This is a genomic window from Paenibacillus sp. FSL H8-0260 (genome assembly GCF_045040625.1).
GTDB classification, from domain to species: Bacteria; Bacillota; Bacilli; order Paenibacillales; family Paenibacillaceae; genus Paenibacillus_AQ; species Paenibacillus_AQ odorifer.
This window is the reverse complement of the sequence record NZ_CP150298.1, coordinates 3,748,644-3,806,314: the sequence shown is the minus strand read 5'-3', so window position 1 is coordinate 3,806,314 and position 57,671 is coordinate 3,748,644. Positions and strand designations below refer to the sequence as shown.

General features: G+C 43.1%; 61 protein-coding genes and 2 riboswitches (2 of these 63 cut by a window edge). Of the genes, 52 read left to right on the top strand and 9 right to left on the bottom strand.

All coding sequences use genetic code 11. The features are described 5' to 3' along the window. From MHI51_RS16855 to MHI51_RS16845, 3 genes are all read left to right on the top strand, one after another. Window positions 1–1,407 carry the 3' portion of an ABC transporter substrate-binding protein gene (locus tag MHI51_RS16855; protein WP_248548704.1) on the top strand. It extends 366 nt beyond the left edge of the window, so only the last 1,407 of its 1,773 coding nucleotides appear in the window; its start codon lies beyond the left edge, outside the window; its stop codon occupies window positions 1,405–1,407. A 255-nt stretch (window positions 1,408–1,662) separates the two neighbouring features. Beyond that, window positions 1,663–2,586, top strand: a complete 924-nt coding sequence (locus MHI51_RS16850; RefSeq protein ID WP_339243656.1) for a ketopantoate reductase family protein — start codon at window positions 1,663–1,665, stop codon at window positions 2,584–2,586. 34 nt (window positions 2,587–2,620) lie between these two features. Beyond that, window positions 2,621–3,034, top strand: coding sequence for a VOC family protein (locus MHI51_RS16845; RefSeq protein WP_076217738.1), 414 nt, complete (start codon window positions 2,621–2,623; stop codon window positions 3,032–3,034). 197 nt (window positions 3,035–3,231) lie between these two features. On the opposite strand, the gene MHI51_RS16840 is transcribed toward MHI51_RS16845, so the two are convergent. Beyond that, complete coding sequence (locus MHI51_RS16840; protein ID WP_076217741.1) at window positions 3,232–3,624, bottom strand: hypothetical protein; 393 nt, start codon at window positions 3,622–3,624, stop codon at window positions 3,232–3,234. Window positions 3,625–3,810: 186 nt separating this feature from the next. Here MHI51_RS16840 and MHI51_RS16835 point away from each other — a divergent pair, with 186 nt between their 5' ends. Then, entirely contained in the window at window positions 3,811–4,683 is an 873-nt protein-coding gene (locus MHI51_RS16835) for a GNAT family N-acetyltransferase (protein ID WP_342410906.1), read from the top strand. Between the two features lie 121 nt (window positions 4,684–4,804). On the opposite strand, the gene MHI51_RS16830 is transcribed toward MHI51_RS16835, so the two are convergent. Continuing rightward, complete coding sequence (locus MHI51_RS16830) at window positions 4,805–4,972, bottom strand: hypothetical protein (protein WP_169744777.1); 168 nt, start codon at window positions 4,970–4,972, stop codon at window positions 4,805–4,807. Between the two features lie 220 nt (window positions 4,973–5,192). Then, a complete protein-coding gene (locus MHI51_RS16825; protein ID WP_076126722.1) occupies window positions 5,193–5,651 on the bottom strand; it encodes an Hsp20/alpha crystallin family protein in 459 nt (152 codons plus the stop codon). A 114-nt stretch (window positions 5,652–5,765) separates the two neighbouring features. Here MHI51_RS16825 and MHI51_RS16820 point away from each other — a divergent pair, with 114 nt between their 5' ends. From MHI51_RS16820 to MHI51_RS16800, 5 genes are read left to right on the top strand one after another with little or no spacing between them, the layout of a single operon-like run. Beyond that, window positions 5,766–5,990: a spore germination protein gene (locus tag MHI51_RS16820; protein WP_036687577.1), complete on the top strand. Its 225-nt coding sequence runs from the start codon at window positions 5,766–5,768 to the stop codon at window positions 5,988–5,990. A 13-nt stretch (window positions 5,991–6,003) separates the two neighbouring features. After that, window positions 6,004–6,231, top strand: coding sequence for a spore germination protein GerPB (locus tag MHI51_RS16815; protein ID WP_076184389.1), 228 nt, complete (start codon window positions 6,004–6,006; stop codon window positions 6,229–6,231). A gap of 42 nt (window positions 6,232–6,273) precedes the next feature. Beyond that, complete coding sequence (gene gerPC / locus MHI51_RS16810) at window positions 6,274–6,888, top strand: spore germination protein GerPC (protein WP_076126719.1); 615 nt, start codon at window positions 6,274–6,276, stop codon at window positions 6,886–6,888. Continuing rightward, window positions 6,866–7,042 carry a spore gernimation protein GerPD gene (locus MHI51_RS16805; RefSeq protein ID WP_111504304.1) on the top strand — a complete coding sequence of 59 codons (177 nt, stop codon included), beginning with the start codon at window positions 6,866–6,868 and terminating at the stop codon, window positions 7,040–7,042. The genes gerPC and MHI51_RS16805 overlap by 23 nt, the downstream gene beginning before the upstream one ends. A gap of 3 nt (window positions 7,043–7,045) precedes the next feature. Then, entirely contained in the window at window positions 7,046–7,429 is a 384-nt protein-coding gene (locus MHI51_RS16800; protein WP_076217743.1) for a hypothetical protein, read from the top strand. A 6-nt stretch (window positions 7,430–7,435) separates the two neighbouring features. Here MHI51_RS16800 and MHI51_RS16795 read toward each other — a convergent pair whose 3' ends face one another. The 3 genes from MHI51_RS16795 to MHI51_RS16785 form a co-directional block, all read right to left on the bottom strand. Then, window positions 7,436–8,749: a PQQ-binding-like beta-propeller repeat protein gene (locus tag MHI51_RS16795; protein ID WP_405173116.1), complete on the bottom strand. Its 1,314-nt coding sequence runs from the start codon at window positions 8,747–8,749 to the stop codon at window positions 7,436–7,438. Between the two features lie 189 nt (window positions 8,750–8,938). Then, window positions 8,939–9,895, bottom strand: coding sequence for an alpha/beta hydrolase (locus tag MHI51_RS16790; protein WP_094900653.1), 957 nt, complete (start codon window positions 9,893–9,895; stop codon window positions 8,939–8,941). Between the two features lie 198 nt (window positions 9,896–10,093). Next, the gene (locus MHI51_RS16785; RefSeq protein ID WP_076217746.1) at window positions 10,094–11,416 is read right to left on the bottom strand and encodes an APC family permease; all 1,323 of its coding nucleotides are present in this window, start codon (window positions 11,414–11,416) and stop codon (window positions 10,094–10,096) included. 128 nt (window positions 11,417–11,544) lie between these two features. Between MHI51_RS16785 and MHI51_RS16780 the strand changes: the two genes are divergently transcribed. From MHI51_RS16780 to MHI51_RS16770, 3 genes are all read left to right on the top strand, one after another. Beyond that, window positions 11,545–12,447 (top strand): LysR family transcriptional regulator, encoded by a 903-nt coding sequence (locus MHI51_RS16780; RefSeq protein ID WP_405173115.1) that lies wholly within the window; start codon window positions 11,545–11,547, stop codon window positions 12,445–12,447. A 28-nt stretch (window positions 12,448–12,475) separates the two neighbouring features. Next, window positions 12,476–13,381 carry a tyrosine-type recombinase/integrase gene (locus MHI51_RS16775; RefSeq protein ID WP_076106781.1) on the top strand — a complete coding sequence of 302 codons (906 nt, stop codon included), beginning with the start codon at window positions 12,476–12,478 and terminating at the stop codon, window positions 13,379–13,381. A gap of 112 nt (window positions 13,382–13,493) precedes the next feature. Continuing rightward, window positions 13,494–14,465 carry a glycoside hydrolase family 113 gene (locus MHI51_RS16770; RefSeq protein ID WP_256719013.1) on the top strand — a complete coding sequence of 324 codons (972 nt, stop codon included), beginning with the start codon at window positions 13,494–13,496 and terminating at the stop codon, window positions 14,463–14,465. 191 nt (window positions 14,466–14,656) lie between these two features. Here MHI51_RS16770 and MHI51_RS16765 read toward each other — a convergent pair whose 3' ends face one another. Then, the gene (locus MHI51_RS16765) at window positions 14,657–15,580 is read right to left on the bottom strand and encodes an L-lactate dehydrogenase (RefSeq protein ID WP_036687562.1); all 924 of its coding nucleotides are present in this window, start codon (window positions 15,578–15,580) and stop codon (window positions 14,657–14,659) included. A 172-nt stretch (window positions 15,581–15,752) separates the two neighbouring features. Between MHI51_RS16765 and MHI51_RS16760 the strand changes: the two genes are divergently transcribed. From MHI51_RS16760 to murB, 15 genes are all read left to right on the top strand, one after another. After that, the gene (locus tag MHI51_RS16760; RefSeq protein ID WP_076277012.1) at window positions 15,753–17,135 is read left to right on the top strand and encodes an amino acid permease; all 1,383 of its coding nucleotides are present in this window, start codon (window positions 15,753–15,755) and stop codon (window positions 17,133–17,135) included. Window positions 17,136–17,165: 30 nt separating this feature from the next. Beyond that, window positions 17,166–18,455, top strand: a complete 1,290-nt coding sequence (locus MHI51_RS16755) for a hypothetical protein (RefSeq protein WP_081387523.1) — start codon at window positions 17,166–17,168, stop codon at window positions 18,453–18,455. 223 nt (window positions 18,456–18,678) lie between these two features. Beyond that, entirely contained in the window at window positions 18,679–18,855 is a 177-nt protein-coding gene (locus MHI51_RS16750) for a hypothetical protein (RefSeq protein ID WP_169744776.1), read from the top strand. 194 nt (window positions 18,856–19,049) lie between these two features. Further along, window positions 19,050–19,442 carry a DUF2500 domain-containing protein gene (locus tag MHI51_RS16745; RefSeq protein WP_036687780.1) on the top strand — a complete coding sequence of 131 codons (393 nt, stop codon included), beginning with the start codon at window positions 19,050–19,052 and terminating at the stop codon, window positions 19,440–19,442. Window positions 19,443–20,336: 894 nt separating this feature from the next. Continuing rightward, window positions 20,337–20,768 carry a cell wall hydrolase gene (locus MHI51_RS16740; protein ID WP_076126705.1) on the top strand — a complete coding sequence of 144 codons (432 nt, stop codon included), beginning with the start codon at window positions 20,337–20,339 and terminating at the stop codon, window positions 20,766–20,768. 144 nt (window positions 20,769–20,912) lie between these two features. Beyond that, window positions 20,913–21,377, top strand: coding sequence for a spore coat protein GerQ (gerQ, locus tag MHI51_RS16735; RefSeq protein WP_036687556.1), 465 nt, complete (start codon window positions 20,913–20,915; stop codon window positions 21,375–21,377). Window positions 21,378–21,691: 314 nt separating this feature from the next. After that, a complete protein-coding gene (locus tag MHI51_RS16730) occupies window positions 21,692–23,008 on the top strand; it encodes a hemolysin family protein (RefSeq protein WP_036687555.1) in 1,317 nt (438 codons plus the stop codon). Window positions 23,009–23,169: 161 nt separating this feature from the next. Further along, complete coding sequence (locus MHI51_RS16725; protein WP_405173114.1) at window positions 23,170–23,922, top strand: DsbA family protein; 753 nt, start codon at window positions 23,170–23,172, stop codon at window positions 23,920–23,922. After that, window positions 23,919–24,383, top strand: a complete 465-nt coding sequence (locus MHI51_RS16720; protein ID WP_405173113.1) for a disulfide oxidoreductase — start codon at window positions 23,919–23,921, stop codon at window positions 24,381–24,383. Before MHI51_RS16725 ends, MHI51_RS16720 begins: the two co-directional genes overlap by 4 nt. Before the next feature lie 194 nt (window positions 24,384–24,577). Beyond that, window positions 24,578–24,737: riboswitch (cyclic di-AMP (ydaO/yuaA leader) on the top strand. A 124-nt stretch (window positions 24,738–24,861) separates the two neighbouring features. Further along, window positions 24,862–26,679: an APC family permease gene (locus MHI51_RS16715; RefSeq protein ID WP_076126699.1), complete on the top strand. Its 1,818-nt coding sequence runs from the start codon at window positions 24,862–24,864 to the stop codon at window positions 26,677–26,679. A gap of 203 nt (window positions 26,680–26,882) precedes the next feature. Continuing rightward, complete coding sequence (locus MHI51_RS16710; RefSeq protein WP_405173112.1) at window positions 26,883–27,878, top strand: iron-hydroxamate ABC transporter substrate-binding protein; 996 nt, start codon at window positions 26,883–26,885, stop codon at window positions 27,876–27,878. Between the two features lie 220 nt (window positions 27,879–28,098). Further along, on the top strand, window positions 28,099–29,154 hold the full coding sequence (locus tag MHI51_RS16705) for a FecCD family ABC transporter permease (RefSeq protein WP_405173111.1): 1,056 nt from the start codon (window positions 28,099–28,101) through the stop codon (window positions 29,152–29,154). Beyond that, window positions 29,154–30,188, top strand: a complete 1,035-nt coding sequence (locus tag MHI51_RS16700; RefSeq protein WP_076126695.1) for an iron ABC transporter permease — start codon at window positions 29,154–29,156, stop codon at window positions 30,186–30,188. The genes MHI51_RS16705 and MHI51_RS16700 overlap by 1 nt, the downstream gene beginning before the upstream one ends. Window positions 30,189–30,243: 55 nt before the next feature. Beyond that, window positions 30,244–31,044 (top strand): ABC transporter ATP-binding protein, encoded by an 801-nt coding sequence (locus tag MHI51_RS16695; protein ID WP_036687549.1) that lies wholly within the window; start codon window positions 30,244–30,246, stop codon window positions 31,042–31,044. Window positions 31,045–31,194: 150 nt separating this feature from the next. Next, window positions 31,195–32,106, top strand: a complete 912-nt coding sequence (gene murB / locus MHI51_RS16690) for a UDP-N-acetylmuramate dehydrogenase (protein WP_076106777.1) — start codon at window positions 31,195–31,197, stop codon at window positions 32,104–32,106. Between the two features lie 64 nt (window positions 32,107–32,170). Here murB and MHI51_RS16685 read toward each other — a convergent pair whose 3' ends face one another. After that, window positions 32,171–32,506 (bottom strand): hypothetical protein, encoded by a 336-nt coding sequence (locus tag MHI51_RS16685; protein ID WP_076184379.1) that lies wholly within the window; start codon window positions 32,504–32,506, stop codon window positions 32,171–32,173. 311 nt (window positions 32,507–32,817) lie between these two features. Further along, window positions 32,818–32,861, top strand: a riboswitch (PreQ1 riboswitch). Window positions 32,862–33,024: 163 nt separating this feature from the next. Here MHI51_RS16685 and queF point away from each other — a divergent pair. From queF to MHI51_RS16610, 15 genes are all read left to right on the top strand, one after another. After that, the gene (queF, locus tag MHI51_RS16680) at window positions 33,025–33,498 is read left to right on the top strand and encodes a preQ(1) synthase (protein ID WP_405174064.1); all 474 of its coding nucleotides are present in this window, start codon (window positions 33,025–33,027) and stop codon (window positions 33,496–33,498) included. Window positions 33,499–33,527: 29 nt separating this feature from the next. Next, window positions 33,528–34,190 (top strand): 7-cyano-7-deazaguanine synthase QueC, encoded by a 663-nt coding sequence (gene queC / locus MHI51_RS16675; protein ID WP_405173110.1) that lies wholly within the window; start codon window positions 33,528–33,530, stop codon window positions 34,188–34,190. Further along, a complete protein-coding gene (locus MHI51_RS16670; RefSeq protein ID WP_405173109.1) occupies window positions 34,190–34,672 on the top strand; it encodes a 6-pyruvoyl trahydropterin synthase family protein in 483 nt (160 codons plus the stop codon). The genes queC and MHI51_RS16670 overlap by 1 nt, the downstream gene beginning before the upstream one ends. Then, window positions 34,665–35,387, top strand: coding sequence for a 7-carboxy-7-deazaguanine synthase QueE (gene queE / locus MHI51_RS16665; RefSeq protein WP_405173108.1), 723 nt, complete (start codon window positions 34,665–34,667; stop codon window positions 35,385–35,387). The genes MHI51_RS16670 and queE overlap by 8 nt, the downstream gene beginning before the upstream one ends. A gap of 135 nt (window positions 35,388–35,522) precedes the next feature. Next, a complete protein-coding gene (locus MHI51_RS16660) occupies window positions 35,523–36,044 on the top strand; it encodes a cysteine hydrolase family protein (RefSeq protein WP_076190233.1) in 522 nt (173 codons plus the stop codon). Beyond that, window positions 36,045–36,863: a VanW family protein gene (locus MHI51_RS16655; protein ID WP_341002772.1), complete on the top strand. Its 819-nt coding sequence runs from the start codon at window positions 36,045–36,047 to the stop codon at window positions 36,861–36,863. It abuts the gene before it with no gap. A gap of 81 nt (window positions 36,864–36,944) precedes the next feature. After that, window positions 36,945–38,081, top strand: a complete 1,137-nt coding sequence (locus MHI51_RS16650; RefSeq protein WP_405173107.1) for a zinc-dependent alcohol dehydrogenase — start codon at window positions 36,945–36,947, stop codon at window positions 38,079–38,081. Window positions 38,082–38,223: 142 nt separating this feature from the next. Then, a complete protein-coding gene (locus MHI51_RS16645; RefSeq protein WP_175618917.1) occupies window positions 38,224–39,138 on the top strand; it encodes a DMT family transporter in 915 nt (304 codons plus the stop codon). A gap of 32 nt (window positions 39,139–39,170) precedes the next feature. Further along, complete coding sequence (locus tag MHI51_RS16640; RefSeq protein WP_076277601.1) at window positions 39,171–40,016, top strand: class I SAM-dependent methyltransferase; 846 nt, start codon at window positions 39,171–39,173, stop codon at window positions 40,014–40,016. 225 nt (window positions 40,017–40,241) lie between these two features. Next, window positions 40,242–41,741 (top strand): sugar ABC transporter ATP-binding protein, encoded by a 1,500-nt coding sequence (locus MHI51_RS16635; protein ID WP_076217756.1) that lies wholly within the window; start codon window positions 40,242–40,244, stop codon window positions 41,739–41,741. Between the two features lie 32 nt (window positions 41,742–41,773). Then, the gene (locus MHI51_RS16630; RefSeq protein ID WP_076277599.1) at window positions 41,774–42,766 is read left to right on the top strand and encodes an ABC transporter permease; all 993 of its coding nucleotides are present in this window, start codon (window positions 41,774–41,776) and stop codon (window positions 42,764–42,766) included. A gap of 60 nt (window positions 42,767–42,826) precedes the next feature. Next, complete coding sequence (locus tag MHI51_RS16625) at window positions 42,827–43,807, top strand: ABC transporter substrate-binding protein (protein WP_076277598.1); 981 nt, start codon at window positions 42,827–42,829, stop codon at window positions 43,805–43,807. Window positions 43,808–43,887: 80 nt separating this feature from the next. Continuing rightward, entirely contained in the window at window positions 43,888–45,498 is a 1,611-nt protein-coding gene (locus MHI51_RS16620) for a response regulator (protein ID WP_076217758.1), read from the top strand. Continuing rightward, window positions 45,495–47,279, top strand: a complete 1,785-nt coding sequence (locus MHI51_RS16615; protein WP_342409722.1) for a sensor histidine kinase — start codon at window positions 45,495–45,497, stop codon at window positions 47,277–47,279. Before MHI51_RS16620 ends, MHI51_RS16615 begins: the two co-directional genes overlap by 4 nt. Beyond that, window positions 47,276–48,265: a substrate-binding domain-containing protein gene (locus MHI51_RS16610; RefSeq protein ID WP_076217760.1), complete on the top strand. Its 990-nt coding sequence runs from the start codon at window positions 47,276–47,278 to the stop codon at window positions 48,263–48,265. The genes MHI51_RS16615 and MHI51_RS16610 overlap by 4 nt, the downstream gene beginning before the upstream one ends. A gap of 54 nt (window positions 48,266–48,319) precedes the next feature. On the opposite strand, the gene MHI51_RS16605 is transcribed toward MHI51_RS16610, so the two are convergent. Beyond that, complete coding sequence (locus MHI51_RS16605; RefSeq protein ID WP_076277595.1) at window positions 48,320–49,210, bottom strand: LysR family transcriptional regulator; 891 nt, start codon at window positions 49,208–49,210, stop codon at window positions 48,320–48,322. A 328-nt stretch (window positions 49,211–49,538) separates the two neighbouring features. On the opposite strand from MHI51_RS16605, the gene MHI51_RS16600 reads away from it, so the two are divergent. From MHI51_RS16600 to MHI51_RS16555, 10 genes are all read left to right on the top strand, one after another. Further along, window positions 49,539–50,474 carry a phosphate ABC transporter substrate-binding protein PstS family protein gene (locus MHI51_RS16600; RefSeq protein WP_076126671.1) on the top strand — a complete coding sequence of 312 codons (936 nt, stop codon included), beginning with the start codon at window positions 49,539–49,541 and terminating at the stop codon, window positions 50,472–50,474. Between the two features lie 90 nt (window positions 50,475–50,564). After that, window positions 50,565–51,467, top strand: coding sequence for a phosphate ABC transporter permease subunit PstC (pstC, locus tag MHI51_RS16595; protein ID WP_036687519.1), 903 nt, complete (start codon window positions 50,565–50,567; stop codon window positions 51,465–51,467). Further along, window positions 51,464–52,360 carry a phosphate ABC transporter permease PstA gene (pstA, locus tag MHI51_RS16590; RefSeq protein ID WP_036687518.1) on the top strand — a complete coding sequence of 299 codons (897 nt, stop codon included), beginning with the start codon at window positions 51,464–51,466 and terminating at the stop codon, window positions 52,358–52,360. Before pstC ends, pstA begins: the two co-directional genes overlap by 4 nt. 38 nt (window positions 52,361–52,398) lie before the next feature. Next, window positions 52,399–53,175 (top strand): phosphate ABC transporter ATP-binding protein PstB, encoded by a 777-nt coding sequence (pstB, locus tag MHI51_RS16585; protein WP_036687516.1) that lies wholly within the window; start codon window positions 52,399–52,401, stop codon window positions 53,173–53,175. Between the two features lie 222 nt (window positions 53,176–53,397). Beyond that, window positions 53,398–54,000: a nitroreductase gene (locus MHI51_RS16580; RefSeq protein WP_076099095.1), complete on the top strand. Its 603-nt coding sequence runs from the start codon at window positions 53,398–53,400 to the stop codon at window positions 53,998–54,000. Between the two features lie 1,479 nt (window positions 54,001–55,479). Then, entirely contained in the window at window positions 55,480–55,683 is a 204-nt protein-coding gene (locus MHI51_RS16575; protein WP_036676881.1) for a helix-turn-helix transcriptional regulator, read from the top strand. Window positions 55,684–55,685: 2 nt separating this feature from the next. Further along, window positions 55,686–56,153 (top strand): DUF6773 family protein, encoded by a 468-nt coding sequence (locus tag MHI51_RS16570; protein ID WP_076277594.1) that lies wholly within the window; start codon window positions 55,686–55,688, stop codon window positions 56,151–56,153. Window positions 56,154–56,243: 90 nt separating this feature from the next. Next, the gene (locus MHI51_RS16565; RefSeq protein WP_076277593.1) at window positions 56,244–56,960 is read left to right on the top strand and encodes an MBL fold metallo-hydrolase; all 717 of its coding nucleotides are present in this window, start codon (window positions 56,244–56,246) and stop codon (window positions 56,958–56,960) included. After that, entirely contained in the window at window positions 56,961–57,533 is a 573-nt protein-coding gene (locus MHI51_RS16560; RefSeq protein WP_076218060.1) for a TetR/AcrR family transcriptional regulator, read from the top strand. A 25-nt stretch (window positions 57,534–57,558) separates the two neighbouring features. Next, window positions 57,559–57,671 carry the 5' end (the start) of a hypothetical protein gene (locus tag MHI51_RS16555; protein WP_076218059.1) on the top strand. Its footprint extends 580 nt past the window's final position, so the window shows 113 of its 693 coding nt (coding positions 1–113); the start codon lies at window positions 57,559–57,561; the stop codon falls past the right edge of the window.

The following is a 57,671-nucleotide window of genomic DNA, read 5'->3' as shown; positions in this document are numbered from 1 at the left end:
TTCCGTAGTGAAGCAGAGTCAACCTCAGGGCTGGACGTCCTGCGGATTACCCGTAACCGGCATATGGAAGTACTGGACCCTGCTTATGTATACACCGCTTTTGAATCCTATTTGCTGGGTCAGATCTATAGCACACTAGTTACTTATGACGCAACGACCGATACCTTTCTTCCTGGTTTGGCCCATATGTGGGAAGCTAATGAGGGCCATACAAGTTATATTTTTTACCTCCGTAAGGGGGTGCGCTTTCATCACGGAAGAATCATGACCTCGAGAGATGTAAAAGAGACGCTGCAACGGCTTATCGACTTGAACAGCCCTGCGGTTAGCCTTTATAAGGATATCGAACGAGTAGAGGTTGAAGGAGATCATCGAATCCGGTTTGTGTTGTCACGTCCAAATCTCTTTTTTCTGCATCTGTTCAGTTGTATTCACATGTCCATTCTCCCTTACGATATAGACATCACTAGTGAAGTAAGCGGTACAGGTCCCTACCGTTTATTGGATCTGAATGAGGATGTTTTGGTGCTCGCAGCTTTTGATTTTTATTTCGGAATTCGGCCGCTTCTGGATCGTGTTGAGATTTGGTATTTGCCAAAAGAGGCTTCTAATGAACGCCAATACCAGCTGCCAGATCCTGAACATGGGGAACTTTTACCTGATATCATCAGCAATCACAGTATAGATTACCCAGCCTTAGGCTGCAGATATATTCTGTTTAATTTTCATAGAGAGGGAATTCATCAGCAGCTATGGTTTCGCCAAGTGATCCGTATCCTTTACAGTCGAACGGCTTTAATAAAAGAATTGGGTGGCAATCGTATCACTCCAGCAGATAGCTTTTTGCCATGGGAGAGCAGTAAGAGAGAGCTTCTAGATCCAACTTTGGAACATGCCCGAGCGCTTTTAGCGGAAAACGGGTATCAGGGAGAAGTCATTACTTTAGCAACTAAGGATAAAAAAGAAGAACGAGAAGAAGCGTTATGGCTCCAAACACGCGCTGCCTCCGTAGGTTTGCAAATTGAGTTATATTTTTTCAATGAATTTAAGGCAGATCATATACAGACAACAGCCGAGATCCAGCTTGCTGAAGAGGTTTTAGAAGATGATTGGCAATGGGGAATGATTAACTACTTTAATAATAAATCTAATTATTTATTCTCTTTGCTTAGAAAGGACCAGATTTCATTGTTTTCGAAGGTATTAGGTCCTTTCACAGAATCTCCAAAGGATGAACGGGTGAAACTACTGAATCAAGCAGAGGAGATTCTTCGAGACAATTACTGGGTGCTACATGGCTGTCATATGAATAAAAAAGCTCAGCTAAATCAAAGCCTGTTTGGTCTGCACACCGGTTCCTTCGGGTTTCTGGACATCTCTAAGTTATGGATTAAAACTAGGCTTTAAGGTTTTCTTTTGTTATACTTTCCAGGGAGGCTGTATCGATAGAATCGAATGGCGCTCTAGATGGATCAGATTTAAGAATAGTAATTTATTTGTAGCCATGGAGGTGAACTCGTTGGATTTTGCTCAGATCCGTATGGACCGAGACAAAAGAACGGTCGATACTTGACTCTTTTTTTGCCATTCGGACCTGTTTAGCGGATAAGCTAAGCGGTCTTTTTATTTGTTAAAAATTAGGTGAAAAAAGGGGAGACTTACATGCGTTTTCTATTCGTGGGTGCAGGAGCTATTGGTGGTTATTTTGGAGGGCGTCTGGTTCAAAAAGGGGAAGATGTAACTTTTCTAGTCCGTTCTACTAAACAAAAGCAGTTAGAAGATGAGGGTCTGGCAATAAAAAGTGTGCATGGTGACTTTAAGACTCCCGTTCGGACGATTACATATGGGGAGAAGGCAGAGCCTTTTGACTGTATTATTATTGCAGTGAAGGCCTATCATTTGCCTCAGGTGATGATGGATCTTACCCCTTTCGTCGGTGAACAGACTATGATTCTCCCGCTCCTTAATGGGTATAAACATTTTGGTATTTTGCAGCAGCATTTTGGAGCAGAAAAGGTACTGGGTGGTCTTTGTTATATCGAGACAACGTTAGGTTCTAATGGAGCTATCATACAAAGTAGTTCTTTTCATAGTATTGTGTTTGGTGAATGGGCGGGTGGGGAGTCAGAACGAACGCAGAAACTTCTCAGTCATTTGGATAAAGCAGGTTTCACTGTGATACTAAGCTCTGATATTCAGCGCGAAGTGTGGCAGAAATATATATTCGTAGCTAGTTTAAGCGGGATTACAACTTTAATGGATAGCTCGGTTGGACCCATTTTAGCCTCATCTACAGCGCGTACTATTTATGAACAGCTTCTGAATGAGATCGTGAGTATAGCGCAAAGTGCAGGAATGCCTGTTGGAGCAGATATGGTGACTGCTACGATGCAAAAGATGGATTCGGTCCCACCCGAATTTACTTCCTCTATGCATAGGGATATGCTAAAACATCTGCCAGTGGAAGCTGAGCATCTGCATGGTGCTCTTTTGGCGATGGCTGTATCTGGTCAAGTTGTGTATCCTATTCTCGAAACCGTATATGCCCGTTTGAAAGTATACGAAAGCGTTAATGATATGAGATGATCTGTATAAAATTACTTTAAGGAGCTGGACGATTATGAAGGAACTGAATCAAAAGATAATGACATTTCTAATGTTCGAAGGAAAGGCTGAAGAAGCTATGAATTTCTATACTTCTTTATTTGATCACTCCGAAATCATCAGTATTAAACGTTATGGAGCAAATGAAGCAGGCCCTGAAGGGAGTGTCATGCAGGCTACTTTTTCATTACATGGACAAGTCTTTATGTGTATAGATAGCTACGTGAAGCATGGATTCACCTTTACTCCAGCGGTATCCTTATATGTGAATTGTGAAAGTGAAGCCGAAATTGACCGCGTCTATGCAGCATTATCCCAGGGTGGACAGGTGCTCATGCCACTAGGCGAATATCCATTCAGTTCGAAATTTGGCTGGGTAGCGGATCAATTTGGTGTGTCATGGCAATTAAATCTTTCGGGGAATGTGTAATCGATTGATGTGTTGCACGGTCAGATAATATTCTGTATCACAAGGGTCCGAGTTCGTCTGTAAAATGACGTACTCGGACCCTTAGTGTTCAGGCAGCGGAAAGGTCTGAGGAATCTTCTGATTTTTAAATTACGGTTGCAGCCCGCTTATGACTAATGAAGAAATTAGCTGTATATTAGCAATTAAAGTAACAGCTGTTAATTACATTGCTGAACAACGGTTGTGCGTTCATTAGTAATCGTGACTTTGGAATGACCTGATAAATATTCGGTATAACCGCACACGGTTTGTTCTTTAGACTGTCCGTTAGAGTTGGTATATCGAAGATATATAGCACCTTCACCATTTAAACTCAATTTTGGTTTGAATTTTTTCTTTTGTCCTGCTTTTATTGGACTTGTATACAATTTCTTTGAATCCGCACGAATTAATCCTACTTCGATAGAGCTAATATCAACATCAGATTGATTATCTACGATGACTGAGAAGCTTTTAAACGGACTCAGAAGATTTGATATCGTCCCTACACCAAGAGCAACTCCACAAGTAATCAGAAATAGCGTAATTCCTATAAAAAATCGTTTTCTCATCCTTCAGTCCCCCTATATAAGTAAGACAGGGGTTACTTAAAAAATGTTACAACAAGGAGAAGTTAGTTATAAAAATTCATTACCAAATCAAGTGTGGACATGCATGTTATTATAAATATATTCCATATTAATGATTTGAAAAGGGGTTTTGTATTGACTACTATCCGTCATTTTGAACAAGGTGACATGCCATTACTTGGTGAACTTTATAGCACAGTATCTTCAAAGGGGAATGTTGTTTTTTGGTGGGTTGGCACTGAGGAAAATTGGGAAAATGTATATTGCGCTTTCGAGGACGGTAAAATGGTGGCCAAAGGTCAAGTGAGCATCATCAATATTGTTCCGCCCGGCCGTTCCGAGGATAGCAGACATTCGATCTACCTGAACTTAAAAACAATACCAGAACGTGAAGGCGATTATGATTTATTAGAAAAAGTTTATCAGTCACTCTTATTAAGAGCACTCGAATTAAAAGAAACGTTATCAAAGGATTACAAAACCACTCTATGTGTAGGGAACGATTCGGCAGAAGTCTTGAATACTCAATTTTTCGAAAAAGTGAAGGGCTTCTCTCATTATAATAGCTTATTTAAGATGAAACACAATCTAAGTGATGGCTTGTCTGAACCCACTCTGGCTAAGGAACTTGAATTCGCAACCTGGAATATGGAGACGCCTGAAGAAGACGAGCATTATTTGGAATTAGAAGCTGAGATTTGGCCGGAAACTCCGCTAGGGAAAGAACGGTTAGCTGAATTTAAACAAAATCCGCTCTGGACATCACTTGTTGTTCGAGAAGGGGAGAAGGTTGCGGGTAGCTTAATGGTCTGGCAGGAAGAGAAGGGTGGCTACATCGAAAATGTATTTGTACTTGAGCCATGGAGAAGATCCGGAATTGCTAAGTACATGCTTTTTCAAGCATTGAGCTATTTTAGAACCCACGGACTGGAAGAGGCATCTCTGATGGTGCTTACGGAAAATGATTCTGCATTACGGCTATATGAATCTGTCGGATTCATTCTAACGAATGAGGAAAGACGATATCGGATTGAACTATAAAAGTTTTTGAAAGTGAAGGATTACCAAGCAAAGTGCGATAGCTTTTTTGTCGAGCTTAGGTTCGAGGTTAAGGTCGCACTTTATTTGGTAACCCGTTCTGTGAATTATCTGCTAAATGCTTTCATGCCTTTTGCTTCCCATCACATTTTTTACATACGTTAAGCTTTTCACCTGAAATGCCTTTCCCGAAGTACAACAGCTTAATACGTGTGCTTCCACAGATCGGACATGTTCCTCTGGCCCGGGATGGAATGCGCCAAAGTGCTTTGCCGCGTTTGTTTTTAGACATGATTTGCCCCCACCTTTACTCTTAATACTCCATCTTATGACCAAGAGGAACTTAAAGTTCGAAGAGCGAAAAGAATAGAAAATCGGATGAAAAAGGGGCAAAAAACACCCTCAAAAAACAGCGTATAACTTAAATTATACGCTGTTTTGATTTTGAGACGTTTTTTTAGGGGGAATGGGGCATTTGGACGAGTAAAACAGGTGGATTTTAAAGGGATATTTTATAAATAACGGATGTCGATGTCTTTGAATCTTCCCGCTGACATTTTAGGCATTCTGAATTGCAGGGAACCTTGCTTATAAGTGCCTCTGCTCTGATCTGGAATGACGGGAACTGGCAACTGAATAATCTCGCTATGATCTTTTCCTAAACCTGTTAATTTAATTTGTGTGCGATTGATTTGTGCCCATATACTTTCGGGGTGAATTCCGTTCGGAATACGAATTTTGGTAATCAGGTGATTATGAGTGTCGATATGCTCAAAACTTAAACTTGTGGTTTCGTTCATAAATGAAGAGGAGGTCGCTGCAGTTGCTTCACGGATTACTTTTTCGACATACCCGTCAATTTGGTTAGGATCCAACTTCCACTGCTCTTCAAGAGCTTTCAAGGATAACTTTTTTTTAAAAAAGGGATCTTCATTCATCCAATCCAAAGGGTTCGTCTTATTGGGACTCATAGCTCTGCGCCTCCTACGGTTTTTATCCATTGTATGGGCGTTTGACTTATTCAGTGACATCTGGGCGAATATCTACATAGAATAGCTTATCATTCCGAAAGGAGGAGTGGTTTGGTGGTTTCAATCATCGGCAATATTAAAATCAATAGCGTAGGCCCCAGCTCCACAGTCTTAGTAGGAAATACGGCATCCGTTATCCTGAGCAGCAACTCTAAAATTTATGCCGGTGCCAACTCCTTCTCCATAGGTGACTCTATAGGTACGAATATAACGAATAATGCGGCCAGCAGTACAAATACGATGGATTCAGATGTGGTGGATCAAGTATCACCTCCTTAAGGGTGGGGTTTAAATGAACATTACGGTATATCAATGCATATCGATCTATAATCTAAAAATCGGCACTATCTCTAATTCCTCAGTTCTTCAGGTAGGGACATCGGGACGAATTAATACTTTGTCTCATAATTATGAGACCTCTGGAGCTCCATCATCGGCTCCAACGACTCCAGCGGAAAAAATGGCTTCACCCCTTGTATCCTTACCGCCAGCGGCGGAACTATATGCACATCTGAATTAGGCTCTTTGTCCCCGCATACAATAAACCATAGGAGGGGGTTGTATGCATCCGTATTACGCTCAGCAGGTTTTTAATACACTCAGATTACAAGCGGAGAAGATTCAACAGTTAGAGAAGCAGCTTCGCGATTTGCAAGGCGATGTAGACAGCATAAAGAACAATAAATCTGCAAGTATAGGACCTATCAATTATCATTTTGAACAATTAAAAATCGAAAAGCTGGAAGGCACTTTAAATATAGGCATTACACCGAATGAGGGAAACAATCTGGATGAAGCGATGATCAACGGTAAACCTATTGGGGAGCGGGAGGATGGTACAACTGCCTTATCGGATCAGATTCGCCCACAGATTTTGAAGTATGTGCAAGAAGAGGTCCCCTCGCAATTTTCACGTTTAGAAAAAGAGAAGAATTTAAGCATTGATGAGCAATATATCCAAATGGTGACTCAGGATCTGCTGAATCAAATGGATGGACGGATTAACGAGTATGTAAACCAACTCCCTGCCACAGAAGAAGGGCGTGGATACACTGATGAGGAATGCGCTTCTATTGTAGAGCAAATCAAACGAGATATCGTTATGGCAGTAGAGCGGCATTTGGAAATAAATATAACCGGAAGGCGGGAGACGAATGAAGATAACGGTGATCAATAGAGATATTAGTGTCAATGCAGTGAAAGTCGTTTCGATCTCAGGTTCATCAGTATTTTTAGTAGGGGATACTCAATCCATTCATTGCTCCTCGGCGTTTGACAGCGTAATAGAATATACTCAGAGCGCTCCAGATCAAGTCAAAAAAGGCAGTTAACCTATGCACACCTCACGCATACAAGATGTTTATATCAACAATCTGTCCGACAGTTCTATTTTTATTTGTGGATCTGTAGACCGGGTTCAATCTAAATTCCTGGGAAGCAAGGAGAATTATCTTTTTAACATAAGGGAGATTAATAATCACCCGAAAGATACTACACTCATAGACATCCCTATCCCTGTATGGACAAACCAAGGGAATGAAGCGGATGAATTTGTGATATTAAAGGATTCCGTGGAAACAACGATTAATATACAATATATTAAAATTCTATCGATTGGGTCTGGCACGACCTTCCAGATTGGAAACAGCGGGTCAGTTCATCTGGAGAGTCGAACCAGTGAGTTTAAACGAGAAGTGGCTGCAAAAGATAAGGAGTAACAACAACTATTTTAATTCTTTTGGCAGGGAAATCGCGAATATATCGTGCTCCGTCTGGATGTAGAGAATACCATTCGCACTAAATAGTGTGCCGTATTGTTGTGCTCCGGTCTTTACTTTGCCAAGCGCTTTGCCTGTTTCTGCATTTATGATATAGAAGTAGCCATTCTCATAGCCAGCGTAAATCCCCTTACCCAGAAATTGAACGCTAAGCGCGGGACTGTCCGGACCGTTGAAGCTTATAATGCGATTATCGTTCATTTGAACGCCAGTAATCTGTGCATCCTTTTGGAAAAAAGCCATGTTATTCACTGGACCAGCCACCCAATTTCCGTACTCCTCATAACTTTTGGGTTCACTCGCTGTTTCTTGACCTAAGGTAAAGCGGTATAGTGGATGACCACCCCATTGGTCTAAACCTCCATCGGCTGTATATAGATACGAGCCTTGAAGTGATGTAAAATAATTACCGAGTCTACTGACATCTTCGAGCGGTTTATAGTTCTTTTTGGTCTTCGCTTTTCCAGTTTTAACATCAACATGTACCAAGGTCAACTGATAGCCTTTAAGAGGCACGTTAGAGGCATCATTTGCAGCATTGGCTTGTTCGCGGAGTAATAATTCACCATCCCGGTAAGCAACAAAGCTATAAAATCCCTGAATTCTCCATAACTTCTTGCCTGTAGCCGGATCGAGACCGAAAAACTGTGTGCGTCTATTATCAACGGTACTGGATACTACCAATACCCCGTTATAAAGGCCGTCGATACTTCCTACATACATAGGGATGTCTTTATTCTCCCAGATCTTTTTACCAGTGACCGGATGATAAGCTGCAATTCCACCATGCTCGTTCCGGAAGTATATCACTCCGTTAACTAACTCCGCGAAAGCACCGATCTCGATCGGATCTTTGGCAGCCTTAACCTTCCAAAGCAATTTCCCCGTTTGAGCATTAACTTTTACAAGATAACCCTCATAAGTGATAAAGAAAACCGAGTTATTCGTTATAATCTCAGGATTTGTTCCGTTTTTGTAGGACCATTTAACTTTGCCTGTAGTGAGATCGGCGGCCTTTAGTGTCCCGCCTGATGAATAATAGAATAATCCATTTGCAATAGGAGCCAGTTGGCTATAAATTCCTTGACCATCTGCCTTGTCGTGCCATAAGGGTTTAATTGTGGTGATAGAGTCGACGGTTGTTGAAGAGGAGGCAGGAGTTGTTACTGCTGCTTGAGCACTAGACAAATATATACCAGCTCCAGATACGAGCAAGGAGGAAGATATAACGGTCTTTAGGATAAACGGTACATATTTCACGATTTTAGCTCCTTATACATCATTTATAATATATTGACGCAGAGAATGGATATTTGTTTCTCAATTGTAAAAAAACACTTTTTAACATAATAAATATTATGTTAACAATAAAAGGCGAATCAGTTTCGCACAAGAATTCTTGTGGGAACCAATTCGCCTAGTAAAGGAATATGTCAATAGTTGATTTGTTTAGAAACCTTCACGAAGCCATGTTGTCGCTAACTTGATAGCTCCTTTTTTAGCATGAGTCTCGGCTAAAGGATTCAGCATGACAAAATCATGAATGATGCCTTGGAAGCGGACAGCCGTAACATTCACGCCAGCTTCCCGCAATTTGGCGGCATAAGCTTCACCCTCATCCCGTAGCACATCTGCTTCACCAGTAATGACCAGTGCATCTGGTAAATCCCGTAGCTGTTCTAGGCTAGCCCGAAGAGGGGAGGCCGTGATTTGATTACGTTCCTCAGGGTCAGTAGTATATTGATCCCAGAACCATTTCATGCCGTCCCGCTGCAAGAAATAGCCTTCGGCGAACTCATGATAGGATTCAGTATCAAACGAGGCATCCGTTACCGGATAGAATAGTAGTTGTTTCGCTATCTTCGGCCCACTCCGTTCTTTAGCCATTAGAGTAATAGCAGCGGCCATATTCCCACCAACACTGTCTCCGGCTATAGAAAGCTTGCTAGTATCTAATCCGTGCTCGCTTCCTTTTTCAGCTGTCCACTGGAGTACTGCATAGATTTCTTCAATAGCTGTAGGATATTTAGCTTCTGGAGAGAGGCTGTAATTTGGGAAAACAATTGCGGCCTCCGCTCCGACAGCTAGTTCGCGGATCAGGCGATCATGGGTATGAGCATTCCCAAACACCCAGCCTGCGCCATGAATGTACAGGATAACAGGCAGCGACGCTGATGAAGAGCTTGGGGGACGAACGATTCTTATGGAAACATCACCATTAGGTCCACCTGGCACCATTAGATCTTCAATATCAACTTCAGGTTTATATATATCACTGGATTGTACGCTATCTACCGTTTCACGGCCTTTTTCTGGCCCAAGGTCAGGTAGAAAGGGAGGTTTCGCATTATCATCGGCAAATTTTTGAGCAGCTGGCTCAAGAATGATCTTAGTTTTGTTTGGCATGATTTATCGTCTCCTTTGACTGGTCATAGTCTAGTATACCCTCTTCATTCCATAACCATCTAAGCAGCGGCTGAAACGAATGCCAGTTTAGGAGTAGTTAGAGATTTGACGCTATTTGCGCATTTATCGCCTATTGAGCACGGTTTCGGACACCAACACAACTATTCCTTAGGGAGAGGTTCAAACGCAGTTAGAGCCTTACAACACCTTTTGTTGTTCCTCATGCATTTTAGGACCAATCTCTTCAGTGACACGCATCCTCTGTTTACGCTTATTACGGATAATCCAAACGAATACCAAAGTAATGAGTAGCGGATAGCCTATTGCCCAGCCCGTAAAAGGAAACACAGCAGCTGTTGCTAAAAAGGAAATCCAACTTATCGTCACACCTAAGCGACTTCCTTTGAGCAGACGTATTCCTGCAGCACAACCTCCGATATAAGTCAGGATAAAAGTAGCATTCGGAAACTGGATCAGAGTGGTGATGGAGAGGGACCCGCTGCCATATAGCGTCATCACCGATACAAAACAAAGCAGAAGAAAAGCTATGCCGCCGATAGGGGTATGATACTGTTTGGATATTTTACCCATCCATTTCGGTGCAGAGCCTTGGCGGGATAAAGCATAAGCCACACGTGAGGCAGCTCCTGCATAGGCAATAATTGTGGCTGTACAGATGAACAGACCGGTAAGTCCGGCAATAAATCCTCCCCAGCGCCCAAGAGGCTGACTAATAATCCAGACGAGTGAAGTGCTTGATCCACCTTTGAGGTAGCTTTGTGTACCAACAGTTGCTAGTGCGGAGAGAAAATATAGAATCCCTACTATAATAGCGGCGATAGTTACTCCTTTAACGGCGGCACGCTGTGGGTCCTTGAACTCCTCAGATAGGTGTGAGACAGCCTCCCAGCCAATAAAACACCAGAATAAGATTGCAGCAGCCTGGCCAATGCTCATCCATCCATGTGGGATAAAGGGAGTGAAGTGTTCGACTTCCATACGGGGCAGTGCAGTAGCAAAGGAGAAGACCAGCACAGCAACAATCGCTATAACTACCGCTATTTGTACCTTTCCAGCTACCTGCATACCAATCCAGTTCGTAATCAGGCCAATGACCAACATAATAGCGGCAATAGTAATTCTTGCAGATTCGTCCCAGCCCATAGCGGCGGTCATATAACCAGCTCCAGTCAGTGCAGCAACAGGTGCGCCAATCGGAACGGACATCAGAAAGAACCATCCTACCAGTGAGCCAGCTTTTGGACCAAAAGCAAGCGTTACAAAATGGGACACGCCTCCAGCGTTAGGGAATTTAGCAGAGAGCAGACCCATTGATAAGGCCATCGGCAAAATCAGCAACGACATAAATCCCCACGCCAGTAATGAAGCGGGACCCGCCATTTCTGCAGCTAAACCAGGAACAATTAAGACCCCAGAACCCAACACAGCCCCGATGTAAAGGGCAATAGCCTGAGGCATGCCAATGTTTTTTTGTAAAGTGTTTGAACCGGATTCCTTCATGTTTTTTTATCCTGCTTTCCTTGTCTTTTGTTCTAGAGTAGCAGATAATAGATCCATTGGAAAAACAGAATTTTTGAATAGTATCCATTCGATATTCCGATGGTTCATTTTCATTTAGGGGGAAATTCATGGAGTCACGTCATCTTTTTACCTTTTTAGTGGTAGTGGAGACGGGCAGTTTTACTAGAGCAGCACAGAAGCTTGATTATGCACAGTCCAGTATTACTGCACAAATCCAAGCACTAGAGTCTGAAATTGGCCAGCCATTATTTGATCGGATCAGTAAAAAGATTATCCTAACCGACGCAGGGCGTCGGTTGCTCCCGTTCGCTCAAGAAATATCCAGAATGCACACTTTAGCAGAGGACGCGTTACGCTCGGATAGTGAGCTTACGGGTTCTTTACGGATTGGGGCTCCTGAATCTCTAGCTGCTTTTCGCTTACCAGGTATTATTAAGGAGTTTCGCGCTAAATATCCGAAGGTGCAAATTCTTCTGAAGCCTGGAGCTTGCTGGGAACTATCAGATTTTGTCCGTTCGGGTGAACTGGATTTAGCGTTCTTGTTGCAACCTGAGACGGAAGATAAAGATTTAAATATAGAAACATTAGTACATGAGCCGATGACGCTGATCGCAGCGCCAGATCATCCCTTATTAAACCTTGCTGAGGTAGAACCCCTTCATTTAAAAGGAGTGACCATACTTCATACCGAAACGGGCTGTTCCTACCGGACTTTATTTGAACGGCATTTGAACAGTTACGGTGTTTTTCCTGACCCCACGTTAGAGTTTTGGAGCATCGAGGCGATAAAGCAATGTGTGATGGCTGATCTTGGCATTGCCTTTCTTCCATTAATTACTGTAAAAAATGAACTCTCCGAAGGCAAACTTGCCAGGTTGAATTGGAATGATGAATCACAGCGTATGACGACGCAGATCGCCTATCATCATAAGAAATGGAAATCGCCCGTACTGACGGAGTTCTTACTTGCGATACAAAAACATGCTGAGCAATGGAGAAGTCTAATATAGATCAACGTTAACAAGGAGGCTCTAAGGCATGAATGAGTGGTGTGAAGACTACGAAGAAGGGCTGGAGGCCTTTCTCATCTGGATGAAGGATGCCGGGTACACTCCCTATACGCAAAAATCCTATTTAGTAGATGTGAAACAATTTTTAGACAGCCTGAATGGTAAAAAGCTTGAGACGGTGAAGAAGCTGCATGTCATTTCTTTTTTGACCTCTGTCCGCGAACGTGGAGTGAGTGATGCGACCCGTAACCGGAAGCATGCTGCGATTAACTGTTTTTTCAAGGCATTGATCGAGCTGGAATTACTTCAGAACAACCCGGCAGCCGGGATTAAGAAATCCAAAACGGAGATCAATCGTGAGCCGGTCTACTTAGATGAAAGTGATCTGGGTCGGTTTTTATCTTCTATAGATGGTAAATACAAAAAGCGCAATTTAGCAGTTTTTTTGTTGATGTCCTATATGGGGCTTCGGGTGGGGGAAGTTCACACGCTGAATTTGAGTGATTATAATGTAGAAAGACATTCCCTCCGTGTGTTTGGGAAGGGGCGTAAATGGCGTAATGTGCCGGTTCCCGAGGATGTAGTGCCTTTTCTCGACTCTGCGTTAGCAGAAAGGTTAGATCCTTGGCGCAGTAAAGAGGAAGCGATGTTCATTTCACAAAAAGGACGCAGGTTGTCGATCCGCGGCATTCAGCAAATTGCAGCAGATACCTTTGATCGTTTCCAAAGGGATGTGCCAGCAGCACAGCGACGTCCGTATTCAAGCCATAAGCTCCGACATTCCTTTGCAACCATGCTGCTGAGAAAAGGGGCAGATCTGCGTACTGTACAGGAACTGCTTGGTCACTCCTCGATCCAGACTACAACCGTATACACACATATTACCAGTCGTGAGAAGGAAGAGGCTATGTCTAAATTGCAAATCCAGCTGTGATAGAAAAGAAAGAAACCTCCTTAGAAAATTGATAACAAAAAATAACTTGTTATTATAACGGTATTGATTTATTCTAACAGTTATTAAGAGTTTTTTATAGGAGGTCCTAATCGTGAAGGATGTATTTCTAAAAGGGATGACTTATGGCTGGGGATCAAAACGAGGCGAATACCGCACAGAATATGCAGAAGATTCGATGAGAAAGCTGGCGGAGACAGGAAGCGAATGGATCGCCTTATCTTTTTGGACATGGCAAGACACAGTGCATTCAACAGAAATTCATTATGATTACGGTTACACGGTGACAGATCGTGATCTCGCACATGCGGTACAACAGGCAAAACAGCTTGGTCTTAAAGTTTGTCTTAAACCTGTTGTGAATTCGAGGGATGGCATTTGGAGAGCTAGGATTGGATTTCCGGAAGAGGGAGAGGTTTATTGGGCAGCATGGTTCCGTTCTTATACAAATTTCATTAAACACTATGCAGAGTTGGCGGAAGAGCTTGAATGTGAGATGTTCTGTATCGGCTGCGAAATGGTAGGCACAGAGTCTAGAACTACGGAATGGAGACAATTAATTCAAGAGGTCACTAATCTTTATACAGGGCCGATCATTTATAATGCTAATCATGGCAAAGAAGAAGGAATCGAATGGCTGGATGAGGTGGATTTTATCGGAACCAGCGCTTATTATCCGGTAGCCTCCATGCCGGGAGATTCTTATGAGAATATGCTGGCTGGTTGGGAGCGGCAGAAACCGCGGCTTAAGTCACTGTCTGAGCAATTTGGCAAGCCTCTCGTATTCATCGAGATTGGATGCCGAAGTGCTCATGGATGTGCCACCATGCCATGGGACTTTACATACACAGACTTACCGTATTCAGAAGATGAACAAGCCAACTTCTATCGGTCAGCGCTGGAAGCATTCTGGAATGAACCTTGGTTTGCCGGTTACTTCTGGTGGGACTGGAGCACGAAATTATATGCCTTGGAAGAGGCTTCCATTGACCGTGGTTTTGATATTTATGGCAAAAAAGCCGAACAAGTTCTCAAAGAATATTACAAGCAACCTATCACTAAATAAATTGATAAAAAAGATCCGGAATTTCAGGTGAGCCTGGCCTGCTAAAGGATCTTTTTGTCATTGGCAGGCTAAGTTAATTCGTGTTATATTAAAAACCGTCCTTTTCATAGTGGAGGCAACGCTCCACATATAAAAAGGACGGTTTCTTGTGTCTTTTGTAGTCAAAAAAGGCTGTTTCCAGCCATATTCGCTTACAATTCTAGCTTAGCTATTTCTGCTTTTAGCTTCTCAGCGGATTTCTGGAATAAAGCCTGTTCGGTTTCATTGAGTGGGAGGTCCAGTACCTGTCGAACACCCGAGCGGTCTACTACGCAAGGTGCACCGAGATAGACATCCGAAACCCCGTTATAGTTATTTAATAAAGTAGAAACATTCAACACGGCGCCTTCATTATGAAGAATGGAGACTACAATTCGGTCCAGTGCAAGAGCTATTGCATAAGAGGTTGAGCCTTTGGCATCAATAATTTCATAGGCTGCATTCTTGGTATCTTGGAAGATTTCTTCGCGTTCTGCTTCGTCAAAACCAAGATCAATCCCAGCTACATTCGCAAGACTCCAAACCGGAAGCTCTGAATCTCCATGTTCACCGATGATCTGTCCGTGAATACTGCGAGGATCGATTTCTTTGTGAAGACCGATCAAATAACGAAAACGAGCACTATCAAGTACCGTACCAGAACCAATTACACGTCTGCGGTCAAACCCACTTATTTTCAAAGTCGCGTAAGACAGAATATCTACAGGGTTAGTTGCAATAAGTAGAATGGCATGTTGGTTATACTTTGTAATTTTTTCAATGATATCTTTAAAAATCGAAATATTTTTACGAAGCAGATCTATCCGGGTTTCTCCCGGTTTTTGTGATGCACCGGCAGTGACTATAATGATATCTGCTTCACGGCAGTCTTCATAAGTACCAGCCCATAACTTCACACCACCGACAAAAGGCATGCCGTGATTCATATCCAGTGCTTCGCCAAGTGCTTTCTGATGATTAACGTCAATAAGTACGAGTTCGGGCATACGTCTACGTAACAATAATGTATAGGCTGTAGTTGTACCAACTGCTCCAGTACCGATAACTACGACCCGATTGGGTTTTGGGGGGGCCATGTCTCCATCTCCTTAATATTTCAAATTTTTGGTTTCAATCTTGTCCATCATAATCGTTAACGGTAGTGTTTTCAAGCTGATCTTATTTAATGCATTACCCTAATTAAGGCCATACTAAAATGTGATTTTTATTTCATTATCTTAGCAAGACTAGACAGGAGAGAATGTAAGGATGGATTTATTTCGTAAAAAGGCTCTAAACATACCCACAAGTTCTGAGGGGACGCAGTTAAACAAGACGTTGGGTGCCCTGGATCTAACAATGCTTGGGGTAGGAGCCATTATCGGCACAGGTATTTTTGTAATGACAGGAGTTGCCGCAGCAGAACATGCAGGTCCTGGTCTTATAATTTCTTTTTTACTAGCGGCGTTTGCCTGTGTGCTCTCGGCATTATGTTATTCGGAATTTGCTTCGACCATTCCTGTTTCCGGGAGTGCTTATGCTTATAGTTATGTAGCCTTTGGAGAACTGTTAGCTTGGATCTTAGGCTGGGATCTTGTCTTGGAATACGGAGTTGCCGCAGCGGCTGTAAGCAGCGGTTGGTCAGGGTATTTTCAGGGGTTATTAGAGGGCTTTGGGATACATCTTCCAACCGCACTATCGGGGGCTTATAATGCAGAAGCGGGTACAATAATAAATCTGCCTGCAGTAATCATCATTTTGTTAATTTCCTATTTACTGACTCGGGGAACCAAAGAAACGGCACGCTTTAACGCAATCATGGTTTTTATCAAAATAGCAGTGGTGCTTCTATTTATCGTAACAGGATTTTTCTATGTGAAGCCAGAGAACTGGACTCCGTTTCTCCCTTTTGGGTACCATGGCGTGATCAATGGCGCGGCCACAGTGTTTTTTGCCTACATAGGTTTTGATGCGCTAGCAACTGCTGCTGAAGAGGTGAAAAGACCCCAACGCGATTTGCCGATTGGAATTATTTCATCCCTTGCTATCTGTACGGTCTTGTACGTTCTTGTCTCACTCGTATTAACGGGTATTGTTCCATATACTGATCTCAATGTTAGTGATCCTGTATCTTATGCGCTTCGCTTTGTAAATCAGGATATGATTGCCGGTCTGATCTCTGTTGGAGCCATTGCGGGAATGACTACGGTACTGCTCGTGATGTTATTTGGTCAAACTCGGCTGTTATTTGCCATCTCACGTGATGGCCTACTGCCCATAAGTTTATCTAAGATTAATGCTAAAACACAGGTACCTGTACGAAGCACATGGATGGTAGGTATCTTAATAGCTGTGTTAACGGGTTTCATCCCACTGGACCGGTTGGCAAATCTGACAAGCATAGGAACATTGTTTGCCTTTTTTGTAGTGTCTTTAGGGGTAATCGCGCTTAGATATATTCATCCGGATTTAAAAAGAGGGTTCAGAGTTCCTTGGGTACCTTTCATTCCGCTGTTAAGTGCGGCAACTTGTGGTATTTTGATGTATAATCTAGGAAGTGAGACTTGGATTGGTTTTCTAATTTGGACAGTTGTTGGACTTCTAATCTATGCACTATATGGCTATCGTAATAGTAATTTGAATCATAAATAAGATTCAATCCATCCGAGAGGAGAGAGGTTATTGGCATCTAAGATTGCTGGATTGAAGGGAATAAGATTAATATTGATGCTGATTTTGTTAGCGTGGGTGGTCACGGCTTGTTCATCTCCTCCCCCGGAACCTACTCAGCAGCCCCAGCCGACAGAGGCACCTGAAGAAGGACAGACGATAACCCTGATTACTCCAGACGCCAATCATATTGACAATGATAGCGCTCCGAAATATCAAATTCAGACTCGTCTTACAGATTTTCAGCTGCTTAGTGAAAGTGAGGGTCTGGCCTGGGGGGTTACCAAAAACGAACTCCGGTTGTACTTGACCCGGGATAACGGAGCAACTTGGGCTAATATTTCACCAGCACCAAATGTGCAGTTCCTCTCCAATCCTGTGTATGGGAAGGGGATTTTCTTCACGGATCCATCTCATGGTTGGATTATAAGAAGTGCTTTTGGCTCGACAGAAACGATTGTGCTGCGAACCACAGATGGTGGCCAAAGCTGGAAAATCTCATCTTTAGGAGATGTGAATACAGTATCCTCTGTATATTTCAACTCACCCAGAAAGGGTTGGCTGATGACCTCATGGAACGCTTCTTCCAATAAAGAGAACAAGGCACTTTTTTCAACGACAGACGGTGGGGCCACTTGGGAAGAAGTGATGCAGAATGAGCAATACAATCCGAATTTCCCAAATGATTCGATACCGTTTGCCGGGGTCACCACTGGAATGATTTTTCGCAATAGTACACATGGATTTGTGACACTACAGACAGGTGCTCTTCCCAAAATCTTTATGACAAAAGATGGCGGTAAGAGCTGGAGCCTCGGGCCAGCTTTTCTAGTTAACGAACGTTTAGAAGATTGTGACCGAGTAATTACTGGCAAACCGGAGTTCTTCGATGCTAGTAAGTCTACTGGTTGGATGTCTGTTGGCTGTCAAAAGGATAAAGAAAAAACGATCACTTACCATGGCTATTTTACAGCTAACGGCGGTGCTAATTGGAAATTCGCTTCCTTTGGATTGAACGCACAAGCTGGTGTTAATCGTCTAATTGCTCCGACTTTTTTGAATTCACAGATCGGTTGGACCATACTTGGCGACACCCTTTACCATACGATTGATCAAGGAGCGACCTGGTTACCGCTTAAAGAGAGCAGTGTACTGCGATCTAAGCTTCTGGAATATCCGGAGATTGTAAAGCTGCAGTTTTTTTCCACTGAGGTGGGGTGGCTTTTGATTGAGAAAAAAGAGGACAAGCGCTCGATACTGTTACAGACTACGAATGGTGGTATCAGCTGGCGCGTAATGTAATAAGGAATAAGAACCTGCCTGATGGTAGGTTCTTTTGTTGTTAGAAGAGTGGGGGGTTATTGTTGTTTGTGAATGATTGAATATAAGGAAAAAACTTATTTAAAATTTTCTTTATAAATGTGAAAAAAATCACATGACTTTTAAAGAAACCTGTGATATATTTAACACATAGAAAACAAGTTCAAATTTTCACAAACTCAGACATCGAATAGGAGAGATTACAATGAAAACATTCGAAACAGATTATATGACAAGAAACCTTTTGCAACTTTGCTACAACTGTGATGACGCTCATCTTTGTGAAACTGAAGAACAATGCAGAGCTTGCTGGGCTGAGAATGGAATGTTAGACGATCAGACGGACGAAACTAAGAAATTGCTAGACCTAGTTCATGCTTAATTTAATAACTGAAAACTCTGTATAGAGACCACTCGAATTCTTGATTTCTAAGAAAACGAAGTGGTCTTTTTTGCATCTAGTCTCACTTATTTAATGCTTTCTGGACTAGATGAGGCATATACATGTACAGAAGTACCCAGAACGCAGCAATTAGGCTGAATAACAAGAGGAAGAAGGGGGAAACTGTCATGGGAATGGGCCCGGATCTTTCATGGATGTTTGATTTTGCCGGAACGGTGATGCCGATCTTTATCGTTGTTATGATTGGTATTCTTGCTATATCAGCAGGCAGGGGCTTGCTTCAATGGGGCAGGAACAATGGCTCCCCCATACTAACAATCCCTGCGCATATCGTTAGCAAACGGACTGAAGTACGACAGCAGCAGCTTCAGGAAGAGAATGGCTCAACTCGTACAAGTACAACTTACTATTTAACGTACGAGCTGGAGGGCGGTAGTCGCATGGAATTTAAAGTAGATGGCCATGAATATGGCTTGAGTGCTGAAGGCGATAGAGGAATGCTTACTTATCAAGGAACCAGATATCATGGATTCCAACGACAGCCACAATACTCAACTGCGGAGTAGTCATTTGTATTAAATCAAAACAGCGATCCTCATGCTCATGGTGGATCGCTGTTTTGCGTTTTGGTTATGTACCATTCAAGCTCATTGATACCGTAGCTCTCAAAGCTCACTGACCTCGTAGTTCTCAAAGCTCACTGACCTCGTAGTTCTCAAAGCTCACTGTAGGTGCGATCATCTATTAAGTGTCAGATCTTCATTACCCTCTCACCTTGCGGACCCAGATGACGTTATTTGCAAATTCACAGTCTTTTGAGCCTAGTTTCGGACTCCAATGCAGCTATTCATTAGAAAGAGGCTTATAATCGGTGCTTTGCGGGCCAATAGGGGCTTTGGGGTCCGTTAGAATCCGAAAAGTGGATTAATATCGCGAATAAGGTCAGCTGTGTCCGATAGCGCCTTCTGAGCGGGTGCTGACGTTGTCGCAGTTGCTAACAAGAAAATTGATCTAACGTGGACATTGTTGCTAACACCGAGCCCGATTCCAGCACCGTTCGACGCTACCACCGACGTCGACTCTGATGCTAAAGCTGTCGTTAACAAGAACATCGAAGCTGAGGTTGATAATTGTTGCTAACACCGAGACCAATTCCAGCACCGATTCGACTCTAACACTGATGTCGACTCTGATGCTGGCACTTACGCTGACCCCGACGTCGACTCTGATGCTGCCACTGACCCCGACCCCGACTCTGACGCTTTAGCGCGGACATATGCAGCATATGGACATACGCAGCTTAGAGTGTCGCTAAAGGGGATTTGCTGAGTGGTTAAAAGGAAAGATCCCTACTCTAAAAAATAGGCGGGAACTGTCACCTCTTAGGCGAATGCACATACTATACAGCATGCAGTTAAGAACGAGGTTGCTACAAGAAGTGACCCCAAGGAGGAGACAGCGTGGCCGTCATCAAAACGAACTCGGAAGATGTGAAGGTGCTGGCGCGGTTGATGAGAGCGGAAGCTGAGGAAGATGGAGATCTCGGCATGCTCATGGTCGGCAATGTTGGCGTCAACCGGATTCTTGGCAATTGCTTGGACTTTAATAACATTCGAAATGTGAATGATATGGTCTATCAAAGTCCTGGAGGTTTCGAAGCGCCGCAGAAGGGATACTTCTACCAGCGAGCCAGAGAAGCAGATATCCGTCTAGCCAAACGTGTAATTGCTGGTGAAAGAACCTGGCCAGCTACCAATGCTTTGTGGTTCTTCAGACCCGCAGGTGATTGTCCTGCAACCTGGTATAACCAACAAAACACAGGCCGCTTTAAAGCCCATTGCTTCTTTACTCCGACCGGAGAAGATTGCCCGACTGTATTTATCGGCAATTAGCATGGTAACTGTGCAAAGAGAATTACTCAATAAAATGAGTAATTCTCACAGAAAGTTAGTGTGATTTCAATTGTGCCCAAATGTAAGTTTCATTAGTGTCCAAGGGAGCCTATGCTCCGATAAACATTTAGGAGGTTTCAGTAAATGATCGTTCAACCTTACCGCCCCGTAACTTATACCATCGGTAGTGTCTCTTCTTCAGGTATGCCAATGTCTTCCGGAATGCCGATGTCATCAGGAATGCAAGGCATGGGCAGCATGCCACCCCAAGTAAGCAGTGGCAGTCCAATGACTCCAGGGGGAGTAGTAGTTCAGAACCCACCACAAACGTTCGAACAATCCTACATTGAGAATATTTTCCGCCTGAATTTAGGAAAAGTAGGTACGTTTTATTTTACTTATGAGAACAACAAAGACTGGAATGCCAAAGTTTACAAGGGTGTGCTGGAAGCGGCAGGCCGTGACCACATTATTATCAGTGACCCTGCGACCGGCCAACGCACCGTCTTACTTATGATTTATTTTGATTATGCTACCTTCGATGAGCCCCTTACTTACCAATACCCAGGTGTAATTGGCAATCCTCCAACGATGAGAAATTGTCGCTAAATTTAATCCATCTTCGATGAGAAGAACTCCAACGCCAAAAGGTTAGGAGTTCTTTTTATTTGTGATGAATTTATGGAATAATCTTGATAATCATCGCCCATTTTTTTTCGAAAGGACACGCATGCTTGCGGTTTGCCCCAATATATTAATATAATAAAGTATATATTCAAAAACGTGATTCTAGACTGGAGATGAAACCATTGGGAAATTGATACTGAAAGGAACAAACGGCAAGCTTTTTGCCAATACTCTGAAAAAACGAAGGAGGTGGGCCTATCCATCCATGTACGGAAAATGGTGGATAGGAGTATAAATTGAGCGACCCTTTACCCGGTATATTACATGTTGGTCTTATTATTTTGTTGGTATTGTTAAACGGATTTTTTGTTTCAGTCGAATATGCAATGGTGAAAGTACGAAGTGGTAGAATTGATACCCTGATTGAAGAAGGTAGTAAAAAAGCTTTTAATGCAAAAAGCATTGTCAGCAACCTGGATGGCTATCTCTCAGCCTGTCAGCTCGGCATTACATTGGCTTCGCTTGCATTAGGGTGGCTGGGTCAACCAGCTATAGCTAATCTTATCGGGCCTTTATTAGGAAGCATAGGTTTAGGAGAAACTGCTGTTAATGTTGTATCTTTGGTTATTGCTCTTATGTTCATTACTATCTTGCATATCGTATTAGGTGAGCTTGCACCTAAGACCATTGCTGTTAACAAGGCTGAATCTGTCCTTTTACTAACAGCAGGACCGATGAATGTATTTTACAAAATCATGTATCCAGTGATATGGATCGTTAATGGGCTGGCGCGTGGTTTACTGCAAATTTTCCGATTAGCCCCGGCTTCAGAGCTGGGAACGGCGCATACGGAAGAAGAAATTCGTATTATCATGCAGGAAAGTAACAAAAGCGGCTTTATAGATAATACTGAAATGGCGTTAGTTGACAATATTTTTGAATTTGTGGATACCATGGCTCGGGAGATCATGATTCCGCGGACAGAGATGATCTGTCTGAATAATCATGTTTCTGCTGAGGAGAACCTTGAGATTGCCTATGATGGCATGAGGACACGTTATCCCGTCTGTGACGGTGATAAGGATCATATTTTAGGCTTCATCCATATAAAGGACTTAATTAAGGATCGTCCACAAAGTTATCAGAAATTAATTCGTCCAATATTGACCGTGCCGGAATCCATTCAGATTAGTGCTTTGCTGAAAGTTATGCAGCGTGCGAAGACACAAATCGCCATATTGATCGATGAGTATGGGGGTACTTCAGGAATGGTGACACTGGAAGATATCATGGAGGAAATTGTTGGAGAAATTCAGGATGAATTTGATGAGGAACGTCCCGGTGTTGAGAAGCTTGGTGAGGATGAACACTCCATTGACGGTTTGATGCTTATTGAAGAGATTAATGATCTTTTAGGTCTTCATATGGAGACTGAGGATTACGATACGATAGGCGGCTGGCTGTATTCTAAATTGGAGGTTAATCCACCTCAAAAAGGGCAATCCGTAGAATTTGATGATCATCTATTTATTGTAGAAGAGACTGAGAATAAGCGAATTTCTCGAATTAAGCTATTGCGGTTACAGTTATTGAATGAAGAAGCTGGAGCTTAATGGAATTATATATTTTTAAAATAAGAGCAGCGTTTCTCCTTTTGGAGTCACGCTGTTTTTTTTGACCATACTGTTTGCCAAAAAGAGATTAATAATTATATAATTTTAAATGTATATGATAAAAACTACATTAGTCCCTAGAGGACAGAAAGGAATTCTCCTTGAGTAAACCTAAAAAAAGTCCAAATGTTCCCCAGTTGAGCAAACAAGAGAAACGACGGGTAGAACAGGAGCAACAGAAGCAGAAAACGAGAATTTTAGTTATTAGTTCAATAGCTGTAGTAGTTATCATTTTTGTTGGATTGTTTATGTTAGCTTCGAAAGATGCAGCAAAGAATGTCTCTACAGGAGAACCGGTAGAATTCAATTACAGTGAGCTACCTAGGATTGGTAATGAGGATGCACCTGTTAAGCTTGTTGAATTTGGTGATTTCAAATGTCCAGCTTGTTCCCAATTTGCTGGCTCCATGAAACCGAAAATTGTTCAAGATTTTGTCAACGAGGGAAAAGCAGCTCTTTACTTTGTAAATATGGCTTTCGTTGGTCCTGACTCTGAGACAGCTTCACTAGCTGCATTGTCTGTATACCATCAGAATAAGGATGAATTCTGGAAGTTCTATGATGCTGTGTATGCGCAGCAAGGGGATGAGAGCGTGGAATGGGCCACTGAGGATTTCTTGGTAAGCCTTGCTGAAAAAGAGAAATTAGTGATCGATTACGATCTATTGCGTAAAGACATCCAAGAGAAAACTTATGCAGATGAGCTGAAGAAAGACATTCAGTTGGCAACTGACGCAGGCGTGACAACTACGCCTTCGCTCTACATTAATGGAGTGAAAACGGCTGAACCTTTCGATATTGAAGCGATTACATCTGAAATTAACACCGCCGCAAAAGCAGTGGAGGCAAAGTGACAAAATTCCTATCTTTTTGCAAGCGTAACTGCCTCTATCTGGCCTGGTTCGTCTCTTTGGTTGCTGTAGCTGGTAGCTTGTATTTAAGTGAAGTCTTGAAGTATGAACCTTGTAAGCTTTGCTGGTTTCAGCGGATTTTTATGTATCCGCAGTTATTTTTGTTGGGAATTGCCACTTTCCGTGGAGATAAGCGCATCATTCCTTATGTGCTTCCATTAAGTTTGATTGGTGGCAGTATCTCAATCTATCATTATGCGGAACAGAAGATTCCAGCGTTAAGTAAAGTTCTACCTTGTACAGTTGGTGTTCCTTGTAATAAAGATTACTTGAACTACTTCGAATTTATAACGATTCCTTTGTTAGCTTTAATAGCGTTTGCTCTAATAAGTCTCCTTCTTTGGTATGGACGTAGGGAAGAAGAAGTGATTGAAGTAGATGCTGAGGAGAGCTTAGGATTTTAGTTTTTACTTTGGAAGTTACAAAAAAGCTGAAAAGGTATTAAAATCACGGGCTAGAGGGATAATTGAAGATAATGAAAGAGAGCATCCAATAAGACGCTATATTTGAGCTTATTGGATGTTTTTTCATTCTTTTTTCATTTTTTTCAACGCTTTACTGTAGGCACTTTGTAGACTAATATTAGACCTTGTGAGAAGTTGAATATGCGCTGAATTTTCTTAGGAAAAACGGGGGAACCAAACTTGGCATTCATGCCAATGGGGTGAATCGGAACCGGGTCGAACAGATCTCTACCGTAGGGCTATAACCACAGCCCGAATCCGCCAGCTAACCTCGTAAGCAAGGTGGGAAAATGACCATGCATAAGCATGCGGATCATTTCCGTATGCTTATTTTTGTGTCTGCATTTATGAAATCCACCGATGAAAACAGCGCACGGAAATTCCGTTTCAGCTCCCAAAGAAAGGAACTGTATCCACCATGGTAAGCAAGGTAAAACGACTATTGATCGGACGTCCGATGAAGTCGAATGAACTCGATCATGAAAAGTTATCCAAGGTTAAAGCACTGGCTGTTCTGTCTTCTGATGCGCTCTCGTCTGTAGCCTACGGAACGGAACAAATTCTGATTGTACTAGTGGCTGCCGGGTTTACTGCCATCTGGTATTCCCTGCCAATTGCATTAGCCGTATTGGGCCTGCTGGCCATCCTGATTTTATCCTATCGGCAGACGATTTTTGCTTATCCGCAAGGAGGCGGAGCTTATATCGTAGCCAAGAGTAATCTTGGTATTCCGACAGGGCTGCTCGCTGGGGGTTCATTATTGGTGGATTACATTCTTACCGTAGCGGTTAGTGCCTCGGCAGGGACGGATGCGATCACATCGGCTTTTCCAAGTCTTCATAATCATACTGTTCTCATCGCTGTATCTGTTATCGTTTTATTAACAATCATTAATCTTCGCGGAGTGACTGAATCGGCTTCATTTATCGCAATTCCAGTGTATTTGTTTGTGGTTTCAATTGTTGTTCTGATTATCTCCGGTATCGTTAAATATGCAATGGGTGGCGCGCATGCGAATGTTCCTGAAATAGGCAGCGCCGTATCTAATGTAAGTTTGTTTCTACTATTAAAAGCGTTTAGCTCTGGTTGTTCAGCCCTAACGGGGGTTGAGGCCGTATCTAATGCGATCCCAAACTTTAAAGCACCGGCTGAGAAGAATGCAGCCAAGACGCTAATGATCATGGGACTTATCCTTGGCTTTATGTTTACCGGAATCACTGTGCTGGCGTATTGGTATGGTATTGTGCCAGATGAAAAGGCTACGGTTGTCTCTCAGATCGCTGAATCGACCTTTGGCCGTGGCGGATTGTACTTTTTCATTCAAGGGATTACAGCAGTGATTTTGTTCTTGGCAGCTAATACAGCATATTCAGCGTTTCCGCTGCTCGCCTTTATGTTTGCAAAAGATAAATATCTGCCACATGCATTTATGGTCCGTGGTGACCGCCTGGGTTTCTCAAACGGCATTATTTTTCTAGGAGTTATGTCTATCATACTTGTGACTGCATTCCATGGGAATACGGAAGGTTTGATTCCACTATATGCGGTTGGCGTGTTCATTCCTTTTACCTTATCCCAACTGGGGATGATGGTGCATTGGATCAAAACAAGACCCGCTGGATGGGTGAAAAGATTTGTAGTAAATACCATCGGTATGCTGACTACATTGACGATTACGCTTATATTTATCATTACTAAATTCTCGAGCGTATGGATGGCATTCATTTTCTTACCTGCTGTAATGTTCGTGTTCCACCGTATTCATAAGCATTATTTGAACACTGCGGATCAACTGCGTATATGTCCGGCTACGGATAAACCTGTAATTAAAGGAAGTACTGTAGTTGTTCCTGTTGCAGGGGTTACACGTGCTGTATTACATTCCATCAGCTATGCGAAGTCTCTAACAGATAATGTTGTTGCTGTGTATGTAGGCTTTGATGAAGAAGACATTCATAAGATGGAGCAACGGTGGGAGGAATGGAATCCAGGTGTACGCCTGATTGTACTTCGTTCCAGATATCGTAGTATCATTCGTCCGTTAGTGAAGTTTATCGATACGGTAGAGTGGAAGACCGCTGCGACGGATCACATCACGATTCTGATTCCACAGTTTATTACCAAACATTGGTGGCAAGCCGTGCTTCATAATCAGACCAGCTTTTTAATCCGCTCGTATCTAATGAATCAAAAGGACGTTGTAGTAGCGACTGTCCCGTATCATTTAAATAAATAAGTAGAAGATTAAAGATGAGGTTATATCCGGAACGTTCGGAATATAACCTCTTTTGTATTTTATATGAAGGAAATTGTTGCAAATCCACAGAATTTGAAATTTATATGTTGACACAGAGAATGAGAATCAATATCATTTAAAAGTGAAGCAGAGGTAAAGGTCACCTTTGAATATCAAAGCAGTTACATATAGGAGGGTTTTTAATGTTTTGGCTTAACAGAAAAAGATCAGGAAGCATGAAAGTGACGATGAGCGGACTAATAGTGATGACGCTAATACTTTCCGCTTGTGGTAATAATAATGCTGAAAGCTCATCAAATGCAGGAACAGCGCCTACAGCAGAATCTACAGAGGCACCTGCTGCACCTAAGACGTTAACAGATGCAATGGGTCATAAAGTAACGATTCCGGCTAATCCCCAACGCGTTCTGGGTTCATATTTAGAAGACTCTTTGGTAACTCTGGGTGTAACTCCAGTAGCTCAATGGTCAGTTACAAATGGCGTTCAGGATTATCTGGCCACTGAATTGAAGGATGTTCCTACAATTAGTTACGACCTTCCGTTAGAGGCTGTAACCAGCTTTGCTCCGGATCTTATTATCATCCCATCGGAGTCTTCTGTTCAGAACGGGATTTACGATCAGTTGAATAAGATTGCACCCACTTATGTAATTGGGGATGAACTAAATCAAGATTGGCGCAAATCGTTGCTCAAGATGGGTGAGATTTTGAACAAAACCCCTGAAGCAGAAAAAGCCATTAAAGATTATGATGTTAAAGCAGCGGCTGCGAAAGAACAGCTTGCAGGAGCTATTGGACAAGAGTCCGCGGCTATTTTATGGTTGGTGCAAAAAAACTTCTATATTGTAGACGAAACCCGCAGCAGTGGAGCTGTATTATATACAGACCTTGGCGTAACGCTGCCTAACTTAGTAACAGAGATCCCAGTAGGAACAAGAGCAACTTGGAATCCGATCTCACTAGAGAAGCTTTCTGAGCTGACCGCAGATCATATTTTCCTTGTAAATAGTGATAAGACTGAGGGTTCGGAGATCCTAGATAGTGCAATCTGGAAGGGCATCCCAGCTGTAAAAGCTGGAAATGTGCATGAAATGAGCTCAACAAGCAGTTGGCTTTACAGTGGGGCGAACGCTGGCAGCAAAATCATTGACGATGTGCTAAAAAGTCTTGTGAAATAAAAGTCGTAATTCACCATGAATGAGACTGATCATTTCGGTGGGGAAGGGCGTGCAGATCAAGTATCTCGGGATACAAAGATCTGCACCATTTTTTTATAAACCAATCCCATAGTACGGAAAAATCGTTCCTGCAATTGTACAACATAAATATTTTTGCGATAATGAGAATGATTGTTGTTATCATATAAACCATTGTAACTATTGAATAAGGAGACGACTCATGGTTTCACCCTCAGATTTCGCAAATCGTATTAAAAATGAACCCAAAAAAGCTCTACATACCCGACCGGCAGCTGCCATTGGTATTCTTATTTTTGGACTTGCTGCCATTGCCTTCGGATTGGCACTTTCGGTCTCAGTGGGTGCGGCAGATATCAAGTTAGCTACGGTATGGGAAGCTATATTTCATTTCAATCCAGATTTACAAAAACATCAGGTGATTAGAGAACTGCGATTTCCACGTGCTATTGCTGGCGCCTTAGTCGGTGCTTGCTTCGCAGTAGCAGGGGCTATCATGCAGGGGATGACAAGAAACCCGCTTGCGGATTCAGGGCTGTTAGGCTTGAATGCAGGAGCAGGGGTAGCACTGGCCATAGTATTTGCTTTTGCACCCTCACTCTCATTCACTTCACTAATGTTGTATTGCTTTATCGGTGCCGCTGTGGCCTCTTTTATCGTATTCGGAATCGGTTCGCTTTCTTTTAATGGCCTGACCCCCTTGCGATTGACATTAGCAGGTTCGGCAGTTAGTGCTTTATTGGTTGCTATTAGTCAGGGAGTAGCTATTCTTTTCAACTTATCTCAGGACATAGCCTTCTGGTTAGCTGGTGGGATGGGTGGAGCTAGCTGGACTCAGATCAAGATTATGTTCCCTTGGGTGGCCGTAGCCTTAATTGCAGCGATGATGTTATCACGATCCGTCACATTGCTCAGCTTAGGAAGAGAAGTTGCGGTTGGCCTGGGGCAGCGGACAAGGTTAGTTCAATTGGCATGTATGATTGTTGTGGTTATCTTAGCTGGAAGTGCGGTTTCAACGGTTGGCCCGATTGCTTTTATAGGACTAATTATTCCACATGTTACACGTTATTTCGTTGGAGTGGACTACCGCTGGATTATCCCTTGCTCGGCAGTTCTAGGGAGCTTATTGATTATCTTTGCAGATATTGCCGCAAGAATGATAAATGCACCGTATGAGACACCGCTAGGAGCCTTAATTGCCATCATCGGCGTACCGTTCTTTATTTATTTAGCGAGTAAGCGGAAGGGGGAGCTGTAATGCCCAAATTAACCCTTACTCCAGATGAAAAAGAACGCCGCACACGCGCCCTAACGGTGTTATCACTCCTTGCTATACTGATCGTCGTTGTGTTTATAGTCAGTATGAATACAGGGTTTATGCGTCTATCCCCACTAGAGGTATTACATACACTCATGGGTGATGGAACACATCAGCAAAAGCTTATTTTATTTGATTTCAGATTACCCCGCATCGTAATTTCATTGTTAGTTGGAGCGGGCTTTGCAGTATCGGGCTGTATTCTACAAAGTCTCGCACGTAATGCACTCGCTGAACCGGCTACGCTGGGCATAAGTGCTGGTGCAGGTTTTGCGGTAATCATTTTTATCTCGTTTTTTCCGGCTACAACAGCAGCTCCGGTATTTGTCTTGCCTCTCCTAGCACTTGGTGGGGCTGGCCTGACCGCAGCTTTAATCTATATTCTTGCCTACCGGAAGGCAGATGGTCTGTCTCCTACAAGGCTGATCCTTATCGGGATTGCGGTCGCTGCAGGAATCAATGCTTGCCAGCTTGTATTGGCACTTAGGCTTGATCCTAATAATTATCAATTTGTAGCTACTTGGATCGCCGGGAAAATATGGGGTGGGGATTGGAGATTCGTCCTTGCTTTGCTGCCTTGGATCGCGATTCTGTTACCGTTCGCCTTCTATAAAGCCCGGGTTCTAAATGTATTGAATCTAGGGGACCATACTTCATTAGGTCTAGGAATGCGTGTGGAGAAGGAACGTATTCTCCTTCTGGTAACAGCCGTAGCGCTTGCCGGCTCCTGCGTCGCGGTAAGCGGAGGTATTGGCTTCGTCGGCCTGATAGCACCACACCTGGCTCGCAGGCTGGTGGGACCCCGTCATCAGGTGTTATTACCTGCTAGTGCTTTGACAGGGGCGCTTCTTATGATTACCGCTGATACCATTGGTAGATGGGTATTGCAACCTGCCGAAGTTCCTACTGGCATTGTGGTTGCGATTATTGGCGCACCTTACTTTTTATATTTACTCGCCAAGTCGAAAGCGTAAATTAGTTCATACTTAGGAGCTTAGCTCCATAAAACTTTTAAGGGAGTTGTAGATCATGTCAGAACGTTTGAATACAGAAGAATTAAGTATTGGGTATGCTGAGGCTACTATAGTTAAGGGATTGAACTTGTCTATCCCTACGGGGAAAATCACCGCACTAGTGGGCGCTAACGGCTCCGGTAAATCTACAATCCTCAAAACGATGGCCCGGATTATGAAGCCGAAGAGTGGCACCGTAATGCTGGACGGCAAATCGATCCATAACTTTTCAACTAAAGAGGTTGCTCGTCAGCTGGCGATTCTACCGCAGAACCCAACAGCTCCTGACGGTCTGACGGTATCTGAGCTGGTTAGCTACGGTCGTTTCCCTCATCAAAAGGGATTTGGCACGATGACCGCAGAGGATCGCAACATCATCTCCAACGCCATCTCTGTTACGGGCATGGAATCTTTTCATGATCGCCCTATTGACCGTCTCTCTGGTGGACAACGTCAACGCGCTTGGATCGCTATGGCGTTGGCTCAAGAAACAGATATTTTATTCCTTGACGAGCCTACAACGTTCCTAGATATGGCGCATCAGCTCGAAGTTCTTCAACTTTTGCAAAAGCTGAATGAGGAAGAAGGCCGTACCATTATCATGGTCGTGCATGATTTGAATCATGCTACTCGTTATGCGCAGCATATGGTAGCGATTAAGTCCGGTACTGTGGTTAGCGAAGGCTCACCTACTGAGGTTATGACACCAGATGTATTGCGGGAAGTGTTTGGAATTGAAGCGGATATCGTTCCGGATCCACGTACGGGTGTGCCACTGTGTCTTCCTTACGAGCTTGCTGCCTATAAAGCTGTGTAATTATCATCTAAAATCATACAACGAACAGGCTCCCGTCATTGACAAGGGAGCCTGTTCGTTGTTACAGTTGTGGTTGCCTACAATTTCATAATAACTCTTTAAAATAGATCAAGGACCATCATTTATACATGGTTAAAGGAGCATGAAAACATGAATATTGACAAAATTCAAGATGATCTAGAGCAGCTAATGACTGCAGGAATAGTGAAAAGTCATGAGAATTTAAAAGATCACGTGTACACTAAAATGGGCGGCAAAGCTGATATTTTGGCTGCACCAGCTACTTATGATGAAATTCAAAAGATTGTTACATATGCAGAACAAAATGGGATAACCCTTACGGTACTTGGGAATGGCTCCAATGTGATTATCCGTGATGGAGGTGTACGTGGAATCGTTCTGCAAACGGCAGGACTGACCGAAATGGGAATTCGCGACAATCTCTTATATGCGCAATGTGGTGCCAAAATAATTGATGTTTCCAGATATGCGCTTGATAAGGAGCTTACGGGTCTTGAGTTCGCCTGTGGCATTCCAGGAACAGTTGGTGGAGCGCTCTATATGAACGCAGGTGCTTATGGCGGTGAGATCAAAGATGTCCTGCATAGTGCACTAGCTATAAATAAGAACGGGCAATTGGTAACTCTGCAAGGAGATGAGCTGCAATGGGGATACAGAAAAAGTGTATTCGCAAGCGGTGAGTATATTGTACTTGAGGCCAAATTTGCTATGACTTCCGGTGATGTTTTAACGATCAAGGCAAAAATGGATGAACTAACTTATTTACGTGAATCGAAGCAACCGCTTGAGTATCCATCCTGTGGGAGTGTGTTTAAGCGGCCTCCAGGCCGTTTTGCAGGTCAGTTAATTCAAGAGAGCGGCTTACAGGGTACAAGAATCGGCGGTGCTGAGGTATCCAAGAAGCATGCGGGATTTATTGTGAATGCAGATAATGCAACAGCCAGTGATTACATCGGGCTAATCCACCATGTAAGAGCGACTGTGAAGGATAAATTCGGTGTAGAGCTGGAAACTGAAGTGGAGATCATTGGAGAAGAATAAATGATAAGCAAAAAGAGCCCGCAGATCGCTGTGGGCTCTTTTTGCTTATCATAATCATGTTCGTTTAATCTACTGAAAGGGTGTAATTAGCTCTGTCCGTAGTTATTTCTGCCTTGCGGTCGGCTAAGTCTACGATTTGAAGACCTTCAACAGCTAAATCATAAGTGGATTGTGGCAGGGATACCAGTTCACCATCGGCGTTAAGTGTGCTGCCGAAACCTCTTAATATCAGTGCACTTCCAAGATATTCATCAATTACGTCGTCTGCACTGCGGAAATCTACGGCCTCTAAATTGAAATGAACTTTATCCAGATCACGAAGTTCTTTCTTTTCAATAGCGATTGTTTCATTCAAATGATTGTTAAGCCAATCCATAAGCTGCTGTATACTTTGTTCCATAAAATGCTCCCACCCTTAGCTCGAAGATTATTATGAATAAGTTACCCCTTTCTTAGGATTTGAATCCTTTTTTTTGCCACATCTTAATTAACCATATGAATAGTTCATGTGATTAAAAAGAAATCCGCGATCAAATTGCCGTGGTTTTTGAGCTTCCTAATCTCTACATACGCAGGTCTATCCACGTTAATCTGGTGTTATTTGCTGATCTGTATAAGATAACAGTAAAGAGTAGAACTTGTCAGGAGCGGGCTACCCATGGTATAGTTCAAGACGCAATATGCTTTAAGAAGAAGTCTGCGCTAAGTTGTGCAGGAGAGGTTCGCGAACTCCCTCTATAAAAAACTAAGAATATATTAAACAGTACAAGCGGTTGCTGTCCTTTATCCGGATGTTGCTTCCGTTTCTTCTTAGTGGAGCCAAGTTTTCGAAATCTCGTTCTTCTTTCCATTACCGGCCAAGGCCGAAGGAAAAGAGAGGGGTTTTTTGTCGTGTCAGAAGGAAGATTGAAAGAGGAAATGCAAGAAGTTACTTTGCTTGGTAATCAGGGAACACAGTACAAGTTTGGTTATGATCCAGACATTCTGGAGGTGTTTGATAACAAACATCCCGGGCGTGATTATTTTGTTAAATTCAACTGCCCTGAGTTCACTAGCTTGTGTCCTGTAACGGGTCAGCCGGATTTTGCCACGCTGTATATTTCGTATATTCCTGAACAAAAAATGGTGGAATCCAAATCATTAAAGCTGTATCTGTTTAGCTTCCGCAACCATGGTGATTTTCATGAGGACTGTGTCAACATTATTATGAATGATCTGATCTCTCAGATGGATCCGCGTTACATTGAGGTATGGGGCAAGTTCACTCCGCGCGGAGGCATTTCAATTGATCCTTATTGCAACTATGGAAGACCGGGTACGAAGTATGAGGCGATGGCGGAACACCGCTTAATCAATCACGACCTCTATCCAGAAAAAGTGGACAACCGCTAAATTCCAACTTGTGATAAGGAGAGATTCATATGAACAAAAAAGCACTCGTCGTATTCAGCGGCGGACAAGATAGCACCACTTCCCTGGTTTGGGCATTGCAGCAGTATGAGGAAGTGCAGGTAGTTACCTTCAACTATAATCAACGTCATGCGGCTGAAATCGAAGTTGCAACAGCGATAGCAGCTAAGTTTAATGTAAAACAGCATATTCTTGATCTGGGGCTGCTCAATCAGCTGGCACCCAATGCACTTACCCGTCAGGATATAGATATCGTGGCTGGTGAAGGAGATGAGCTTCCAAGTACTTTCGTCGATGGACGGAATTTGTTGTTTTTATCTTTTGCCGCAATATTAGCTAAACAACTGGGGTACTCCCATATCGTCACTGGGGTTTGCCAAACGGACTTTAGCGGTTATCCGGACTGCCGTGATGTTTTTGTGAAATCATTGAATGTTACGCTGAACTTATCTATGGACTATGAGTTTGCGATCCACACTCCCCTAATGTGGCTGGATAAAAAAGAAACGTGGAAAATGGCCGATGAACTTGGGTATTTTGATTATGTTCGCGAACACACACTGACCTGTTACAACGGTATTATTGGCAGTGGCTGCGGTACTTGTCCAGCCTGTCTATTGCGTCAGCGTGGTCTTGAGCAATATGAGGCGGAGAGAATGGAGGCCGGTTCTTAATGCTTAACGAGGTTTCAGTCTGCAAAATATTTACGTTCGATGCGGCACACCAGTTAGTGGGACACAAAGGGAAATGCAGCAACCTGCACGGACATACTTATAAGCTCGAAGTAGTGCTTAAGGGCAAACCTATGGCCGCGGAAGGCCACTCGGATGAAGGCTTCGTCATTGATTTCAGCGATATCAAAATGATAGTACAACAAAGCCTTGTAGATCGTTTAGATCACGCTTTTCTTGCCATGGGAAATGAACCTGTGTTAGAAACGTTAACGAATACGGGCTCCAAAGTAGCCTTGTTGTCTTTCCGCACCACAGTGGAGAATATGTCTTCATATATTGCCTACAAGCTTAAGCAAGCAGGGTTGCCTTTGTACTCGGTAAAGCTATGGGAGACTCCAACCTCTTGGGCAGAGGTGCTGGCTGAAGATGTTCCGGATGAAGGGCCATCCTACCGTTTGTATGGAGGCTATGACTGTGAGTAAGATTCCTGTAATTGAAATGTTCGGTCCAACTATTCAAGGCGAAGGTGCGGTAATTGGAGTGAAGACAATGTTTGTCCGCACCTATGGCTGCGATTATCGTTGCGGCTGGTGTGACTCCGCTTTTACTTGGGATGGTACGGCTAAGAATAAGGTTCGCATGATGGAAGCAGAAGAAATCATAAATGAATTATTGGCATTAGCTGGAGATAATTTCGACTGTGTTACGATTTCAGGCGGTAATCCTGCCTTGATTGGTGAAGGAATAGGTACCTTCATCAAACTGCTTCATGAGCGTGGAATAAAAGCAGCGATAGAAACTCAGGGGAGTAAATGGCAGGATTGGTTCAATGACGTGGATGTGCTGACAATCAGTCCTAAACCCCCAAGCTCAGGAATGACAACGAATTGGGAAATGCTAGATAACATCATGAGTAAGATGGAGAAACTGGGTCGTTCTACGCATAGCTTGAAGGTCGTAGTGTTTGATCATAAGGATTTTGATTATGCGAAAAACGTTCACCAGCGATATCCGAATGTGCAGCTCTTTCTGCAGCCTGGTAATGATGATGTCACGGAAGAGGGCAACATTTCTGCTCGACTTCTGGGAAGGCTGGAGTGGTTGTTTAATAAAGTAATCGTGGATTCGGATATGAACAAGGTTCGTGTACTTCCACAGCTGCATGCATTGATCTGGCATAATAAGCGTGGCAAATAAAAGATTGATGAAATCGTCCGGGTATCTGCTTACAGATGCTCGGTTTTTATTTTTAACATTTGTAACTTCTAGCAGGTAGATAGTCTGTCCCAGTTTCTGGTATGATTTTGAAAAAAGCTCTTGGAGGTTATTCATTTGGAACAATCAACAGCACTATTAATTATCGATGTTCAAGAAGCCATGTTCTCCTATGATCTAAAGCTGTACGATGAAGAGGGTGTGATGGACAGGATTGTCTCCCTTCAGCAAAAAGCTCGATTAGCAGGTACTCCTATTGTGTATATTCAACATACCGAAGATGAGGAGTACACAAAAGGTACACCCACTTGGCAGATCAGTCACCGCATCACACCGCAGGAAGGCGAAGTTATCGTTGAGAAGCCTACTTGGGATGCTTTTCACCGAACGGAACTGCAAGATGAACTCCAAAAGCTCGGGATCACGAATCTGGTGATCTGTGGGATGCAAAGTGAATTCTGTCTGGATACGACAATAAGACGCGCATACAGCATGGGATATAAAAGTGTACTGGTTTCAGACGCTCATAGCACTTTTGATAATGGGGTTCTGAGTAGTAGGGAGATCGTTAAGCATCATAATGCGATAATTGGAGGTAGATTCGCCCAGTTACGAGCTGAAAGCGAGGTTCAGTTCTAGATGAATACACCCCAGGCTGCCATGAAGCCTATTCAGCGTTCTCGCCTTAGATTGTTTGCTGGCAAACGATATTTTATTTGGAAAAGATATTTGAAATGGTGCACTGGACGAAGCAAAATAGCGAGGCAGCGTACGGATGAAACATTATCTTATACAGCCATGACTCATGCTACCCCGTTATTAAGAAGTCTTCGGAATGTAGATATGGTGCTTCAATACAATAAAATAACTAACTTACGGCTGGCAATTGCGAAGCTGGATGGACTTGTTGTGCACCCGGGGGAGACTTTTTCCTACTGGAGAAGTATTGGTAAGCCCACTAAGCGAAAAGGGTATCTGCAGGGTATGGTGCTGCATTATGGTGGTTTTCATTCCGGGGTTGGAGGAGGCTTATGCCAGTTGTCTAATCTGATCTATTGGATGGCACTGCATACGCCACTTACCGTTATGGAACGGCATCGTCATAGTTATGATGTATTTCCAGATGAACAACGTACGCAACCTTTTGGAAGCGGGGCGACTTGTTCTTATAACTATTTGGATCTTCAATTAAAAAATAACACCGCTCAAACGTATCAACTAAAGCTCTGGCTGGACGATAGCCATTTACACGGGGAGTGGAGATGCAATGAGCAGGCGCTTTATGATTATGAAGTATACGAAAGTGATCATAGGATTAGTCTAGAGCCTTGGGGCGGATATATACGCAGTAACAAGATCAGTCGAAAAGTATATACACGCTCTGGAGATCTAATTGGAGATGAAGCTGTAACTGATAATTACGCACTAATGATGTATTCTCCGCTTCTTCATGGATAAGAGGTTAGGGCTTAGGGATATAACATAGAAAGGCATGAAAATTATATCTCTAGACCATCTCCAAAGGAGCGGATTAACAGCATGAAAGCACTAACCTACCAAGGGAAGAAAAAAGTGAAAGTTAAAGAAGTAGCTGATCCGAAGCTTGAGAAAAAAGATGACATCCTCGTTCGGATTACCACTACGGCGATTTGTGGCTCGGATCTGCACATTTATAACGGGGAAATTCCAGGTATGCATGATGATTATGTTATTGGTCATGAGCCAATGGGGGTTGTTGAGGAAGTGGGACCTGACGTAACTAAAGTCAAAAAAGGTGACCGAGTCATCATCCCCTTTAATGTCGCCTGTGGGCAGTGTTTTTTCTGCCAGCATGAGATGGAGAGCCAATGCGACAATGCTAATGACGCCAAGGACACAGGCGGTTATCTTGGTTATTCCGATACTTATGGCGGTTTTGCAGGCGGACAAGCTGAATTGCTGCGGGTTCCTTATGGTAATTTCGGCCCTTTTGTCGTTCCTGAGGATGCAGAAATGGAAGATGAGCGGCTTCTTTTCTTATCGGATATCGTTCCTACTGCTTGGTGGGGAGTAGAAAGCGCGGGAGTGAAGCCGGGAGATACAATCATTGTTCTCGGCTGCGGGCCCGTTGGACTGCTAACTCAAAAGTTTGCTTGGATCAAAGGTGCCTCTAGAGTCATTGCTGTTGACCATATCGGCTACCGATTGCAACATGCGAAGCTGACCAATAATGTTGAAGTTTATAATTTCGAAGAGATCAAGGACATTGAGGCTCATTTGAAGGAGATCACTCGTGGGGGCGCAGATGTGGTTATTGACTGTGTGGGTCTAGATGCCAAAATATCTGCCTTGGAGAAAGTGGAAACGGTTCTGAAGCTGCAAGGAGGCTCGCTCAGTGCATTCAGAATGGCCGCAGATATCGTACGTAAATTCGGAACCATCCAGCTTGTAGGAGTCTATGGACTTAATTACAATATGTTCCCGCTGGGTCAGCTATTTGAACGGAACATTTCATTAAAGATGGGACAAGCGCCGGTGATTCACTATATGCCGTTGCTGTATAAGATGATTAAAGAAAATAAATTTGATCCTACAGATATCATTACGCATCGCCTGCCAATTAGTAAAGCGGAGCATGGCTATGACGTTTTTAGTGAGAAAAAAGAGGATTGCATCAAGGTTGTTCTGAAGCCGTAGCCTTTTAAGAAGCATGAGCTTTCGTCAGAAATGACATTGCTTTTGCTTTTTTCAGTGAAATCTTATGAAAATAGATGCATTTTTTCACGGTCTGCGTTAAATTAACATAAGTGACTTAAGATATTGAAAGGACGCGTAACATGTGAAACTTAAAAAACCGCCACTTCCGATTCCACTATTAATGTTGATAGGGATTGTGGCCATCTCTTTTTCCGCCATTTTTATTAAATGGTCTGATGCACCTGCATCTATACAAGGCATGTACAGATTATTATTTACCTCACTGCTGATGCTGCCTTTTGCAAGACCCTATAGTGGAGCTGCTTTTGCTCTTCGTAAAAAAGACTGGCTAATGCTCATCCTCTCAGGCGCAATGCTTGCGCTGCACTTTTTGCTATGGATGGGATCATTAAAGTATACTTCGGTAGCTAGTTCAACAATGATCATGGCCCTGGAGCCTGTATTCATTATGCTGGGTGTTTATTTTTTGTATAAGGAAAAGACAGCTCTGTCCGCTATTCTAGGGCTTGGCATTGCGATTGGCGGTGTCGTGTTTATCGGCTGGGGGGATATCGGCATCTCTGCGGATAATCTAAAAGGTGATCTATTATCGGTCGGAGGCACTGTCGCGGTAGCTGTACATATGCTGATCGGTCAAAAGCTAGTGGTGCGCATGCCCTCTTATTTATATAGCTTGATTGTCTTCTTATCAGCCGCTGGCGTGTTTGCCGTATACAATCTGTTCATGGGGATTTCCTTTTTTAATTATCCGGCCAAGGAATGGGGAATCTTTGTATTGTTAGCAGTGGTGCCAACGGTGTTTGGCCATATTTTGTTTAATTGGTTACTACAATATGTATCCGCGACTACGGTTTCAATGAACATTTTAGGAGAACCAGTGGGAGCCAGTATCTTAGCGTATTTACTCTTGGGTGAACAGCTAACAACCTTACAATGGGCAGGTGGGCTGCTCGTCATGATTGGCCTCGCAGTATATTTGTACGCGGGAAGAAGGAAAACTATCCGGATGGCTGATGCCATTCAGAATGCTTCATAACAGATATTTTACACATAAAGGGGTAGCAATGGATGGAAGAGCAGAATCAATATTCAAATAATCAGGCAGAAAAAAACGCTGTGCCAACAAGCGAAGAGCTTTGGAACGAAGATACTTATACCGCTTGGGTAACTCGGTTTGGTACACCGTCAGAAGCAGCTGCAAAATTAATAAAGGAACCAAGTGCAAAGCTTCACCCGCTCCTTTCTTTTTTTGGAGAGGTGAAGAGTAAGAAAATGATGAATTTAATGGGCTCAAACGGGATGAAGGCCGTGGCACTCTCATTACTAGGTGCGGAAGTAACGGTTGCTGACTTCTCGGAAGCCAATGCGAGATATGCGGCTGATCTTGCCCAAGAAGCAGGGGTACCACTAACCTATATCGTCTCAGATATTCTTAAGCTGCCAGAAGACATCCTTGATGGTTCATATGACATCGTCTTTGCAGAGTTAGGAATTGTTCATTACTTTACCAACCTTACACTATTCATGGAAACAGCTCGCCGATTGCTTTCTCCTGGAGGCGTATTTGTACTCCGCGATTTTCATCCGGTAACGACCAAGCTTATTTCCTCGAAGGGATCTACTGCGAAGGTACGCAAACACAAAGTAAACGGAGATTATTTTGACTCATCATTGGAAGAGAAGAAGGTATCCTATTCCAAGTATTTGCCTTCCACAGGTAAACCAGCAGGTGAACAAGAGCATAGTGTTGTGTATTGGCGCCGCTGGACACTCGGAGAAATTGTAACCGCAGCAGCTAATAGCGGACTAGTGATCCGCCAATTAGTAGAAGAACCTAATCTATCTTCCGACGTGTATGATAAGGGAATTCCTAAGACCTTCACATTGGTGGCTGGAAATGGCGCAAGCCTGTAGGAGGGTTCGCTGACATGTGATTTTTAGGATATAACATTTGTGCTGAACTGAGGTGCTCTCGGTTCAGCTTTTTTTGTATGTAAAACATAAAATTTTAAACTTTTTTACGGAGATTATTCCATTACAATGGCAACTTATAGGGAATACAATGATTTTACATTCCGGATTGAAAGCGATTACTTTAAGGGTTAAGGCATTCTCAAAGAATTTGAGGTGGATATCAAAATGAACGAAGTGTTGCTTCGTATGGAGGGAATCAACAAGTTTTTCCCAGGTGTTCATGCTTTGAATGAATGTCAATTTGAGCTGAAGTGTGGGGAAGTTCATGCGTTAGTAGGAGAAAATGGCGCTGGCAAGTCTACCCTTATGAAGATTGCGACAGGTGTCTATTCCAAGGATGCGGGTCAAATGTGGTACAAGAGAAATGAAGTGGAGATTGTTAATACCCGTGAAGCACAGGAGCTTGGAATTAGTATCATCCATCAGGAATTGAATTTAATGCCTCATCTTACGGTCGCCCAAAACATTTACATTGGACGAGAGCCGCGTAAAGCTCTGAAATGGTTCGTTGATGATGTGGAGATGAATCGCAGGGTACAGGTACTGTTTGATCAAATGAATCTGAAGCTGGATCCCAGAGTTTTGGTATCAGACCTGACCGTTGCTAATCAGCAAATGGTTGAAATCGCTAAAGCCTTGTCTTTCCAAGCCGAGGTATTGATCATGGATGAACCAACCGCCGCGTTAACAGATACAGAAATTAACGAGTTATTTCGAATGATTGAGCAGCTACGAGATAAAGGTGTGGGAATTATTTATATCTCTCACCGCATGGATGAATTGAAGCGAATTACAGACCGCATTACAGTTATGCGTGATGGTTGTTATGTAGATACCGTTCGTACCGATTCAATAACGATTGATCAGATCATCAGCATGATGGTTGGACGTGAATTATATCAAACGTCGAAACCAACGATTGCAAAACAGACTCAGCAAGTTGTCTTAGAAGTTCGAAATCTTTCTAGAGGGCATGCGTTCAAGGATATTAGCTTTCATCTGTATAAAGGTGAGATTTTGGGCTTCGCTGGTTTAATGGGAGCTGGACGTACCGAGGTTGTACGTGCCGTTTTTGGTGCCGATCCCATCGATGAGGGTGAAATTATGCTCCATGGAAAATCGGTTCGGATACGTCAGCCACATCAAGCAGTACAGCATGGTATTGGGTATTTGTCCGAAGACCGCAAACGTTTCGGATTGCTTGTGGATATGGATATCAGTATGAATAATGCGATTGCCTCCTTTTATAAATTCCGTAATTCATTTGGCTGGATGAAGGAGCGGGAGATGCGAAGCTCAGCGGAGCAGCATGTTGAAGCGCTAGCCACCAAAACTCCAAGTGTAGGTCAAAAGGTTAAGTTTCTGTCCGGAGGTAATCAGCAGAAAGTGGTCATCGGCAAGTGGTTGACTAGAGACTGTGATGTACTCATCTTCGATGAGCCCACACGAGGTATTGATGTAGGCGCGAAAAGTGAAATTTATAAGCTGCTGGATCAGCTTGCGAGCGAAGGGAAGGCGATCATTATCATTTCTTCAGATCTTCCTGAGATTCTAAGAATGAGCCACCGGATTATCATTATGTGTGAAGGGCGTATAACAGGAGAACTCCCCGCAGAAGAAGCATCGCAGGAGGCGATTATGAAATATGCGACGAAACGTTCATAACTGTTCAAGAGTTAACCGGAGGTGTCAGGACTATGAAGATCGCGGATAAAGAGATTAGTCAGCCAGCGGGTATGAAGCAAACGGGAGGGCAATCCGGATTCAAACAAAAATTATTGGCATTTGCCAGTCTGATCATATTGGTCATCGTATTTTCTATATCCTCCAGCAACTTTTTTCAATTCTCAAATCTTGTCGGAATTCTAGTTTCTACAGCTGTAATCGGAGTATTAGCGCTTGGAGCTACCTTTGTTATTATTACGGGCGGCATCGACCTTGCTCTCGGTACTGTAATGACATTCTCATCTGTTATGGTTGGAGTCATTATTACCTTCTGGGGTCTGCCCGTCCCGTTAGGCATTGTAGGTGGGATTCTGGCTGGAGCACTGTGCGGCTTTATCAGCGGTTTGATGGTGGCGAAGATGAACATTCCACCCTTCATCGCCACTCTGGCGATTATGATGGTGACCAAAGGCTTGTCGCTTGTCATCACCGGAGCCAAACCTATTTATTTCAACGATGATCCGATCTTCGCCAAGATCGCCATGGGTAAAATGATCCCCGGTATACCCAACACCATCGTTATCTTCTTATTACTCGGTATGATCGCAAGCATAATCTTGTCTAAGACGATAATTGGGCGTTACAACTTCGCGCTTGGCAGTAATGAAGAAGCTACTCGCTTATCAGGTGTGAACACAGTCAAATGGAAGATTATTATCTATTCCATTACAGGGATTTTTAGTGGAATCGCAGGTATCCTGATGGCATCACGTCTGAATTCAGCTCAGCCATCACTGGGCACTGGCTATGAACTAGAGGCTATTGCGGCAGTGGTCATTGGCGGAACTTCCTTAAGTGGAGGTGTAGGTTCTATTCTAGGCACGATTATTGGCGCACTGATTATGAGTGTGCTGACGAATGGCTTACAGATTATGTCCGTGGCTCAGGAATGGCGGACGGTCATTGTCGGTGTTGTAATCATTATTGCGGTTTACGCTGATATTCTACGCCGCCGTAAGCAATAAACTTGGTATGATCTCCATCCGGAGTGATATACAAAGCAAATGACGAGGGGGAAGATTCAAATGAAACTGCGTCGTAGAGGGTTTATCATGCTTGCCTGTCTATTATTAGTCACTACATTGCTGAGTGCATGTAACAACAATGATAGTAACAAGAGTGCATCCGGTTCAGACAAACCATACATTCCAGTCATATCAAAAGGGTTCCAGCATCAATTCTGGCAAGCGGTGAAGCAAGGAGCGGAGAAAGCTGCTAAGGAATTTGATGTTGAGATTACCTTCGAAGGTCCAGAAAATGAGAGTCAGGTGGATAAACAAATTGAGATGCTGCAAACCGCTCTCGACAAGAAGCCAGCTGCAATTGCGCTTGCCGCACTGGACAGCAAAGCTGCGATTCCTTATCTAGAAAAGGCAAAGGAAAATAAGATTCCGGTCATCGGCTTTGACTCTGGTGTAGACAGTGATATCCCTGTAGCAACAGCAGCGACTAACAATAAAGCAGCAGCTGCTTTGGCCGCAGATAAAATGGCTGAACTGATTGGCAAGAAAGGTAAAGTGGGCCTTGTCATACATGACCAAACGAGCAGCACAGGGCAACAGCGTCGCGATGGCTTCTTGGAACAAATGAAAGCAAAATATCCGGATATTCAAGTGTTAGAGCCGCAATATGGAGGTGGAGATCAGTTAAAGTCCACAGACCTTGCGAAAGCGATGATGCAGGCAAATCCGGATCTGAAAGGAATCTATGGCTCTAATGAAGGCTCTGCTGTAGGTGTGGCTAATGCAGTAAATGAATTGCAAATGAATGGTAAGATCGTAGTCGTCGGCTTTGATTCTGGCAAGCAGTTGATGGATGCTATCCGCAGTGGTGTTGTGGCTGGTGCTGTTACACAAGACCCCATTGGTATTGGCTATCAAGCTGTGAAGGCAGCTGTGCAAGCGATTAAAGGGGAAGCGGTTGAAAAGAACATCGACACGGGGTTCCACTGGTATGATAAAAACAATATGGATTCCGATGAGATCAAACCTCTACTATACGAATAGAGTTTAATAATAGAGGTTGCCTCCCGCAGGCGGCCTCTATTATGCTTATGCTGATAAGTTCAAAGTTGTGGAGGTGTTGGATGTATAAGATAATTCTGGTTGATGATGAAGATGAGGTTCGTGAAGGGATCAAACAAAAGATCTCATGGAGTAAATATGGGTTTGAGCTGGTTGGTGATTTTGATAATGGCAGAGATGCACTGGAAGCAATCGAGCAGCATCGTCCTGACGTAATTATTACTGATATTTGTATGCCTTTTATGGATGGACTGGGATTGGCCAGAGCTGTGATGGATAGGTACCGGGATATGAAGGTCATTATCGTCACTGGATATGAAGACTTCGAATATGCGAAGCAGGCCATAACACTGAAGGTGACTGAGTACTTATTAAAACCGATTAATGCACGTGAGTTTGCTGAATTTCTAAGTAAGATGAAGCAGGATTTAGATGAAGATCATCTACAAAAAGCGAATTTAGTTAAGCTTCGTATGCATCTTAATCAGAGTCTTCCATTGCTGCGGGAACGATTCTTGGAGCAGCTGGTAACTACTCGAATGAAAAGCGAAGAAATCGAGAATAAATTGAGTTATTTTCATATTCCGTTGCAGGGTCAAGTGTACCTTGCGCTCGTTATAGATATAGAATTGGAGAAACGAAGCCAGGACCTAGCTTTTGATGCAGAGCTACTGCGTTTCGGCGCCTTTAACATTGTTCAAGAGCAGCTGGAGAAAGAGCAAGAAGGAGTGGTATTCCAGACGAGAGATGGAAAAATCGCTGCGATATTACCCGGCAATTCAGAGACGGTAGAAGTAGCAACGCAGCATCTTGCAGAGCAAGTCCAGGGTAGCTTAAATAAATATTTGAAGCTGTCATCCACCATAGGCATCGGTAGAAAATATAATACTTTGCAACAAATTCCACAATCCTTCCAAGAAGCGGTCTCCTCCATAGAATATCGTTACCTTTTAGGCATAGATAAAGTTATCTCCATACAGGATCTTGAGTTTGGGAAGGGATTGGATCAGGCGCATTTCACCTCATGGGAAAAGCAATTTATATCCGCTTTAAAGACAGGTAAAGCTTCTGCTGTATCGGAAATTCTGTTGAAGTGGTTTCAGGAGCTTAAAAGTAATACCTCCTCTATAGAAGGCTGCCGTAGCAGCATCTATCAGCTGCTGGTTTCTTTGATGAACTATGTGGTCGACATCGGCTTCATAAATACAGTAGTTGTTTCGCATAATATGTTTGCAGAGGTTGCTGCGCTTAAGACTTTAGATGAAGCAAGGCATTATCTGGAGAGGACTTGCCATGCGCTGATACTTAAACTATCGGAACAGAGAACAACGGTTCGGACTTCTCAGATGCAAGCCGCAGAAGCTTATATTCGCGAGAATTATTGTAATGACAGCTTTTCACTCAATGAGCTGTGCAGCCATATTTTTATGAGCATCAGTTATTTCAGTGCAACTTTTAAACAGCACACCGGTGAAACATTTATAGAGTATCTGACTCGACTCCGTTTGGAAAAAGCAAAAGAACTCCTTACGGTCACACAGTTGAAGACATATGATATCGCTGCCAGAGTTGGTTATGCTGATCCACAGTATTTTAGTGTTATTTTCAAACGTAATGTAGGAAGCACACCGAAGGAATATCGACACCGGCAGAAGGAGAATCTCTCTCTATGAGATCACAGCGCTTTTTCTGCAGCCGAAGTATTCATTCTAATATTGCTATCTCCTTTTCACTTCTTATCCTCTGCACAACTATTGTCCTGAGTTATACTTCCTATCGCCTGTCCTCAGCCGCGGTCAAGGGCAATTCTGTAGCCTATACTTCACAATTAATAGAACAAGTAAAACTAAATATCGAGAATTACATTGGTAATATGGAGAGCATAGCTGCTCTGGTGTTAACTAGCAGTGATCTAGAGAAATATATAAAAGGCTCGAAATTAGATGAAGAAGAGGCGCTTAAGAATAAACTGCTTGCCAGTCATTATCTCCGGTCAGTCGTTCAGTCCCGCTCGGATATTTCCTCTATATTATATGCAGGCTCAGATGGCATGACCGTTTCGGATCGACAGCACGCTGTTTTGAAACCGCTTCCTGAACTAATAGCTCAAGATTGGTATCAAAAAGCTATGAATCAACTTGACGTTGCAGTTTCTTCCTCTCATGTGCAGCACATCTTTCAAGATGAATACCGGTGGGTAGTCTCGATCAGCCGAAAACTCTCGAATGCGATTGCTATGACGGAAGCGGATCAACAAGGTGTACTGCTCGTAGATCTCAATTACAGTGTAATTAATAATCTATGTAAACAAATCGAACTGGGAAAACGAGGTTATGTTTTTATCGTCGATCCCGCAGGTAGCCTTGTCTATCATCCACAACAGCAGTTGATCTACTCCCAGCTCAAGTTCGAACAATTAGAGACGGTCCTTGGGATCAAGAGTGGATCTGTTACGGTTAACACGGGGAATGATCAGAAACTGTACACTGTGGACACTACCAGCTTTGGCTGGAAAATAGTTGGAGTCACTTATCCGGATGATTTGGTCGCGAACAAGCAACGTATGCAAGGAACCGCCGCCTTATGGGGAGCAATTAGTTTGATTTTTGCTATGGCTATATCGATATTTCTCTCTTACGCACTGACCAAACCGCTGAAGAATTTGGAGCTGAATATGAAAAAAGCGGAACGTGGAGAGTTCGACATACGCGTGGAGATTGAGAGCACGAATGAAATTGGCAAGCTTGCTCGTACGTTTAATCTTATGATGATGAAGATTAAAGAGTTAATGGGGCAGATCGTTCTGGAGCAAGAGATGAAACGTGTGAGTGAACTGAAGGCACTGCAAGCGCAGATTAAACCTCACTTTTTGTACAATACACTTGATTCGATTATTTGGATGGCAGAGACAGGAAAGATGGAGGAAGTGGTGGAGATGACTTCATCTCTATCCAAGCTGCTTCGTTCAACAATTGGTGAGGGTGAGGAATTGATTCCGCTAGCCAAAGAATTAGAGCATATTCGGCACTATTTAACGATTCAGAACATGCGTTATCGTAATAAATTCACTTATTCCATAGAGGTACAAGAAGATATCCTAACCTGCAGCATTTTAAAAATGGTACTTCAGCCTTTGGTTGAAAATGCGATCTATCACGGCATAAAACATAATCCTGAGCAAGGGCACATTCTGATCCGAGCAAGACAAGAACAGAACGATATTATCGTACAGGTCATTGATGACGGTATTGGGATGGATGAAGAGCAAATGGGTAAGGTACTGCTGCAAAAATCAGATTACAAGACTGGCAGCGGTGTAGGTGTCGCGAATGTGAACCATCGTATCCAGCTGTATTTCGGTGTAAAATACGGTTTGTCTTTTGCAAGCGAGATGGAGGAAGGAACGACGGCCACTTTACGAATACCTGTGATTTATGAGGAGGAGAGTCAATGAGCGCTTTACGGTCAAAAATTGGCCTGTATACTCTGCTGCTGCTCTTCATTGTTACTTTGGGTTCATTAGCCTATCGTATGTTTACAAATGAGCTGGACGCAAAGGTTAGGACCATTATTTATGTGCCCAAGACTATCGATAGCAGTATTGAATTCTGGGAAGTGATGAAACAAGGTGTGGCAACAGCGGCTAAGGAGTTCGGCGCAGAGGTTCGCACGGTTGGAACGGATACAGAGCTTGATGTAGATCAACAGATAGAACTGCTGGAGCAAGCAATTAAGGAGAAGCCTGACGCCATTATTTTATCAGCTACAGATTATTATCGCCTCATTCCAATCGCGGAAAAGATCAAATCAGTTGGCATTACGCTTATTACTGTAGATTCGGGCTTAAGCGGTGGTGTATCAGAGAGCTTTATTGCTACAGACAATTATGAAGCAGGACGTAAGGCAGGGCAGGAGTTAAGAAAATATATTGATCCGGAGGATAAGGTCGCTATCGTTAACTTTGTACAAGGCTCTGCCACCGCAATTGAGAGGGAAAGAGGGGCTCGTGATGCCCTTTTAGAGAATGGAGTTCATGATGTGCAGCCTACATTATTCAGTGATGGTTCCGTGCGGAAAGCGTACCAGTTAACTGTTGATTTACTAAAGGACGAGCCAAATCTAAAGGGGATAATAGGTCTTAATGAACCTTCAACACTAGGGGCTGGGCAGGCGATTATGGATATGGGATTTCAAGACAAAGTGAAATTATTTGGGTTCGACAATTCTAGCAATGAGGTGAAGCTCCTCGAAAAAGGGATCTTGCTTGGCACGGTTATGCAGAAGCCTTTTAATATGGGGTACTTAGCTGTGAAGACGGCGATTGAAGCTGTTGAGGGTGAGAAAGTGGAACGGATAATAGATACAGGCTCCGTGATCATCACGAAGGAGAATATGTATTTAAGTGAAAATGAGAAATTAATGTTTCCTTTTATAGAATAAATGAACAAGGAAGCTTCTAAAACCGTTTGCGGCTTTAGAAGCTTCCTTGTTTTTTTAAAGATCAAGAGTCGTTACTATATCAACAAAGGATTGCTGCAACGGTGTTAAAATATGATCTTTACGCCAGCCGAGCACAAACCCGCCGCTTTCAGGCAGAATCCCTGGCAGGTTGGCATAGCTAAGCTTGCCTAGCTCAATCTCAGCTTTAACCGCCGCTTTAGAACATATACCAACACAATCACTCCCGCTAACTAACTGCTTAATCACTTCTGGAGAATTCAACTCGGATCGGTTCCATAAACGGATTTGATTGAATTGTGCCCATTGATCGGCATACCCTCGTAAACAAGATCCTTGCTCATGCTGAATCCACGGCTCATTGGCAATTTGTTCAGGTGTTAATTTCTCTAGGCCTTCAAATGGATGTCCAGGTGCAAAAATTAGGACAGGTTCATCACGGACAATAAGCTGAAAATCAAAAGATTCGTCCTGCCAATCCGCAGTATGTAAAATGGCCATCTGAATATCCCGACTACGGAGACGCTCACGTAACAAAGCATCGCTTTGAACAGTCAAAGAGTTGTTAATCCCCGGATAGAGTTTCATGAATTGGATTAACACATTAGGTAAAATATAAGTTGCAGGAATAAAACTGGCTTCCAGCTCTAATGTTCCTTTTGAGGGGGAAGAAAATTGTTTAACTGTGCGCTCAGCTTCTGCTGTGAGAGAGACGATTTTGAGGGCGTATTGATAAAGGGCCCGTCCAGCATCCGTAAGCAGCACTCTTCCGCTTCGGTAAAGAAATAGAGGGGTTCCGAGCTCAGCCTCCAGATTCTTCATATGAAAAGAAACAGTTGGCTGTTTAAGGCCTAATTCTGCGGCTACATCGGTTACTTTTTTATATTTTTCAATTAGAACTACGATGTTCAATTTCATAATATTCATGACTTTCCTCCACATAATACTAAGTTGGATTATAAATTATATCTCCATTATAGATTATATCTATACAGATATACACTTTATATTGGTATTTTTTTCGTTCGCTTTACAAAGATAAGAAGTTTCTCTAACGAACGAGCTCTAGAATAAGAAGAGTCAGAGGGGCCAAGAAGTCCCGGACAACATATAACATATGCGTTTGATGAACTTTTACAGTAACCATGCATATGGGGGCCAAGCTCCACAACACCATGTTAAAGCTTTCGAAGCCAGTTTGGTATGAACTGATCAGGGAGCCATGCTAACAAACCATTTAGGAGGAGACAAAACAATGCAATTCAAAAAATCATGGATCATGACTTTGGCTTTAACAAGCGTACTGGCACTATCGGCTTGCGGTAACGGCGGGGCTAACAACACAGGAGGAAACGCTGCAGCAACTAACGAAGGAAGCGGCGGCGCTGAAATAAGTGGTTCGATTCTGGCTTCAGGTTCAACAGCATTACAACCCTTGGTTGAGCTGGTAGCAGAGAATTTCATGGATAAAAACACTGGCGTGGACATTCAAGTTCAAGGCGGTGGCAGTGGTACTGGTCTTACTCAAGTAGCTGAGAAACAAGTAGATATCGGAAACTCTGACGTATTCGCAGAAGAAAAATTAAAAGATGCAGATGCGGAAAAAGCAGCAGCACTCGTAGATCATCAAGTAGCAGTAGTAGCGATCGCAGCAGTATCTCATCCTGATGCTGGTGTGGATAGCTTGACTAAACAACAACTGGTGGACATTTTCACTGGTAAAATCACTAACTGGTCTGAAGTCGGCGGAGCGGATCAAAAAATCCAAATCATCAACCGTCCAGGCAGCTCCGGTACTCGTGCTACCTTTGAAAGCTTTGCACTTGGAACCAAAACAGAAGATATCCCAGGTTCGATTCAAGAAGATTCCTCCGGTACGGTTAAGAAAATGATCGGTGAAACTCCAGGGGCAATCGGATACCTTGCTCTTTCTTACCTGGATGATTCCATTAAAACACTTAGTCTTGACGGTGTAGAAGCATCTGTTGACAATGTTGTTTCTGGTAAATACCCAGTATGGGCTTACGAGCATATGTACACAAATGGTGAACCTAATGCAACAGTAAAAGCATTCCTCGACTTTTTCTTAACTGACGAAGTGCAAACAGGTGAAGTTGTTGAACTTGGATACATCCCAGCTGTTAAAATGCAAGTTGTTCGCGACGTTGCAGGAACTGTTACCGCTAAGTAATTTAATTCTAGGCAATGTTATTGATTAGAATCTCAAGTGATTAGAGGCGGATACATCTGCCTCTCTTTTCACTTTAGAAAGAGGGAGCAATTGAGGGTGAAACTAAAGAACTCACGATTCGAAAAACATCATATTGAAGATTTTGTTGGACGTACTTATATGTCCTTCTGTGTATTACTGTTGATAACAATCATTGTATCGATGGTATATTTTGTAGCGTCTAAAGGAATTTCAACCTTCACAAGTGGCAATGCTACAGTTTCTGAATTTCTCTTCGGTACAAAGTGGTCGCCTGAAGCGGATACGCCTTCCTTCGGAGCTTTTCCATTTATCTCGGGGTCCTTCCTGGTTACTTTGCTTGCCGCATTGATTGCTAGTCCACTTAGCTTATGCGCTGCGTTATTTATGACTGAGATTGTTCCAGGGTGGGGCAAAAAATTACTTCAACCTGTTATTGAGCTTTTGGCAGGGATTCCTTCGGTAGTATATGGTTTCATCGGATTAAGTGTAATTGTACCGTTTCTACGCAACAACCTGCCGGGCCAAGGCATCGGGGTAGCTGCAGGCGCGCTTGTGCTCTCGGTAATGATTCTTCCGACGATTACAAGCGTGGCTGCAGACGCGCTGGCTTCATTGCCGCAAAACTTAAAAGAATCTTCCTATGCGCTTGGTGCCACCCGGTGGCAGACGATTTCGCGGGTGATTATTCCAACAACCTTTCCTGCCATTATGACAGGGATTGTATTGGGAATGGCTCGTGCTTTCGGTGAAGCACTCGCTGTACAAATGGTTATCGGGAACGCACCATTCGTACCAAAATCACTCTTTGAGTCAGCTTCTACCTTGACCAGTGTGATCACACTCGGTATGGGGAACACGACCATGGGCTCACCTCACAATAATGCACTGTGGAGTATGGCACTGGTTCTCATGCTGATGACTTTCGTATTTGTCTTCTTTGTGAGAATGCTTGAAAGGAGAAATAAAATTTGAAGCCGAGAACCGTAAATAAAATTGCCACCAGTCTTATTGTATTTTTCGCGATGCTCATCGTTGCCATTCTACTTGGACTTTTGGGATATATCCTCTTTAGAGGCTTAAGCCATATCAGTTGGGATTTTCTTTTCTCCGCACCGCAAAAGATTCGTGCAGGTGGAGGGATCGGACCGCAGCTATTTAACTCCTTATTCCTGTTGGTACTGACACTTATTATTACAGTTCCGCTTGGACTGGGTGCCGGTATTTATATGGCGGAATACGCTCGTCCCGGTAAGATTACCGGCTTTATTCGCTTGATTGTTGAAGTGTTGTCATCTTTCCCTTCCATCGTAGTCGGCTTGTTTGGTCTATTGCTGATTGTTAACTATTTCAATCTGGGCTTCTCCTTAATCTCCGGTGCGCTGGCATTGACGGTCTTTAATCTGCCGCTGATGGTGCGGATTACGGAGCAAGCTTTCCGTAGTGTTCCAAAACAACAAAAAGAGGCCGGTTTTGCACTAGGATTGTCCAAGTGGAAAATTGTTACCTCGGTGTTGTTTCCGGTAGCATTACCTACAATTATTACAGGTACTATCTTGTCCGCTGGCCGTGTCTTTGGGGAAGCAGCTGCGTTGATGTTCACAGCAGGGATGAGTAGTCCAAGATTGGATTTCACCAACTGGAATCCACTTAGTGCGAATTCACCACTGAATCCCTTCCGTCCAGCGGAAACGCTGGCTGTCCACATTTGGAAGGTCAACAGTGAAGGTCTAGCTCCAGATGCTGCACAAATTGCTGCGGGAGCTTCGGCGGTGCTTGTAATTATGGTGTTAATCTTCAATCTGGCAGCACGTTATTTCGGAAGATTTATTTATCGTAAGCTTACAGCTTCAAAAAGAATGAACTAATCATACAAATTAAAGTAGAGATGTAGGAGGAGTAATCGATGGGAACGTCGGCAACAGCAGTGCGTGAATCTTTTCAAACCGAAGACCTGAGTATTTTTTACGGAACATATGAGGCAGTAAAGGGGATAAGCCTTCCATTTGCTGAAAATACGGTTACTGCACTGATCGGCCCCTCCGGCTGCGGTAAATCAACCTTTCTTCGTTCTTTGAACCGGATGAATGACGAAATTTCTGGCTCAAAAACAAAAGGAAGCATCTGGATTGATGGAGTGGATATTAATGCTCCGGGTACGGATGTGATTAAGCTGCGTCAGAAGATCGGGATGGTATGGCAAAAGCCAAATCCGTTCTATAAATCGATTTACGATAACATCGCTTTTGGACCTAAGTATCATGGCATTAAAGGTAAAAAGGCTCTTGATGAGATTGTTGAGAGCAGTCTTCGCAAAGCAGCATTGTGGGATGAGGTAAAGGATCGTTTAAAAGATTCAGCACTTGCACTTTCCGGTGGACAACAGCAGCGTCTTTGTATTGCTAGAGCGTTGTCGGTTAACCCGCAAATTCTGCTCTTGGACGAACCAGCATCAGCTCTAGACCCGGTCTCCACAGGTAAAGTAGAGGAGCTAATCAAGGAGTTAAAAGAAGAGCTTCGCATCGTTATTGTGACACATAATATGCAGCAGGCAGCTCGGATCTCTGATTATACTGCATACTTTTATCTTGGCTCCCTTGTCGAATATGATAAGACGGATAAAGTCTTTACCAATCCAGAGAATCAAATGACGCAAGAATATATCATGGGCCGATTCGGCTGAAGCTGTGAACATCGTTCCTTCAGGAACGGTGTTTTTTTGTGAATTCAAGAGTTAATATGCAGAGAAACAATAACATCCGAAAGTTTCTGCGAAGTATATCGGTTGTTTTTAAATGAAATTAACAGTGATTCGAAAGGTTACCTGTTATTTGCAAAAGGTATAAAGATGCTGTATCATTTGTGATAATGATTATCATTATTACTATATTAGGGAGTGGATCTTATGACGCAATCTCAACAGACTCAACAGAATAGTGTGGCCGAAATAATAAAAGAACGACGCTCGATTAAGCTTTTTAAAAAAGATCCACTTCCACAAGGCCTTTTAGAGGAATTATTAAATGTAGCGGTATGGGCACCGAATCATGGTGTGCGTGAGCCGTGGAGATTTATTGCCTTTCAAGGGGAAGGTTCGAAATTCCTAGCTGAATCTGCATTTGCTTTTGTAAAACGTGCTATAGCTGATCCAGAAGTGGCTGCTAAACGTAAAGAATATATCTCGAATATTCCATTAACAGTAATCGTAGTGATGCCTGAAGATCCTCGGCAGAGAGAGTGGGACGAGGATTTTGCAGCAGCATCCGCACTTGTACAGAACTTCCAGCTCGCAGCTTGGGAGCAAGGTGTAGGGACAATTTGGAAGACTGATCCATACATCAACAACCCTGAATTCCGCACTAAAATTGGTGTGAAGCCCGGCGAAAAAATTGTAGCCATGATCCATGCCGGATATCCGGAGACTGTACCTGACAGCCGTCCACGCACAGACGCTTCGGAGCTGTTGAAGATCGTAGACTTCTATCCAGAGAATGGCGTAGTGGAATAAGGAAAGTCGAAGGCATTCGTATATTAAAAGCGTCGAAAGATCAAAAACATCGATAGATCATAATTATCGAAAGATCAAAAGTATCGAAAAAGCGTCGAAAGATCAAAAAGATCGAAAGATCAAAAACATCGATACATCATTAGCATCGAAAGATCAAAAAGATCGAAAGATCGAAAGTATCGTAAAAGCGTCGAAATATCAAAAAGATCATAAGCATCGAAAGATCAAAAGTATCCTTAGGGATGCTTTTTTTGTTGCTTTGACTAGCCGTAGTCGGGTGGGGGGGAGGGCTACTGGGTGCTGATCACGTTTCGCTGCCGGTTCCTCTGCTGATGTGGCTCAACCTTCTACTTACTTCCTAGTGATCTCCTATTGACCTTCTGCGGGCTTCCTACTGACCTCCTAGTGGCTTCCTAGTGATATCCTACTGACCTCTTGTGGCTTCCTACAAATCTCCGTATCGGACTGTATTGCAGCTATTTGAGCTTTTTGAGTCATTTTGCCGATCTATCGGACCGCATAGCTCTTATTACCATGTAACTGTGCAGAATTGGTGTGGTTATGAGTAAATAGCTGTAACTGGGTCCGATAGCACGTCAATTAGCTGCAAATCTACGAAATAAGGACTCCTCAGTCCGATGCAACAGCGAATATGTGAACTAACTCCAAACTAACCTAAACTACCCAAACTAACTAAAGACCCTCAGTATGTTACGGACCGTATAACAGCTATTTGAGCTTTTTGAGTCATTTTGCAGATGTATCGGACCGCATAGCTCTTATTACCTTGTAACAGCGCAGAATCTGTGTGGTTATGAGTAAATAGCTGCAATTGGGTCCGATAGCACGTCAATTAGCTGCAAATCTACGAAATAAGGACTCCTCAGTCCGATGCAACGGCGAATAAGTGAACTAACTCCAAACTAACCTAAACTACCCAAACTAACTAAAGACCCTCAGTATGTTACGGACCGTATAACAGCTATTTGAGCTTTTTGAGTCATTTTGCAGATGTATCGGACCGCATAGCTCTTATTACCTTGTAACAGCGCAGAATCTGTGTGGTTATGAGTAAATAGCTGCAACTGAGTCCGATAACCCGCAGAAAACAATCGAATTTGCATAATAAGGTCATCTGAGTCCGAACTATTGGCAAAAAGTGTGCTTACATACTAGCAAAGGCGGCGAGTTAGGCATCGCAGCTGACTGGCTATGGACTCAGTTACAATCACTCTTCACCATTTGATCCAACGGTGGGGAGAAAAGTATTTCCTGACGGACAGGGAATGGAAAATGAAGTCTGGATCCTAATATGAAACGTTGATCTTAATAAGAAACGTCGATCCTAATATGACACGTCGATCCTAAAGTAAAACGTTGTCCCACCAATTAAATGCAATATATAATGTACATAATGACCGATATAGATTACAATGGTGGAAAATGGAATGCATGACAAACATTAAAAGGGGTTATGGAGTGGGAGAGAACAAAAACATCAAGTTGAAGCTGGCTAGGATCCAAAAGAATCTTTCCCAAGAACAGTTAGCGGAAGTTGTAGGGGTTACACGGCAGACGATCGGCCTGATTGAAGCTGGTAACTATAACCCGACGATTAAGCTGTGCATAGCCATCTGCAAGGCGTTAGATACGTCATTAAACGATATTTTTTGGGAGGATTAGTTGTGAAAGGACCAAAGATTAAAGACGAACGAATTATCACAGAAATTCAGAAGTTTAGTACGCACGGATTGTTGATTGTGTTAGTGGGATTTATGATTAGCCTTTTGGTAAAAGTATTTATCCTGGAGTGGGACATCAAATATTGGGTTGATACTTTTGGGATTATGCTGTTAGGTTGCTTGTATGTTACCGTTCGTTGTGTCAAAGATGGGATATACCTGCTGCCAAGTAAGGAAGGAGAACTCAAACGGTTTAAGAAGATTCATTTAATATCGGGAGTTATCAGCACAATTATTTGGGCCACACTAACATTTTTGCTTGATTTTAGAGAAGCGGGAGAAGTGGATATTAGAAAAAATATATCGAGTACTCTCGTGGGGTCGGTTGTTTTTTTTGTAGGGATCACTTGGGCGATGTGGTACATAATTAATAAATCCAACAAAAATGCTGACAAGAACATTGAGAATTAAATATTAATATTAAAGATAACTACTTCTTGAAAAACTAATGTCATTAGTTTATATTTAAGCTAATACCATTAGTTTATCGGAGGGGTAAGGATGAGAGTAACACGTGAAGGTCATTTATTGCAGTTGACTTGGATGCCCAATTTTTTTCCAGTGAATTGTTACATTATTGAGGAAAATGATGGATTGACTTTAATAGATGCGGCTATGCCATTTAGTCTAAAAGGAATTATGGAGACTGAAGCGAAGCTAAATAAGAAGCTTACACGCATAATCTTAACGCATGCGCATGATGATCATATTGGGGCACTGGATGGACTGAAAAAGCAACGTCCAGAGGCTCAGGTGTACATCTCTGAGCGAGATTCGGCATTACTACGCGGAGATCGTTCACTTCGGGAAGGAGAACCTCAAACCCCTATTAAGGGAGGCGTGCCGAAGAAGATAGCTACCAAGCCAGATGTCCTTCTCCACGAAGGGGATACCATTGGCTCATTATCAGCGATTCACACTCCAGGACATACCCCCGGCTCTATGTCTTTCCTTGATTCACGCAGCGGTGCTGTAATCGTGGGGGATGCTCTTCAGACCTTCCGGGGTACTGCGGTGGCTGGAACCATCATCCCCCTGTTTCCTTTTCCAGCAATGGCTACATGGAATAAAGCTCAAGCTCTGAATAGTGCGATTAAGCTTCTAGAGTTATCTCCAGCTTTACTTGCTGTGGGTCACGGCAACTTACTTAAAGCGCCAAAGCAAGAGATGGAGAAAGCCATACGTAAGGCACAAATGATTCAGGATAGGAGTAATTAAATGTCACCTAGAGCAGGATTAGATCGTCACACGCTAGTGATTAGAGCAGCAGAAATTGCCGATGCTGAAGGTATAGAAGCTGTTACCTTGGCTGCACTAGCAGCTAAACTAGGTGTTCGTTCCCCGTCACTATATAACCATATAAATGGCCTGCAGGATTTGCGGACCGGGCTCGCCATTTACGGTTTAGAGTTATTATTTACATGCATGTCGAACGCAGCTGAGGGATTAAATGGAGATGCTGCTGTACACGCGATGGGCCGAGCATATGTGGATTTTGCTAGAAGTAGACCAGGTTTGTATGAGACTACACTACGAGCGCCTGAACAGGAGAACACGGAGCTTGAAGCGGCTGGTGAGCATATTTTGCAGTTTATAATTCAGGTGATGAAGAGTTATCAATTAGGTGAAGAAGGAGAACTTCATGCCGTAAGGGGATTACGGAGTATTCTACATGGATTCGCCTCATTGGATCAAAAGGGTGGATTTGGTATGGCGCTCGATACTAACGAGAGTCTAACCCGCTTGATTAGCACTTTTATAACCGGAATTGGAAATATGAAATCAGATTAAATTAGATCTAGGAGATGATGAACAAATGGGTCAGGAATACGAACAAGGTAGTGTCACCACTTATGGGGAAACAGCAGAGATTATTGCGAAATTGGGGATTTTACCGCTTGCTGCGCTGATTCCCGGGCACCCGTCTTT

Coding starts and splice junctions, on each gene's coding strand:
- MHI51_RS16850 (WP_339243656.1), top strand. CDS start 1,663: ATGCGTTTTCTATTCGTGGGTGCAGGAGCTATTGGTGGTTATTTTGGA.
- MHI51_RS16745 (WP_036687780.1), top strand. CDS start 19,050: ATGGGCCCGGATCTTTCATGGATGTTTGATTTTGCCGGAACGGTGATG.
- MHI51_RS16655 (WP_341002772.1), top strand. CDS start 36,045: ATGAATACACCCCAGGCTGCCATGAAGCCTATTCAGCGTTCTCGCCTT.
- MHI51_RS16670 (WP_405173109.1), top strand. CDS start 34,190: ATGCTTAACGAGGTTTCAGTCTGCAAAATATTTACGTTCGATGCGGCA.
- murB (WP_076106777.1), top strand. CDS start 31,195: ATGAATATTGACAAAATTCAAGATGATCTAGAGCAGCTAATGACTGCA.
- MHI51_RS16805 (WP_111504304.1), top strand. CDS start 6,866: ATGAAGATAACGGTGATCAATAGAGATATTAGTGTCAATGCAGTGAAA.
- MHI51_RS16785 (WP_076217746.1), bottom strand. CDS start 11,416: ATGAAGGAATCCGGTTCAAACACTTTACAAAAAAACATTGGCATGCCT.
- MHI51_RS16775 (WP_076106781.1), top strand. CDS start 12,476: ATGAATGAGTGGTGTGAAGACTACGAAGAAGGGCTGGAGGCCTTTCTC.
- MHI51_RS16760 (WP_076277012.1), top strand. CDS start 15,753: ATGGATTTATTTCGTAAAAAGGCTCTAAACATACCCACAAGTTCTGAG.
- MHI51_RS16620 (WP_076217758.1), top strand. CDS start 43,888: ATGTATAAGATAATTCTGGTTGATGATGAAGATGAGGTTCGTGAAGGG.
- gerQ (WP_036687556.1), top strand. CDS start 20,913: ATGATCGTTCAACCTTACCGCCCCGTAACTTATACCATCGGTAGTGTC.
- MHI51_RS16830 (WP_169744777.1), bottom strand. CDS start 4,972: ATGTCTAAAAACAAACGCGGCAAAGCACTTTGGCGCATTCCATCCCGG.
- MHI51_RS16640 (WP_076277601.1), top strand. CDS start 39,171: ATGGAAGAGCAGAATCAATATTCAAATAATCAGGCAGAAAAAAACGCT.
- MHI51_RS16825 (WP_076126722.1), bottom strand. CDS start 5,651: ATGAGTCCCAATAAGACGAACCCTTTGGATTGGATGAATGAAGATCCC.
- MHI51_RS16800 (WP_076217743.1), top strand. CDS start 7,046: ATGCACACCTCACGCATACAAGATGTTTATATCAACAATCTGTCCGAC.
- MHI51_RS16765 (WP_036687562.1), bottom strand. CDS start 15,580: ATGGCCCCCCCAAAACCCAATCGGGTCGTAGTTATCGGTACTGGAGCA.
- MHI51_RS16600 (WP_076126671.1), top strand. CDS start 49,539: ATGCAATTCAAAAAATCATGGATCATGACTTTGGCTTTAACAAGCGTA.
- MHI51_RS16605 (WP_076277595.1), bottom strand. CDS start 49,210: ATGAATATTATGAAATTGAACATCGTAGTTCTAATTGAAAAATATAAA.
- MHI51_RS16615 (WP_342409722.1), top strand. CDS start 45,495: ATGAGATCACAGCGCTTTTTCTGCAGCCGAAGTATTCATTCTAATATT.
- MHI51_RS16705 (WP_405173111.1), top strand. CDS start 28,099: ATGGTTTCACCCTCAGATTTCGCAAATCGTATTAAAAATGAACCCAAA.
- MHI51_RS16635 (WP_076217756.1), top strand. CDS start 40,242: ATGAACGAAGTGTTGCTTCGTATGGAGGGAATCAACAAGTTTTTCCCA.
- MHI51_RS16790 (WP_094900653.1), bottom strand. CDS start 9,895: ATGCCAAACAAAACTAAGATCATTCTTGAGCCAGCTGCTCAAAAATTT.
- MHI51_RS16625 (WP_076277598.1), top strand. CDS start 42,827: ATGAAACTGCGTCGTAGAGGGTTTATCATGCTTGCCTGTCTATTATTA.
- MHI51_RS16565 (WP_076277593.1), top strand. CDS start 56,244: ATGAGAGTAACACGTGAAGGTCATTTATTGCAGTTGACTTGGATGCCC.
- MHI51_RS16840 (WP_076217741.1), bottom strand. CDS start 3,624: ATGAGAAAACGATTTTTTATAGGAATTACGCTATTTCTGATTACTTGT.
- MHI51_RS16700 (WP_076126695.1), top strand. CDS start 29,154: ATGCCCAAATTAACCCTTACTCCAGATGAAAAAGAACGCCGCACACGC.
- MHI51_RS16750 (WP_169744776.1), top strand. CDS start 18,679: ATGAAAACATTCGAAACAGATTATATGACAAGAAACCTTTTGCAACTT.
- pstB (WP_036687516.1), top strand. CDS start 52,399: ATGGGAACGTCGGCAACAGCAGTGCGTGAATCTTTTCAAACCGAAGAC.
- MHI51_RS16610 (WP_076217760.1), top strand. CDS start 47,276: ATGAGCGCTTTACGGTCAAAAATTGGCCTGTATACTCTGCTGCTGCTC.
- MHI51_RS16715 (WP_076126699.1), top strand. CDS start 24,862: ATGGTAAGCAAGGTAAAACGACTATTGATCGGACGTCCGATGAAGTCG.
- gerPC (WP_076126719.1), top strand. CDS start 6,274: ATGCATCCGTATTACGCTCAGCAGGTTTTTAATACACTCAGATTACAA.
- MHI51_RS16815 (WP_076184389.1), top strand. CDS start 6,004: ATGAACATTACGGTATATCAATGCATATCGATCTATAATCTAAAAATC.
- queF (WP_405174064.1), top strand. CDS start 33,025: ATGCAAGAAGTTACTTTGCTTGGTAATCAGGGAACACAGTACAAGTTT.
- MHI51_RS16630 (WP_076277599.1), top strand. CDS start 41,774: ATGAAGATCGCGGATAAAGAGATTAGTCAGCCAGCGGGTATGAAGCAA.
- MHI51_RS16845 (WP_076217738.1), top strand. CDS start 2,621: ATGAAGGAACTGAATCAAAAGATAATGACATTTCTAATGTTCGAAGGA.
- MHI51_RS16780 (WP_405173115.1), top strand. CDS start 11,545: ATGGAGTCACGTCATCTTTTTACCTTTTTAGTGGTAGTGGAGACGGGC.
- MHI51_RS16685 (WP_076184379.1), bottom strand. CDS start 32,506: ATGGAACAAAGTATACAGCAGCTTATGGATTGGCTTAACAATCATTTG.
- MHI51_RS16560 (WP_076218060.1), top strand. CDS start 56,961: ATGTCACCTAGAGCAGGATTAGATCGTCACACGCTAGTGATTAGAGCA.
- MHI51_RS16710 (WP_405173112.1), top strand. CDS start 26,883: ATGTTTTGGCTTAACAGAAAAAGATCAGGAAGCATGAAAGTGACGATG.
- MHI51_RS16695 (WP_036687549.1), top strand. CDS start 30,244: ATGTCAGAACGTTTGAATACAGAAGAATTAAGTATTGGGTATGCTGAG.
- queC (WP_405173110.1), top strand. CDS start 33,528: ATGAACAAAAAAGCACTCGTCGTATTCAGCGGCGGACAAGATAGCACC.
- MHI51_RS16650 (WP_405173107.1), top strand. CDS start 36,945: ATGAAAGCACTAACCTACCAAGGGAAGAAAAAAGTGAAAGTTAAAGAA.
- MHI51_RS16835 (WP_342410906.1), top strand. CDS start 3,811: ATGCCATTACTTGGTGAACTTTATAGCACAGTATCTTCAAAGGGGAAT.
- MHI51_RS16580 (WP_076099095.1), top strand. CDS start 53,398: ATGACGCAATCTCAACAGACTCAACAGAATAGTGTGGCCGAAATAATA.